Here is a 57,459-nt window from a genome sequence, read left to right on the forward strand (position 1 = left end):
TGGAACATAATGTCCACACCCTGCCCGGAACGCTGCACATACTTCAGGTGTTGAAGGGTCATGGCGATCAGCTTATTCCGGGGAATGGACTGGTGGGTGATGATGTTACTTTCGTTGATGTCCCCCGGAAAGCCGCCGGGGTTCTCAATCACGATCTTTGTGGGGTAGTGCTTGACGTAGATCGGTGCCATATCCTCATAGGAGCGGTGCGCCAGCGCATTCAGCAACGCCTCCTGAAAAACCGCTTCGGAGAAATCGTACACCTCCAGCCGGAACAGCCCCACCTGCACATTGGTCAGGCGGTTATAGGTGCGGCTGCGCTCGGTCAGTTTATCCAAAATCGAGATCAGCGGCTCCTGCATATCCATGCGGTTGTCGTATTCTGTCTGTGATTCATCGCTGTAATGCAGGTAGATCACCTCTGCCTGCGGCAGCAACCGGGCGATAGACGCGGCCTTGCCCACAAACAGCAGCCCTGCCACCGTTACACGCACTTCGTCCTTGTCCATGCGGATCAGGTTCAGGTTGTCCAGAAAGGTGGTATCTGCCAAATCCGGCAGGGCAGAGCCTGCATCCCGAATCCGCAGCTTTTATTTCAGGCGGTACACTTCCAGCAGGTCAATGTCGTTTTCGGTTGCACCCTCCACGATCTTTGCCGAAAAGTCCGGGTTATCGGCAGGGGAGTACACATCGTTTGCCGGGTAGTCGGGCTTTGTCACGTTCCCAAGCCGCCTGTAATAGATGCCGCCGGTGGTGGCGCAGCTGCGCAGCATGGAACTGATGCGCAGCTTCCCGCAGGAAAAGGTGGAGCGCTGCGTACAGGCAGCCTCGGCGCTGAGCCGTCCGGTGCTGGAAAAGCTGGGCAGCGCAGTGCCGCTGCGGGCACAGCAGGTCGTCATCCCCATGCTGGCGGTCGGCCTGTGCTTTGAATTGCAGCCGGATACCGTACAGCTGGTGGCAACCTTTGTTCTGTCCACCATCACTGTAAAAGGGCAGCTGAGCGGCATTTTAAAGACCGTGATGTGCCACTTTATAGAAAACTACATCACCGTGCTGGAATCCTACGACCCCGCCGACCATGGCATGGAGTCCTACACCCGGCAGGAAGAACTATAAGCAAAAGACCGCTGCGCAGACATCGCGCGGCGGCCTTGGTTCATTTTACGGCAAAGCTCAGAACTTGAACAGGTTCAGCCCGGTAATGGGGTCGTATTGGCGGTCTACCGTGCCGTCCAGAACATCCACCACCATCTCACAGGTGGCGCTGACCACCGCCCGGTTCAGATGCCCGCCGAACACCTCGCCCTTGTCGTTCCCGGCGCTCATGTGCAGGTGGGTATAAAATTCGCCGTTCATGGTGTTGATGGTGCCAGTCAGGGACACGATCTCAAAGCTGCCGCTGAAGGTGTTGGCGTAGTATTGCTTCTCTGCCACATTGTACACGCCCACCGTAAAGCTGTTGGTGGCACCCAGCGCCTGCACGGCGGCAAGGCGGATATTTTCTTTCAGGGCAAGCTCCCTGACCTGTTCAAGGATCTCCTCGTCCTTGTCGATGCGTACAATGATCTTATTGCCAAAACGTTTGTATTCCATAGTGATGGTTCTCCTTTATTGGAATAATGCAATTTAATCTCAATTTATTTCGTTCGTCCATAAATTTCCAAAAGTTTGTGCATCTGCACATAAATCTCCTAAAAATTTGTAGAACAATCACAACATTTTCCATTCAGCTCAATCGCTATGACTGCAAAGATGCCGGAAGCAGGAAAGCTCAGACTTTGGCTTACTGAACAGCTACCCAGCGGCTGCCGAGTGCTCCCACGAGAATCGCAGCAGCTTCCGGGATGCTAGCCGCGCTGGGGTCTACCCCGTGCTTAACAAAACCAATCGCACAGTACAAAGCCAGCGACACCAGCACGGTCAAGTTTGTCTGATGGCTGATGTGCGGGAGTGTGAGCTTGCCCTTGAACAGCTTGAAAGAATGCTCAGGCTGTGCTGCGGCAGCGTTGTCCGTGTGGACAAGAACCGGAGCAATGGCCAGAGCTGCCATCACGCGTGCCAAGTCAATGTTCAGATCAATGCAGAACAGCTGCAACACCATCAGAAACAGCCATACCGATCCGCCGCCGCACAAAGTAGCCATCAGCCAGCTGTGCAAACGACCATAATTCTGGTTATCAGCTGCATGGAAGATCTGGTTCATTTCCTGGTTGTCAGCCCCCATCAAACGTGCTGTGATGTAAATACCCATCTCCGAGCCTACACTGACCACCAGCGCCATGCAGATGCCGACAGCCAAATAGGTCCGCTGCGAATAGCTGGAACCACTGAGAAGGAGTGCCAGAAAAGAAAGGAACTTGTCCAGCGTCATGTTGTTTTTCTGCTTCAGACTGTCCATGTCTGTATAGTCCAGCTGCGCTTGCACCTGACTGCGCTGGTTTTTCAGCCGCACCACACGCTGTACATGTTCGTTCTCAAACTCAGCTTTCTGCTCGGCAATTTTTCCGTTCAGTTCATCTAGGGCATCATCTACCCGTTTGTTATAGGTCGATTCATCCCAGCGCCCAACATGCTGCACAGCTGCATCCAGTGCCTCATCATATTTCTGATAATAGGTTTCCAGAAATGCGTTCTGCTTAGGATCGAATGCTTCCAGTTCGGCCTGTTCGAGCTGGCTGTCCAGCTCTGTCAACTTGAACTGCAACGCTGCGCGGTCTGCATCCGTCTGCTGACTGGCAAACAGACTGTTTGCCGTAAAGATCAAAGTACAGATAAACGAGACCGTCACAAAAAAGATATACGCAAAACGCTGGAGTTTGACCGAAATCAAGGTACTCCCGCGGTGCCGAAGAAAGGCGAGAAAAATCTTGGAGGACTCAAAAGCCCCGACAACAATGGCCGGAACCAGAAGGGACTGTCCGGCATTTTCACCCGACAAAAGAATCCCCTTGAATACCTGGATTTCCATGTACGCCGATACGAAGATACAGGCAATATTCAGAAAGAGCACACAAAGAGCAAAAATCGGTCGAAAGAACAACGAAACGAACGAACGGATCGTAGACATACAGCAGCTCCTTAATTTGGGGGTGCAAAAACACAGCCAAACCAGAAACACCTGCGATTTTTTATCGATTTTTATCGATGTAAGAGAAAAACTCTTGACTTCTTATAAAAAATCATTTAGAATATCTATTAATATTCAAAGCATCTGTTTTGGATATGCGTGCACCTGTTTTTGTAGAGAGAACACGTGCGATACTGCAGCCAGAAGTCCTGCCAGACTTTTGGCTGCTTTTTTCTTGGATTCAATCTCCTTTCGTGTTGTTTTTCCAAAGAGGATTTCTGCCCGGCACTGCCATGCCGGAGCAAAAGAAAAGGGCTGCAGCTTTTGCTGTCAGCCCTTCGTTTCCTTGAAAAAACACTCCTGCCTCCAAGAATGGCGGAGTATCCCTATCTGGATGGAACGGAGAGCATCAATTTAATGTAAAAGGTCATAATCTTGATAACCATTGTACTGCCCTCCTCTCATTTCGATTTCCGTCGATTGGACGGAAACTTTGGCAAAGAAGCCTATAACCCCCTGCCTTGGGTCAAAGGATACAACGATTTTGTACACATGTCAACAATGATACACCACTTTCTCCGGTTAACACTCCAATTTCTCCGTTTGTAACAATTACAGCATGGGTACTTTTGTTGAATATTTACATTGCTTTTTCTACATCCAGAATATTTTAAGAATCTTCGCAAAAAGTCGAGTTCACACGCGGAACTGCCGTTTCAGATGTGGGTAAAATCAGAAAAAACAAATTTCAGAGATTCAGATGCTGTTTAGACGGGGATTCCGACTCTAAACTCCGTCTCTAGAGAATACTCTTTTTTCTTCATTTCATGGCCAATTCGTGCAACTGCCATAGACAATTGATGCACGTTTGGAATTTTATCCGCTGCACGTAACTCAAAAAGCTACCGGTCACAATTATCATACTGATATGCAGCCAGTCTTTATGTTGTGCCAAAATGAAAAAAGGGGCTGTTGCACAGACGCCTGTCCTGCGTCTCTGCGATAAGGTAATCTGTAACACTTGTTCCAAGGCTTAATGCTGAGGCGTAGGCACTAATGGCATCAGATACCATACGAGAATTTAGAAATGCTGTCAAATATGCCGCTTCATCTTCAGATTACATCGGAACAAAGCAGACTTTATGATCTGGAATGCACACCCGGAGTTCCCCCGCATCGTCTTTCACGGTCTGCGGCATTCCAGTGCCACCTACCAGTTGATGATCTCTGGTGGCGACATCAAGGCGGTGCAGGGGACTACCGGTCACGCCAGTGCGGATATGCTGGTGAACACCTACGCTCATATCCAGCAGTCCTCCCGTGTAGAGCTCGGCAAGAAGTTTGAAAGCGGCTTCTATGCCAAGCCCGCCCCCCCCAGCCCGCAGGCTGTCCCCGCCGCAGGCGAACCCACCATCTCCATGACGGCTCTTTTGGAATTGCTCAAGGATGCCGCCCCGGAAATGAAGGCAAAACTCCGCTTAGCCCTGCTCACCTGATGCAAAAAAGGGCACTGATTGCAATGCAATACAGCGCCCTGCATCATCGGACATGGAAAACACCGACCGTGCAAAAACCGTGCAGAAACCGTGCAGCCATGGCTTACAAAACAAAAAGCCATGAAATCTTTCGATTTCACGGCATTTTCTGGTGCGATGGAAGGGACTCGAACCCCCGGCCTACTGATTCGTAGAGGGCCTTTGTACGGTTTTCTATGTTTCTGGTTGTCGCTATTTATATAGATTCATCGTTGTTTTTATTTCTCTACGCGCACATTCGTTTCTCTTTGTTTCTGTAAAACAAGGCAAAAACAAGGCACATTCCAGAGGGCACATTATCCCATAAAATGGACACCATGAAAGAAGCAAACAGCAGACGGCTCACGAGGGCGGCAGAAACGCCCCTGTGAGCCGTCTTTTGTTATGCGTGGGACTTTTCCTTGATACGGCTGAAAACGTCCGTCAGTGCGTCCGCTGCCGCCGCATCGCTGGAGCGGATGAACCCGGCGTAAATATCCGTGGTGGTGCTGGTCTTTGCGTGGCCCAAACGGCCCGAAACCGTTGTGACAGGCACGTGGGCCGCTATCAGCAAGCTGGCGTTGGTGTGGCGCAGGCTGTGGAAGTGAACCGCCGGGAGATCATGGGCGGCCAGAAAGCCCGGAAACCAGCTTGTAACCGCATTGGGGTCGAGCGGCTGACCGTTCCAGCGAGTGAACAGCAGGTCGTTGTCCACTGTCTTGCCGTTCTCGATCTCCACCCGGCGCATCCACTCAGAGCCGACCTTGAACCGTTCGGCCTTCTGGTGCTGGCGGTACTCCCGCAGCAGCTGTACACACTCCGGGCCTATCTTGATGCACCGCCGGGAGCGTTTTGTCTTGGGTGCTGTGAACACCGTGCCGCGCCCGGCGATGTTCTGCACTGTCCTGTTGATGGAGATCACACCCGCGTCAAGGTCAATGTCCGACCAGCGCAAGGCGCATATCTCGCCCCGGCGGGCACCTGTGAGCAAGGCCAGCTGTGTGATAACGCTGTACTGCGCTGGCGCGTCCTGCAGGGCTTCCAGCAGCTTTGCAACGTCCTCTTCCTGCAACGCTTCCACTTCGATTTCTGCCGCTTTGGGAGCTTCTGTGCGCCGACAGGGGTTTTCATCAATCAGCTGCCACTTGACCGCCTTTTCAAACACACTGGACAAGAAGCGGTGATAGTGCAGCTGCGTGTTGCCGCCCAGCTTACCGCCCGCCCTGACCTTCTCGGTAAAGGCTTTGGACAGGGGCAGCCCGGCGGCATCGGCCACCTTCTCGGCGGTCTTATGGCTGACCGGCTTGCCGCTGCACAGCCCCCGCATGGTTTCCTCACCCACCCCTGCGTCCTCCCGGATCCTTGCCCGCTGGCCTTTCGGCAGAAGCTTCAGCAGCGCAGCCGTTGCCGTATAGGTGGAATCTTGACGCACTCCGCCCTCTGACAAGTTCGCATAGAACGCCATGAGGTGCGCCGGGCGTATCTGGTTGACCTTCATGTGACCCAAAGCCGCCGACACACGCGGCACCAGCTTCCTGTACTCGGTGGCCGTCTTTGGCTTCAGCTGGCGGTCTGCGTACTCGGTGAACCATCGCTCTATCAGGTCATCCAGCTTCATGGACGCATCCAGCGAAATGCCGCTGTGCACTTCCTGTTCAAAGGCATCTGCCTGACGCTGCAGTTCCTTTTCCAGCTTCTTCCCGGTCAAGCCCGGCGGTGGAGTGAAGGTGCGGTTTACCAGCACCTGACGGCCCTGCCGATCATAGCCGTTGGAGACCCGGATGCAGTAGGAGCAGGTGCCATCTTTCTTTGTGCGCTTTATGATTTTCGCCATACTGTTTTCCTCGCATCAGCATTTCTGCTTTACAGATTTTCTATATCCACCTCAACAGACAGTTCTTTCAGTTTTTCATGCTTCAGATGCTTCATATAGTCTTCGACCGCTCTTGATGCTCTGAACAGGCAAAGTTCCATATCTGATGAATCAGCACCTCTTAAATCCAATTCCGCCTCCCCTTTCAACAGTTCCTCTGCTTCATGCACCTGTTCTTCAGTTGCTTTCAAGTAAAGATAAATGCTATTTACAATTTGGTGCAAACAGCTTTCATCTGAAAGCATATCAGACAATATTTTCTTTTGACTTCTATCGTAACACTCAAACATTTCCGAATCTTTGAGCGCCAAAATCGCATTTTCCGTCAGTCCCGTATAATCAGCAACCGCCCTTAAATCTGTGTCTACCGTTTGGGCTTCCGTCAAACCCAGCAGGTAATCCGCTGATACACCAAAATACTTGGCAAGCTTCGCAATAGAATCCCCTCGTGGGGTCTTATTTCCGTTTTGCCAATCTGACAGGACACCAAGCGACACATCCAAATCCTTTGCCACAGCCCGAAGATTCTGTCCTGTTTCTTTCTTTCTCTTTTCAATGATTTCTCTTAGTCTGTTTCCAAAATCTTCGTTTATATTTCGCTTTTCCTCTACTGCCACAGCTATTCGCCTCCGTTTGTTCCGTTTTAGAGAACTTTATTGACTTTTGTTCTCCAAAAGCTTATAATCGCATCAACGAGAACAGCAACAAGGCTTGTTCACCCAAAATTATATCTTGTTGACGTTCTATTGTCAACGTCAACGAGAAGAAAGGTTGATATTATGTTAAAACAGGCGCAGTCAAACAAAGACATCCGGGAGGCCGCTGCATCGGCTGGCGTTTTTCTCTGGCAGGTTGCCGAGGCTATCGGTGTGACCGATGGAACTTTTTCCAGAAAACTCCGCCGGGAGCTTCCCGATGATGATAAGGCAGCAATCCTCCAAATCATTCAGCAGCTTAGTTCTTCGGCCAAGTCATAATCACTTTCATTCATTGTATTGATGAATCAATTTCATTAATATTTTTTGATGTGCAAAATCAGCAGCATTTATCCATAAATCAGGTGGGCATCCCTCTGTGAATCTATTGCAAAACAAGGTAATCCGTTGCAAAGCATGACACGGGATATCACCAGATGACACCAGATGGATTTTGACGCAAAGGACTTCATTTCAACAATGGTTCATGGCATCAAATTTCAATCGAATTTTGGCGGTATTGCATTATTTTTCGATTTGTGCTTTACTGCTGACACGGCATCAAGAATCAACTTTCAAGCAACACCAAGGAGGTGTATCGAGTGGGAGATTTAATCCGATACCCGGTCATGAAAACCGTGAAGGACGCCGCCGCAATCTACGGTCTACCGCCGACCTATATTCGGACCCTCTGCCGGACAGGCAAGATCAGGTACGTTGTGGCCGGTCACCGTTGGCTCGTGAATATGAACAGCTTGGCCCAGTATTTTGAGCGAGGCGACCCCATCCCGGCGGAACAGGGTGAAGCTGTGGGTGGTATCCGCCGGGTGGCCAGGAGGTAAGGACATGGCACAAAGCATCTTTTTCAGCCATGCAGCCGAACAGGAAGGGGTGATACGCTATCTCTGCCTATCTGACCAAAGACACCGAACGCCCGCCATTTCTTCTTTACCCCTCTTTTCTGCTTGACATGAGCGGGGATCTGAATCTGACAGATGCGCTCGTCTATTCAGCACTCTACAGCCGAACTACTCTTTCAGAGAAAAACGGTTGGATAGATGAAGATGGCCGCATCTACATCTTCTACTCCATCGAAAATCTGTCTGAGGATCTCCGCAAGGGGCAGACCGTCATAAAAGCAGCTTTGCGGAAATTGACAGCAGCAGGGTTGATTGAGACCAAGCGGAACTTTGGTGCTCCAAATACCATCTATGTGAAGCTGCCGAATGGTCGGAATCCCGACCCACAGTCAGTCGGAAAACCGACCCATGAACAGTCGGAAAAGCGACCGACAGACAGTCGGAATACCGACCAACCATCAGTCGGAATTCCGACCACTAACTATAAGAGTAGAACTATAAGAGTTAACAATAAAGAGAGAACAAAGCCCGCTCGTCAAAAATATGGCTCTTACGGCAATGTTTTCTTGACCGCCGAGGAGTACCAAAAACTCCGCAAGGACATCCCGAATATTGACAGCCTCATTGAGCAGTTGTCCACCTACATGGAGTCGAAGGGGAAACGCTACAAGAACCATGCAGCCACCCTGCGCAACTGGGCTGCACGAGATAAAAGCCGCCAGAAACCGCCTCGCAGTGGCGGCCTACCTGATTACAGCTACAAGGACGGTGAAAGTTTATGAGAACCGAAACAGCAATCAACGCGCTGATCCAGCGCAGCGGTGGAACACCACAGCCGGAAGACTACTTCGGCGCAGATGGTCTGCTGTACTGCGGAAAGTGCAATACCCCAAAGCAAGCCTTTTTTGAGGGGCACAAGCGGGTGCCGATTTTTGGAGACCGCCACCCGGTAGAATGTCAATGCCGCCGGGTGGAACGAGAGAAGCAGGAAGCAATCATCAACGAGCAGAAGCACCTCGGTCTGGTTCACCGCCTGAAATCGGATGGATTCTCCGATACTGAAATGTGCAACTGGACATTTGCGAACGATAACGGCCGCAACCCGCAGATGAAGCACGCCCACCGATACGTTGACAAGTGGGCAGAAGTACGTACCAAAAACATTGGCTTGCTTCTCTGGGGCGGTGTCGGCACGGGCAAGAGCTTCTTTGCTGGGTGCATTGCGAACGCTCTGATGGAGCAAGAGGTTTCCGTCCGAATGACCAACTTTGCCAGCATCTTGAACGACCTGAGCAACAGCTTTTCTGGTCGGAACGATATGGTGGACAGGCTGTGCAGCTATCCGCTGCTCATCATTGACGACTTCGGCATCGAGCGCGGCACTGAGTATGCGCTGGAGCAGGTCTATAACATCATTGACGCTCGCTACCGCAGCAAAAAGCCGCTGATCGTCACCACGAACCTGACCTTAACGGACTTAAAGAATCCACAGGACGTGGCTCACGCCCGCATTTATGACCGATTGCGGTCCATGTGCAGCCCCATCTGTTTTGCGGGTGAGAACCTACGGCAGCAAGCAGCAGCACAAAAAACGGCCAATATGCGCGCTCTGATGAAGTCGACTACCTGACAGAAAACGAAAATCGCCACGAAAAAACAGGAGGCACAGATGAATACCAACATTCATGTCAATGTGAACGAGATCCCGCCAGAAGTCGCAGAGCGAATCGGCTGCGTGTTTCTCGGATTCCACAAGCGGTTCCAGCAAAGCCCTGAACTCATGGCCAAATTAGAGGCATACCGAGCCGCAAGCCATCCGAGCCATAAAGGCAGCGAGAGTGAGGCCACCCCATGAACAATCCAAATTCCGGCACACCGCAGCAGCCCGGCAGCGTCCCGCCGCAGGGTATCACACAAGAGTATGTTGCACAGTTGGTCGTTGCCTTTATGCAGCTGTACGCTTGTATCCTCGCTCTGCCCGGCGGGTATGAGGCTCTGCAAGCCGCCCAAGAGATCATCACCTCGGACGCAAAACGGCCGGCAAACAGCATCGTCTTTCCGTTCCGGCAAACAAAGGGCAGACTATAGGGCAAAACAAAAGGCCGCCATGCAAGCAGCGAACTCGCAAGGCAGCCAAGCGGGAGCGATTGACAGACCACATCCCGCAGCCATTCTATCACACCCGGCAGCCCATCTCAAGCCCGGCAGCCCATCTCAAGCCCGGCACCCCCTCAAGGTACTGTGAACGGGTACCCTAGTTCATAGCGGGCTCGTCGACCCCGGCTTGCAGCTACACAGCAAAAAATTTTTTCGGTCATTTCGTTACCGCTTTTTTCTCAAAAATCATCATATCAGCAAGCAAAACGAAAAGAGGATGCAGCAATGAGCAACAATGTTCACATCCACCTCGATGAGATTTCACCAGAGGACACTGCCAGACTTGCGCGAGGCTGCAAACGGTTATATCTCAAGATCATGGCTATGCCGGATGGCGAGGCCAAGCTGGACGCAGCATGGGCCGCCTACCAGCAGAGAAAGGAAGGTGGTGAGCCCCAAAAGGATTCCGACCGCACTCCCTGATAGAATTATGCCCCTCGCCGTTCTTGCCGCGGTGAGGGGCATAATTGCACCCGCCGGGTGCAGCACAATCGAATATGGCAAGAGAAAGGGATTTTATGGCTCGAAAAGAATGGGAGTTGCTGTTCAACCTGTCCGCCAAACAGAACAGCAACTTCTCCAGCACCTTCAAGGCTGCTCAGTCTGCTCTTGTGGAAACACAAAACAGAATTCAGCAGCTGAACAAGGTACAGTCCGACATAACCGCGTACCAGAAGCAGCAGCAGGCCGTTGACTCAACCAAGCAGCGGCTGGCCGTCTTGCAGCAGCAGTACGATAACATCCAGAAAGAGATTCAGGAGACCGAGGGCTATTCCTCTGCGCTGGAAAACAAGCTGATTTCCAAGCAGGCGCAGATCGACAAGACCACGACCTCCCTGCACACCTATGAGCGGCGTCTGGCTACCACCGGGAACACTCTGCGGGAAGCTGGCGTGGACACCACGCAGCTGACAGCAGAAACCACTCGGCTGGAAACCGAGGTCGATAAGCTGAAAGACCAGCAGGTTGACCTCAAAAAGACCATGGACGAGGCCGGAGAGGGCGCAAAGGGCTTCGGTGAGAAATCTGTCGAAGCCCTCGATGCCGTTGAATCTGTGCTTGCCACGGCTGGCATCGCAAAAGCCCTCGGCGAAATCAAAGACGCATACATGGACTGCATCAACACCGCAGGTGATTTTGAAGCATCCATGAGCAACGTCGAAGCCCTGTCCGGCGCATCCGGCGATGAGCTGGAATCTCTGTCCGACAAGGCCAAGGAGATGGGCGCAACCACCAAGTTCACCGCCGGTGAATCTGCGGACGCTCTGTCTTACATGGCTCTGGCAGGCTGGAACACCCAGTCCATGCTGGAGGGCATCAGCCCGGTGCTGAATCTGGCTGCTGCCGCCAACATGGACTTGGCGCAGGCATCCGACATTGTTACCGACTACCTGACCGCTTTCGGCCTGAAAGCCTCGGACACCACACACTTTGTTGATGTGATGGCCTACGCCATGGCTCACTCCAACACGGATGTGATCCAGTTGGGCGAGGCATACAAGGCGTGTGCATCCACCGCCACCTCCCTCGGCTACTCTGTCGAGGAAACCACCGCAGTTCTGGCTACCATGGCCAATGCAGGTGTTAAGGGCGGCGAGGCTGGCACAGCCCTGAACGCCATCTTTACCCGCCTTGCCACCAACACAAAAAAGTGCGGTGACGAGCTGGCGAACTATGGCGTGAACATCTACGATGCACAGGGCAATATGCAGTCCCTGTCCAGCATCCTTACCGGGATTGCCAGTGTCTGGGGCGACCTGACCGACCAAGAGCAGGCCAACCTTGCCAAGACCATCGCTGGCACGAACCAGTATTCCAAGCTGCAAACCATCATGGCCGGATGCAGCGAGGCCGCCGCCGAGGGCGGGCAGTCGTTCTCCGACTACACAGAAGCCCTGAACAACTGCGCCGGGTCTGCCGACAAGATGGCGGGCACCATGCTCGACAATATGAACGGCAGGCTGGTTCTGATGCAGTCTGCCGCTGACGGACTGAAAATCGCCATCGGCGAGGATTTGACTCCCACCATGTCCGGCCTGTACGATGTTGGCGCGCAGATTCTGGGCTGGATGCAGGGCTTTGTCGAGGAAAACCCCGGCGTGGTCAAGGGCATCGCCGCCGGGACGGTCACGCTGGGAGGTCTGGCCGGATCCATCACCGCCGTAAATGCTGCACTTAAGCTCAGCAAGGCACTTGCACCTACTCTGACTACCGTTGTGCCTGTGTTGGGCACCGCTGCTCTGGCTGCCGGCGGTGTGGCAGCAGTCGTAGCTTTGCTTTCCTCTGCTGCTAACGATACAGTTCCCTCTGTGCAGGAACTGACCACCGCGGCTCATAACATGGGCAATGCCATGAAAGAGGCCGGCACAGACTATGACACCACCTTGTCCGGCATGGAGGCAACTGCCAGCGTTGCCGACCAGTACATCAGCAAGCTGGAGGCCATCGAGGCGGCTACTGGCGGCAACACCGCCGGGAACACCGAGTATCACGATACCCTTGCCCGCCTGTCTGCGCTGGTGCCCGGTCTGGCTGATGACATTGACCTTGAAACGGATTCCATCAAGGGCGGCACCGAAGCCCTGCGCCAGCACACAGATGCTTATGTAGCCGATGCAAAGGCGCAAGCCCGGCAGGACTATCTGAACACTCGGTATGAGAAATACCGGGATGTGCTAAGCGAAAGCGCAGAGAACGAGGTCAAGCTGAACGCTGCAAAAGCCAAGGTTGAGAAATCCAATGCCGGCATGGCTACCAGCTATGATAAGCTGCTTGCCATCCTCGGCATGACGGACGAGCAGTTTAAGCTGACCTATGGTACTGTTCAGGATTTTCCGTGGCGCACCATGAGCGAGGATGTGCAGCAGCTGCGCAGCGAATACCTCAGCTATTCGGCAGACCTTGTGACTGCCCGGCGAGAGGTAGAGAACTACACCGAGGCGATGGCGCAAGATCAGGAAGCGGTAGACGCTGCCCAGACCGAGTATCAGGAAGCAGCGGCCGCAATCAACGGCATGGCAGATGCACAGGATTCTGCAGCAGACAGTGCCGAGGATGTTGCCGCCGCCCTGTCTGCTGCCCAAAATAATATTCAGGGCATCATCTCAGCCTATAACGAGGCCTATGATGCAGCCTTGAAGAGCGTCAGCGGGCAGTATGACCTGTGGGATACCGCCGAAAAAATCGTTGCCACCTCTGCGTCCAGCATCAACTCCGCACTGGAGAGCCAGATCACCTACTGGGACAACTACAACCAGAACCTCGAAAGCCTAACCGAACGCGCTGCCGATATTGACGGTTTGAGCGACGTTATTGCCAGCTTCGCCGATGGCAGCAAGGATTCTGTAAACGCCATCGCAGGCATGGCAGCTGCGTCGGATTCCGACCTCGCAAAGATGGTCGAGAACTATCGTTCCTTGCAGGAGGCGCAGAAAACCACCAGCGAGAGCATGGCCGACCTCGAAACCGGCATGAGCAATGCCATGGACGAGATTGTGCAGAATGTGGCGAACAGCGTGGCCGATATGGACTTGAACGACGAGGCCATGAAGAGCGCACAGTCCACCGTTCAGGGCTTTATCGATGGCGCAGAGGGCATGATGCCTCGTGTCAAGGAGGCATACGAAAAGGTGGCGAACGCTGCCTCTGATGCGCTGGCCGGGGCGAATAAGCGTTACAACATTGACCAGAAGAACGGAAACATTCCCGGCTATGCAGTCGGCACGGAATCCGCTGCGCCGGGCTTTGCCATCGTTGGCGAGAACGGCCCGGAGCTGGTCTACTTCAACGGCGGCGAAACTGTGCTGACTGCGCCGGAGACCCGCGCAGCGTTCGATGAAGCGCAGCAGTTCACGCAGATCGTCAGCAAAAACGCCCTTGACTTTGCAGCCATTCAGCAAGCCGCCGGGTTGTCCGAGAATTCCATGCAGACGTTCTACCATGACTGGACAGTGTACAACGAGTATGAAGCACTCACCGCGAACACCGCCGCCTCGGCGGAAGTTGTGCCGGCATCCAGCTTCACACCTTCCGAGGGCAGTCCGATCTCCATCAACTTCGCCCCGGTCTACAACTTCTCTGGCGTGTCTGACACACAACTGTCTGACACACAACAGTTTGAAAGCCTCTTGACTTCCCACGATAACGATATGCGGGAGTACATCCTCGACGTTGTCGAAGAAGCGGAGCACGATAAATTCCGCAGAGTATACGCATGATGTGCCTTGCATTCGCAAGCAGTGCGCCGTGGTACCACCATAGGCGCTGCAAGCAGTGTCTTTGTATGTACAAAGCCCCTTGCCTTGCAAGGACTTGTTGGGCAGCATCCCAAACCCTTTGACCGTGCAGCACCCGCCGGGAGCTGCACTTCAGCTACACGATTCTGTTGACCTCAACAAAATCGCTGCATGACAAAGCCCCCAGACCACGACAGCGCGTGTCTGAGGGCTTTGCTTCTTTCTGTGGGTGTTTTCCTTGCCGTGGCTCTACCCGCGCTTTGACAGCCCCGGCGGGCGGTTCCTGCATGGTGCAAAAACAAAAGGCCGCTGCATCTCTGCAACGACCTATTGCCAGGCGGGGTGACGCTTCCCGCATCTCCAAACAAAGGGTGACGGCTGCCTGTTCCGTCCTCTGGCGGATTAAGTATCTGCTTCTTCCGGTTCACTTGGAAGATTCAACAACGCCTTCCAGTTTACTGGGAAGCCCATTCGGGACGGCTCCGCCGCCGGGTACTTCTTGAACAGCTTTTCCATTGCGCGGATGAGGTTAAATTTTTCGGCATCCGGCAGCAGCTCAAAGATTGCATAGAAGTACGCAAACGGAGAGCTGTTATCCACATGTGCACGGCGCATAACCAACGGCAGCTTGACCGCCGGGCTGAGTCTGGTGCGGTTATAGAAACGACCACCATGAGCGGCGATATTCCGAGCCACAACAGCACACTGCAGATAGTTTTCAATATAAATCGACTTGCGGCCGTAATACTCCTGTGCAATGCCCTCGCGGTCTGCTTCCAGCATGTTCTTATAAAACAGCGAGAGTGTGCCGAATGTCATTTCCTCAACAGCTACCCAAAGCGGATACACGCCCCGCTTATCTCTTTTGTGATGGACAATGAACGGCTCATCTGAGCGAGAAATTTCACGGTTCAGAGTGCTCAGAAATACGGCGTGATACTGTTCGCTTTCAAAGTTCTGGTTATTCAGGTAGCCAATGGGGCCATGCTGCCGAGCATGATAGTAGGCGATGTACGCTCTGGCCACAGTTTCAACGACTGCACCATACTTGAAAATGATGCTCCTGAACTCTTGGTCAAAGTCGTAAAGAGCCACCATATCCTGAAGCGTGACCTCTGGAAAGAATCGGTCATTCTCTCGCAGCGTCAGCGAGTACGCACTGAACCGATAATAGTTCATCCGCTTCAAGACATCGCGGGCATAGACATCATCTGTGATGATAAGCCCTCTTTCACGAAGCAGCGCGATTTGTTCATCATAGCTCTTGAACGGTTTTGTTTGGTCTGTTGTTGGCATGGTTTCACTTCCAATGTCTTATAAACAAAAAAATACCCGACCTAATGCGCATCGTTGAGAGGCCGGTCGGGTTTCATTGATGGCATTATACCCGATGGGCGGGCCTTTGTCAAGCCCCAAAATAAAGTGCAGAACGATTCAACGACAAAAAATCGTCATTTCCCGGTAGCTTCATCAGGTTCGCTGAGAATCTTTTTGAAAAGTTCTTCTGTTGAGCCTGTGAAATGCTCACCGCCGCCGTTGTCCAGTTCCTTGATGGCTGCTATTGTTTCAGCGTTCGGAATCTCATCGGCCACATACTCCAGCAGATCACCCGGCTGGCAGTCGAGCAAGCGGCAAACCGTGTTCAGCGCAGCCCATGAAATCAATTCACCCTTTCGCAGTTGCTGAACATAGGACTGCCCCAGCAGCTTTTCTGCTCTGATTCTGGTTGATGGATACCCAGCCGCTTTCAGCAATGCCAAAACATCAGCCTTATACTGTATCGCCATGTGCTTTCACTCCTTTCTATCCCTTTCTATTATATCCAGAAGCTGCACTAGAATCAAGTTCAAATATACACAGTAACAGCACTTGATATTCGTGCATTTCGTCAATAGAATGCACGAGATATTAGTGCTATAATATAGACACAGCAAGGGAAGCACGACCGGAAGGCAAGGGGCGAAGGATGTACCGGGAGCGCAAGAGCAGAACGCCAGCTAAGACAGTAACCCACTTCCTGATAAGCTGTATAAAAGAAAATGGCCCGGCGACCGCTACCAACGAACCACCGAGCCAAACCCACAACAGGGTCAAGCCCATTATACAGGAGCTGACCCGCAAAGTAAAGCGAGGACAGTATGAAGAAGTACAATCTCTCCGAGATTATGCACAAGGCGTGGAAGCTGTACCGCAAGGGTGTGAGCAGCTTTGCCGAAGCACTGCACCGGGCATGGAACAGCGCAAAGGCTGCTCCGGTCAACGCCCAGCGCATCGAGGAAGCCCAGCAGGCCGCCGGGATCACCGAGCCCGTGAACACCTGGGCAGGCTGGAAAGCCGCCGGGTACATGGTGGAGCATGGTGCAAAGGCTCTGTTTCAGGCGGTGCTGATCCACAGCAGCAGGGGAGACGGCCAGACCTACCGGGCATCGTTCTTCGGTGCATCGCAGGTGCAGCCGCTGGAAGCCCTGTAACACGAGCAGAGACCCCCGGCGGGAAGATGGAAGCCCGCCGGGAATGATGGGAGGATATGACCATGAAGTTGGAGAAGAAAATCAGCTTGCACGCCTTTGAGGTGGAGTACATCGACCAGCGGGAAGCAAAGCCCCGCACCCTGCACAGGGAAAGCATCGTGCTGGATGGTGGCCGGATGAACACGCTCGACCACCTGAACCAGACCCCGCAGAGCTGGATCCGGCAGCAGTACGCCCAGCAGGGCTACACCGTGGCAGCGATCCACAATGGCGAGAGCCTGACCGCCAAGGTTGACACCGGCTTTCTGTGGAAGCTGGCCGCACTGGATGCAGCCGCAGCAAAGGCCGGCAAGAGCGTGGCCAAGCTGCTGGAAGGGGGTGCAGCGGTATGACCGCAGCCAAGTGGCAAGAAGTCCTCTGCCGTGTCCGCAGCCTGTCAGCTGCCGACAAAGACCGCCTGTTGACCTATCTCCATGCGCTGCACGATGCAGCGCAGCAGCCCCAGAGAGTGGAAGCCATGCCGAACACGCCCAAGGTACTGTAAAGCCCCCGCCGGGCTGGCAGCGGGCTTTACAAGCCCTATCTTTACCCATTCAGCCGAGAAAATTTCCGGCACTTTAATTGAATTATGAAAGCGAGGTACACTATGCAGCACTCTGATTGCACCCCCAGAATTCCCACCGTTACCGCAGAAGAAGCCGTGAAAATGTCGTGGCTGTGGAGTTCGTCCCAGACCCTCAAGGAAGTGAGTCAGCTTTTCAACGCCATTACAGAAGTCCCCAATGAATTTGGCCTAACAGGCGCATATCGCTTCATGGGGCTTATCACCGCCCTTTGGAACGCTGGCAGGGTGCAGGGCATCCGGGAAGAACGCGCCCGGCGGAAGCGCAAGGCACAGACCATCGAACAGTGACAGAAACACCCTCTGACAACCCACAAACGGCCGCAGAGGGTGTTTTTCATCGTTCTATGATAGATTCTTGGTTTCTTCTGTGGTAAAATAGGCGCAGTCGAATTGATGAAAGGGGAAACAATGACACTCACAGAGATCTCTCGCTACTTCCACCTGAATGAGACCATCCAAAAGAACCGTGAGGCTTTGAAGTTCCTGCGCGAACAAGCCGAACCCGCTGCACCCTCACTGAACGGTATGCCCCACGCATCCGGCGTGAAAGACAGCACCGGGAGGCTGGCCGTTGAGATCGCCGACATGGATGCACGAATCACCTACCTTGAGGAACAGGCTGAACAGGAGCGAGATAAGGCCGTTGCCTTTTGCTCCACGATTCAGGACGCACGCCTGTATCTGATTTTCCGTCTGCGCTTTGTCCGCTGCCTGACATGGGCAGAGGTTGCGGACCTCTTGGGGGACTACTACACCGAGGAGGGTGTCTGCCGCATGGCCTACAACTACCTTGCCAAGACTGAAAAAGAGAAGCCCACCGCCCAGAGTGCATGACCCACGATAGAGCCACAGCACCCACAGACAGCACGAAAGCCCGCCCGGCTACACACCGGACAGGCTTTTTCTTCGCCCCAAACAGGCGATGAACAGGCGAAAACACCCGCCCCGCCGGGCATCCAGCGCAAGGCACGCTGTAAGGCACTCCGGCAAGGCATTTTTTGAGCAATAAGGCACAAACAAGGCACATTCCAGCCATTTTGACAGCTATATAAAGCAAGAAATCCCACGATTTACACCGTATTTTCAACGGTCAATCGTGGGATTTTACTTGGTGCGATGGAAGGGACTCGAACCCCCGGCCTACTGATTCGTAGTCAGTCACTCTATCCAGCTGAGCTACCAACGCATACGTTCCGTTCGGAACATGATGTATTTTATCACTCAGACTGGGTTTTGTCAACCGTTTTTTGCAAATATTTTTGTCTTTTTCAAAAAGCAGCATTTTTTATGATTTTTCTTGTATCGTTTTTGTCTATCGTTTTTGTCGTTCTTGTGCTATAATAGCTTTACTATATGTTTTTAATCTGTGTCCGTGCAGGGGTACAGGAGCTTTACGGGCAGCACCGCGTGGAGGCTGCGCCGCCTGGTTTTCTCTGCAGCGAGGCACCACGGAGGGTAGATCCTATGAAACTGGTAAGCGTGGAAACTCCCGAAAAGAGTGTCTGCAAAATGACCTTCAGCGCCAGCCCCGAAGAGCTGGAAGCTGCATCCAACGCCGTTTACGAACGCACCCGCGCCTCCTATACGATCCGCGGCTTCAAGAAGGGCGAAGCGGACCGCGCACAGATCGAGGCTGACCGCGGCGAGCACACCTTCTGGTACGATGCCATCAACGATCTGATGGACAAGGACGTGCCCGCGCTGTATGATGCCGCCATGGCAGAGCACGGCTTTGTGGCTGTTGACAATCCTGTGTACGATCTTGTGAGCGTGAAAAAGGACGAGGGATTTGTGGCCACTGCCACTGTTGCCCTGCAGCCTGAGCTGAATCTGACCAAGACCACCGGCTTTACCGCCGAGTGCGTCACCCCGGAAGTGACCGACAAGGAGATTGACAATGTGCTGGAGCGCCGCCGCGCTGCTGCCGCTGAGCTGGTGCCGCACAAGGGTCCGGCCGTAAAGGGCAACATCGTACATATCGATTACGAAGGTCTGCTGGAGGGCAAGCCCTTCCAGGGCGGCACCGCAAAGAACCAGGCCGTCCAGCTGGGCAGCGGCCGCATGATCCCCGGCTTTGAAGAGGGCATTCTGGGCCACAAGGCAGGCGAGGAATTCGAGATCTTCGTCACCTTCCCGAACCGCTACCACGCAAAGGATCTGGCCGGCAAACCCGTCGTGTTCAAGATCAAGCTGATCGACGTATGTGTGCGCCAGATCCCTGCTCTGAACAGCGACTTTGCCAAGAAGGTTGCCAATCTGGACACCATGGACGAGCTGCGTGCACAGGTCAAGCAGCAGCTGCACGACGGCAAGCACGCCGGTGCACTGAACCATGCCAAGGATCAGATTCTGACCCAGCTGGCCGATGCTTCTGAGGGCGAACTGCCCAGTGTGCTGGTGGAGACCACCTACCAGCAGCAGATGGAGCAGATCCAGCAGCAGCTGCAGATGCAGCGCCTGAGCCTGGATCGCTACCTGAGCCAGATCCACGAGACCCGCGAGAGCTTTACCGCCAAGGTGCGCTCTTCTGCCGAGAAGACCGCCCGTGTGCACATGGCTCTGCTGCAGATCGCGCAGCAGGAAAATCTGGTGCCCACCGAGGAAGATATCGATAAGGCTCTGGCCGCTCGTGCAGAGCGCGCCAAAAAAACGCTGGAAGAGATCAAGGAAAAATCCGATATTCCCGCCATGCGCCGCAACGAGGGCATCCGCAAGGCTGCCGACTGGGTGATCGAGCACTCCACCATCGAGGACAAGGCAGAGAACCAGTAAGCGCTGACGATCTGGAATGCGCGCCGCTTCGCTCTGCGCATATTCAGTGGAAAAATCATTTATAATAGAGCAATGCCGGGCGGTCTGCGGACCACCCGGCATTGCTTTTTCACGGGAAAGGTCGTGGAGGAAAACAGCATTTCTGGTCAGGACGAACTCCTTCCGTCAAACCCTGCGGGTTTGCCACCTCCCTCAATGAGGGAGGCTCTGGCGAAACCGAAAGTTTTGCACCTGAGCCGGAAGCTTTTCCGACGCGAAAGGCTCCCTCTTTGAGGGGGCTGTCGCCGTAGGCGACTGGAGGAGTTTTTCAGCTCAGAAGGTTGAAGCCCATAATGACCACGCCCAGCACCACCAGCACAACACCGGTGGCACGGTTCAGGGTCTTGGGGTCTGCCTTATTGGCAAACACGGCGGCAATGCGCGCCCACAGCAGGGTGAACACCACGCACAGCGCCCAGACGAACCAATTGGGCGCACCGCCGATCATGAAGTGGGAGACAGCACCGGTCAGGGCGGTGAAGGTCATAATGAACACGCTGGTGCCCACGGCGGTCTTCAGCTCGTAGCCCAGCACGCTGGTGAGGATGAGCAGCATCATCATGCCGCCGCCCGCGCCGATGAAGCCGCAGATGAAACCGATGAGCACACCGCACACGATGGACTGGATGGCACGCTTTTTGGCGCTGACACCCTGCATAGCTTCCTTGGTCGTCATGACCGGGCGCACAATGAACTTGACGCCCAGCAGGAAGGTCATGAACACCGAGAAGCCGCCCATGGTGGCCGAGGGTACTCTGCTGGCCACCCAGCTGCCCACCACCGTGAACACCAGCACGCTGACCATCATGATCAGGCCGTTTTTGATATCCAGGTTCTTGTTTTTGTGGTAGGTATAGGCCGAAACGGCGCTGGCCAGCACATCCGAAGAAAGGGCGATGCCCACCGCCATATAGGGGTCCATGTGCAGGAAGGTGATGAGCATGGGGCTGATAACTGCAGCCGCACTCATACCGGCAAAGCCGGTGCCAAGGCCGGCCCCCATGCCGGCAAAAAAGGTGACAAGAACCGTAAACAACACGTTCATTTTATGCGTTCTCCTTTATAATTTCGTCCAGATTTTTCCCGATCAGCTCCATGGTCCGGAAAAAGACCTCCTGATCGGCCGGCTCCACATGGTCCAGCAGGCGCTTGAAAAAGGCATTCTGCACCACACGCCCCTTGCGGATGATCGGGTCTGCCTTGCCGGTGCAGAGAAGCTTCGTTTTGCGGCGGTCGCCGGCCACAGCGTACCGTTCCAGATACCCTTCCTGCACAAGCTTATCCACATACATGGAGACGAGATTCGCCTTGATATGACGCACCTCCACGATATCGCGGGCGGTTTTGTAATCCGGGTTGTTGGCAAGAAACATCAAAATGTCAAATGCCGTCTGCGGCAGCTTCAGTTCCTGACACAGCGGCTTGCAGACGGCATTGTACGCCTGCGAGGTCTTGATCGCAAATTCTACGTTCGGGTTCACGCCGAGCCTTCCTCTCTCTGTTTTCATTTTTGAATGATTCATTTTTGAAGTATTATAGTGCAGATGAGGGGAGTTGTCAAGAGAAAAAGAGGTCCTGAAAAGCCCGCAGGCTTTTCAGGACCTCAAAACCAAACGAATCTTTCAGAACAGCGCCACTGCCGCCAGACGCACCAGCAAAGCGCACAGCCATGCCACGGCGCACTGGTTCACCACCATGACGACCGCCCACTTGTTGCCCAGCTCCCGCTTGACCGAGGCCACTGCCGCGATGCAGGGGGTGTACAGCAGGCAGAACACCAGCAGGGGAGCCGCCTGCGCCGGGGTAAGGGCCGCCGACAGCGCAGCTTCGGAGCCAAAGAGGATGAGCAGCGAGGACACCACGCTCTCCTTTGCCATGAAGCCGGTGATGAGGGCGGTGGAGATGCGCCAGTCCGCAAAGCCCAAAGGCCCGAACAGCGGGGCGATGTCGCCCGCGATGCGGGCAAGGATGCTGGCCTGCGGGTCGGCGGTCAGCCGCAGCTGCAGGTCAAAGTTCTGCAAAAACCAGATGACGATGGTGGCCGCAAAGATGACCGTGAAGGCCTTCTGCAAGAAGTCCCGGGCCTTTTCCCACAGCAGCTGTGCCACGTTTTTCAGGCCGGGCAGGCGGTAGTTGGGCAGCTCCATGACAAAGGGCACTGCCTCGCCCTTGAACACCGTGCTCTTGAGCAGCAGTGCCGCCAGCACGCCCACCACGATGCCGGTAAAGTACAGCAGCACCATCACAAGGCCCGCATACTGCGGGAAGAACGCCGCCGCAAACAGGCTGTAGATGGGCAGCTTTGCCGAGCAGCTCATGAACGGGGTGAGCAGGATGGTCATTTTGCGGTCGCGCTCCGAGGGCAGGGTGCGGCTTGCCATGACACCGGGCACGGTGCAGCCAAAGCCGATGAGCATGGGCACGATGCTGCGGCCCGAAAGGCCGATGCGGCGCAGCAGCTTATCCATCACAAAGGCCACGCGGGCCATGTAACCGGTATCCTCCAGCATGGAGAGGAAGAAGAACAGCACCACGATGATGGGCAGAAAGCTCAGCACGCTGCCCACACCGGTAAAAATGCCGTCGATGAGCAGGGAGTGCACCGCCGCGTTAACGTTCCAGTTTGTAAGCGCCGTGTCCACGATGCCGGTCAGGGCATCGATGCCCATTTCCATCAGGTTCTGAAAGAACAGGCCGATGACGTTGAAGGTGAGGAAGAACACCAGACCCATGATGGCGATAAAGGCCGGGATGGCGGTGTACTTGCCGGTGAGGAATCTGTCGATGCGGTTGGAGCGCAGCTGCTCTTTGCTTTCGTGGGGCTTGACCACTGTCTTTGCCACAAGCTCCTGAATGAAGGAGAACCGCATATCCGCAATGGCGGCGGCGCGGTCCAGCCCGCGCTCCCGCTCCATCTGCACGATGATATGTTCGATCATCTCTTTTTCGTTCTGATCCAGCTTCAGGGCTTCCTCGATGCGCCGGTCGCCCTCCACCAGCTTGGTGGCGGCAAACCGCACCGGAATGCCCGCCGCCCTGGCGTGATCCTCGATCAGATGGATGATGCCGTGGATGCAGCGGTGTACGGCACCGCCGTGGTCGTCCTCACTGCAGAAATCCATGCGGCCGGGCCGCTCCTGATACTTTGCCACATGAAGTGCGTGGTCTACCAGCTCATCCACGCCCTCATTCTTGGCGGCAGAGATGGGAATGACCGGGATGCCAAGCATGGCTTCCATCTTGTTGATGCGCACCGTGCCGCCGTTGCCGCGCACCTCGTCCATCATATTCAGTGCCAGCACCATGGGGATGTCCAGCTCCATGAGCTGCATGGTCAGGTAGAGGTTGCGCTCGATGTTGGTGGCATCCACGATGTTGATGATGCCGGTGGGCTTTTCGCCGATGATGAACTGCCGGGTGACGATCTCCTCGCTGGAATAGGGGGACATGGAGTAGATGCCCGGCAGGTCGGTGACTTCGGTCTCCGGGTGGCCCTTGATGGCACCGCTCTTGCGGTCCACCGTCACGCCCGGGAAATTGCCCACATGCTGGTTGGAACCGGTGAGCTGGTTGAACAGGGTGGTCTTACCGCAGTTCTGGTTGCCAGCCAGCGCAAAGGTGAGGGTCCTATCCTCGGGCAGGGGATTCTCCCCCTTTTTGATGTGGTATTTTCCGCCCTCGCCAAGGCCGGGGTGATCCACCATTTTATCATCTGCCGGAGCCGCCGACATTGCCGGGGCCTTTTCGGTGGGGGTGATGCCGATCTGCGCGGCATCGTCCAGCCGGAGGGTCAGCTCATAGCCATGGATGCGCAGCTCCATGGGGTCGCCCATGGGTGCCAGCTTGACCAGCGTGACCTCCGCCCCCGGGATCAGACCCATATCCAGAAAATGCTGGCGCAGTGCGCCGGCCCCGCCGACGGTATCCACAACAGCGCTTTTTCCGATCTGCAATTCTTTTAATGTCATAAGATCGACCTTCTCATTTTATCCACTGTCAAAGTGTGTTAGTTTGTGTTAACAATAGTAATATAGGCTAACTTTGCGCGGTTGTCAATAGATAAAATGGTGAAGGTTTAACTCCCCCAGTCTGCTGCGCAGACAGCCCCCTCTGGGATGGGGCCTTTGGCATAGCGGGAAAGTTTGCAGCTAAAACGCAAAGCTTGCAGGCACGCCAGAGGCTCCCTCTCCGAGGACGACTTCCCCCGGCCGGGGGAAGATGTCACCGCAGATGACAAAAAGGGGAATCTGGCAAAACCGTCAGGTTTTGACGGAGGGAGTTTGCACACTAAAAAGCCGTGCCCCCTCTTTTCAGAGAATGCACGGCTTTGGAGGTTTATGCGTTTACTTCACAGTGTGGTAGCCATCGGGGTTGTTCTTCTGCCAGTTCCAGCTGTCGGCACACATTTCCTCGATGCCGTATTCCGCCACCCAGCCAAGCTCGTTCTTTGCCTTGGTGGGGTCTGCATAGCACTCGGCAATGTCGCCGGGGCGGCGCGGGTCGATCACATAGGGAATCTCCTTACCGCAGGCCTTGGAGAAAGCGTGGATCACATCCAGCACGCTGTAGCCCTTGCCAGTGCCCAGGTTGCAGATGAACAGGCCGCAGTTCGTTTCCAGCTTCTTGATGGCGCACACATGGCCGCGGGCCAGATCCACCACGTGGATGTAGTCGCGCACGCCGGTGCCGTCCGGGGTGGGATAGTCGTTGCCAAAGACATGCACCTTTTCCAGCTTGCCAACGGCCACCTTGGCGATATAGGGCATGAGGTTATTGGGGATGCCGTTGGGGTCCTCGCCGATGAGGCCGGACTTGTGCGCACCAATGGGGTTGAAGTAGCGCAGCAGGGCCACGTTCAGGCTGGGGTCTGCCTTGCACACATCCTGCAGGATGCGCTCGGTGAACACCTTAGTCGTGCCGTAGGGGTTGGTGGTGGCACCGGTGGGGAAGTCCTCGGTGATGGGCACGCTGGCGGGGTCGCCATAGACGGTTGCGGAAGAGCTGAACACGAAGTTGTGGCAGTTGTGATGGCGCATCACGTCCAGAATGACCAGCGTGCAGTTGAGGTTGTTGTAATAGTATTCAATGGGCTTGGAAACACTCTCGCCCACTGCCTTGTAGGCTGCGAACTGGATCACAGCAGTAATGTCCGGGCACTCAGAGAAGATGTGCTCCACATCCTCGTGCTTGGTCATATCCGCCTTGTAAAAGCGGAAGTCCTTGCCGGTGATCTGCTTGATGCGGTCCAGCACCACCGGAGATGCATTATAATAGTTATCTGCCACAACAACGTCGTAGCCAGCGTTCAGCAGTTCGATGCAGGTGTGGCTGCCGATATAACCGGCGCCGCCGGAAACCAAAATTGCCATAGCCTAGTACCTCTCTCGCTCATTTACATTACAGTTGATGCCGGCATTCCCCGGCCTTGCCTAAAGAATACCGCTTTTATGGCTCAGAATCAAGGGATGCGTCTTCTATTTAGATGAATTTTTGTTGCATCTTTGTTTTTGAGGTTTTGATTTAAAAGCGTTTTTTGTCATTTTGTCATGGATAAAAGGCACGGTTTGTGCAAAACATAGAAATGACGCGAAAACTCCCTCCGTCAAAGCCTGACGGCTTTGCCAGCTCCCTCGGAGAGGGTTGTCGCCGTAGGCGACTGGGGGAGTTTTCCTCCTGCCACGCAAAAAACGCCTGCCGGAGCAGACGTTTTTGTGTGGTACATCATTTTTTACAATTTTCCGCACTGCTTGCCGGTGAAGAAGCGCAGGGTGGTGGTGGCGCGGAACACCTTGCCTGCCCGCAGCACCGTGGTGGGGAACTCCGGGTGGGAAGGGCTGCAGGGGTAATGCTGGGTCTCCAGCGCAAAGCCGCCGTACTTCTGCATGGGCACGCCGCCCTTGCCGGGGGTGGGGCAGTCCTGCAAAAAGTTTCCGGTGTACAACTGGATGCCCGGCTGGGTGGTGTACAGCTTCATGCTGATGCCGGTCTTTTCACTGGTGACCCATGCGCAGATGCTCTGGCTGGAGCCGCGGGCGCGGTCGATCACAAAGCAGTGGTCGTAGCCACCGCCCACCATGGTGGTCTGGGCAAAGCCGGTATCGATATCCCGGCCAATGAGCTTTCCCTCGGTAAAATCCATGGGGGTGTTTGCCACCGGCAGAATGGCACCGGTGGGGCAGGTCTGATTGTTGCCTTCCAGATAGTTGGAGGCATAGATGCGCAGCTTCTGGCCCAGAATATCGCCCTCACCGTTCAGGTTGAAGTAGCTGTGGTTCGTGAGGTTCACGATGGTATCCGCATCCGAAGAGACGCGGTAATCCATGCGGAAGGCATTGTCCTCGGTGAGGGTATAGCGCACCGCCAGCTTCAGGCTGCCGGGGAAGCCGTCCTCGCCGTCCGGGCTTTCAGCCTCCATGAGCAGGGTATCGCCAAAGGATTTTACCCGGTACAGCTTGCGCGAAAAGCAGCCGTGCAGATGGTTGGGGCCGTTGTTGGCTTCCAGCTGGTAGGTCTTGCCGCCCACGCTGAAGGTGGCATTCTCGATGCGGTTGGCATAGCGGCCTACGAACGCGCCGCAGCAGGTGCTGCTGGAGGACGTGAAGTCATCCTCATAATCTGCCATGGTGTCGTGGCCCAGCACGACATCCACCGGGCCGTTCTTGGCCGGAACGATGATGTTTTTAATGATGCATCCGTAGTCCAGAACGCTCACCGTCAGGCCGCCGGGATTGGAAAGGATGTACTCTGTAACATTTGCGCCCTGTTTGGTCACACCGAAGGGCTTGGAGCGGATCTGTGCCATTGGGCATTCGCCTCCTCAGATTTTACTCGGACATACAGTCAGGCAGACTTCCACTGTATTCTATCTTATTTATGATTATATCACAGTTTTATATCTTTGTGGGGAACCGATTTTAGAATTTGCATCCAATTTTTCCAGCTATTTTTTGTTGAAATTATTCAGGTGGCGAGGCATGTAACACAAAAAAATCCAAGCCGCTCCGCTAAATGATTTTTTGTGTTACGCCGATTTTGAGTCGCTGCGCGACGAAACGTAAGGGCAACAGCATGTTTTCATGCTGACGCGAATGCTCCCGCAGGGAGCCAGCGTCAGCACATGCCGTTTGCCGTTACGGCCTTTCCCGTGAAAACGCAATGCCGGGCGGTCCGCAGACCGCCCGGCATTGCTCTATTATAAATAATTCTTCCGCTGATGATACGCAAAGCAAAGCGGCGCGCATTCTAAATCGTCATGCTGTCGTCAGTCTTCCGGCTGTGCCGTGCCCGCAGACTTCTGCGCCGCAATGAACTCGGCTGCATCGTCCGGGATGTCGTCCAGATCATCGTCGCTGCCAACATCCACGTTGAGCGGCGGCTTCTTGAACAGGATATCGTACAGCACCGGAACGATATACAGGGTCATCAGGGTGGCGTAGCTCAGGCCGCAGATGATGACGATGGCCATGCCGCTCATCAGCTGGCTTGCCATATCGCCGCTGAACACCAGCTGCAGCATGGCCAGCACGGTGGTCAGGGTGGTCATGAGGATGGGGCGCATACGGGTCTTGCCGGTAGCCACCAGCGCAGCGCGGCGCTCCATGCCGCCAATGCGCAGCTGGTTTGCATAGTCCACGAACACGATGCCGTTGTTGACAACCGTGCCCATCAGCACGATGAAGCCCATCAAGGAGATCATGGTGAGCTGCTGGCCGGTGATCAGCAGGCCCAGCAGGCCGCCGGTAAAGGCCAGCGGCACCGTGAACAGCACGATGAAGGGGGACAGCAGGCTCTGGAACTGTGCCACCATGACCAGATATACAAAGGGCAGGGCCAGAGCCATCCACTGCACCATTTCGTTCACCATGTAGTCGGTGCTCTCGGTCTCGCCGCCCAGCGTGATGCTGCAGCTCTCCGGCATCTCGCCGCTGGCTGCGTACTCGTCCAGCTTCTTCTGCAGCACGCGGGACTGCACCATGGTGTTGTAGCCATCCAGCGTATCCGCCGTCACAGTGACATACTCGGTCTGGTTCTCGCTGGTAATGGCATCCGGTGCGGTGCCGGTGGTCCAGCTGGCGATATCGTTCAGGGTGCAGGTACCATTGGTCACTGTGCCGTCTGCCGACATTTCGGTGGTCTCAAAGGTAAGCTCCATCATGTTTTCCTTGGTGACGGGGTCCAGATTATTGGTGATCTGGACATCCATGGTGGTGCCGTTCACCGTGACGGGGGTCTGGGCCGTGGCGGTGGTGGTGAGCTTTGCCGCGATCTGCTGGTATACCTGCGCAACGGTCAGGCCGTAGGCGCGCACCTTGTCGCGGTCCACCTTCAGAATGATGGTGGCATCGCCGCTGCCAAGGCCGTTGTCCGCATTGGCAAAGCCCTCGGTATCGTTGACGATCTCCATTACCTTCTCGGAAACGGTGGTCAGCGTTTCCGGATCCTTGCCGTAGACCTTGACCGACAGGCCGGTGGCCAGCTGGCTGGTCAGATCATCGGTCATGCCGTACAGCTTGACCTCAGCGGTGCAGTTCTCGATCTGGGACACTGCATCCTCCATGGCCTGCCGGGTCTTTTCCACCTCACGGGAGGAAAGGCTCTCGCTCATCATGACGTTGATCTTGTATCTGCCGTAGGCATTGGCGGAGTTCAGGATATCAGTGATGGCAGTGGGCAGGCCCAGCTGGCTGATATCCAGACCGGCCATGCTGGTGTCGAGGGTGATGCCCACCTCTTCCACATTTTCCACATTCAGGGCCGCCTGTGCCACCTGACCCGCAATGGCATAGGATTCCTCCTTGGTCAGGCCGTCAGCGGTGGACAGGGTGATCTGCGCCTCGTTGCTGGTGATGCTGGGCAGCAGCTCCACGCCCATGTTCAGCACCTGCCAGCCGCTGAACACCAGCAGCACCACCGCCGCGATCAGGGGCAGGGCACGGTGCTGCAGGCACCATTCCAGACTATGGGCATACTTTTCCTGCACCTTTTCAAACCAGGCAAGGCGCTTGGGTTCAGCTTTTTTCAGCACGGTAGAGGATGCCGCCGGGACCACCGTGAGCGCCACGATGAGGGAGGCCATCAGGCAGTAACCGATGCACAGAGACATGGGCATCATCAGGCTGCGCACAATGCTGGCCGAGAACACCACCGGCAGGAACACGCACACCGAGGTGAGGGTGGAGGCCACCACCGACATGCCCACCTGTTTTGTGCCCTGCACGGCAGCGCGGGCCGCAGGCACGCCGCGGCTGCGCAGACGGTAGACGTTCTCAATGACGACCACCGAGTTATCCACCAGCATACCAATGCCGAGGGAAAGGCCGGCCAGGGTCATCACGTTCAGGTCCAGCCCGGTAAAGTACATGAGCACCACCGCGAACAGAACGGACAGCGGGATGCTGATGCCGACCACGAGGGTGGGCTTGATATCCTTCAGGAAGATGGCCAGCACGATGATGGCCAGTGCAGCGCCCACCACCATGCTGGTGAGGATGCTGTTGATGACGATGGTGATGTAGTTGCCCTGATTGGACAGCACCACCATGTGCAGGCCGTCGTATTGTTTTTCCAGCTCTTTAAATGCGGTCAGGCAGTTGTCGGAGACCTCGCCTGCGCTGGAAGTCGCATTCTTATAGATTTTGAGGATGGATGCCTTTTCGCCGTTCAGGCGGGTGTAGCTGTCGGCGGAGTTATCAATGACCTCCACATCCGCCACATCAGAAAGGCGCACGTCGCCGTAGCCCTCCACATGCAGCAGCAGGGCACCGCTGATATCCTTCACACTGTCGTACTCTTCGCCGACTTTCAGCAGCCAGGACTCGCCGTCCTTATCCTGCACGTAACCGGCCGGCATGGAGAAGTTCTGGGCATAGATGAGCTGCGCCAGCGTTTCAATGTCCAGCTGCTTTGTCACATCGGCCTGTGCCAGAGCGTTGGTCTTGGCCGTCTCGTACTCTGCCTTGGCGGCCTCCAGCTGCTTTTCGTACTCGTTCAGCATTTCACGCGCTTCGGTGAACTGCATATAGGCGTTGAGCTGCTGCTGGGAGAAGCTGCCCAGTGCGCCGGAGAACTCGGTCATCAGCTGGGGCACATTGTCCATGGCCTTGATAGTGCTTTCCAGCGTGTTATAGACCACATTCAGGCTTTCCTGCAGCTGCATCTCATTGGCAAGATCCTCTGCGGTGCTACCTTCGGAGCCGGTCTCGGTGTTCACGCGCTCCTGCAGCTTCTGCAGGGCGGTAGTGAGCTTATCGGTAATGGTGCGCAGCTCAGCCACAATATCGATCAGAGAGTCGATATCTCGCATACCGGTCTCGTTGAACTTGTCCATGACCTTCTGCAGACCGTCGCGCACCTCGATCAGGGCCTGCTGGATCTCAGGCTCCTTGACCACAGCGATCAGGCTGTTCACGCTCTCCAGAAGAGCCTGCGCCTGCGCGCGCACCGTTTCCACTGCGGCACCCACCTCGGTGCTCATCTGGCTCATGACCGAGTTGGACACCGTATTGCCAAAGTTTTTCAGCTGCTTTTCGTATTCCTTGCGTCCGGCGGTGATCTGCGCCTCGGCGCTTTCCAGCTGGGAGCGGGCTGCAGCCAGCTGGGTATCGATCAGTTCCAGCAGCTTTGCGTTGATTCCGTCGATCTTATCCTGATTGAGCTGCACCTGCACCAGCTTTTCCACCAGACCGCTGGACGAAACGCTGGACACACCGCCCTTGCGCTGCACTTCCGGCACAAGGGTGTTCTGGATAAACTCAGAAAGCTCGTACTGGTCGGCACCTTCGCGGCTGACAGCCACCGTCATGAAAGCGTTCATGTTCAGGCTGTACTCAATGATGGAGGGGGTCAGGCAGGTGCTGGGCAGGTCGCTTTTGGCCTGATCCAGCTTGTTGGACACCTTGACCAGCGCGCTGTTCATATCCGTATCCTCGGCAAACTCCATCAGCAGCAGGCTGTAGTTTTCTGCCGATGTTGCGGTGATCTTGGACACGCCCGGCACTGTGAGCGAGTTCTGCAGCACATCCGAGACCTCGCTCTCCACACGCTCCGGGCTTGCGCCGGGATACACGGTGACCACCATCAGATACGGTGTGTTCACGTTGGGCAGCAAGTTCGTATCCATCTTTGTGACCGCCACAAAGCCCAGAATCAGGATCATGACCACTGCAACCAGCACCGTAAACGGCTTTTTGACACTGAATTTTTCCATTTTCTCCTACCGTTTCTCTGCCTTGCCGCAAAGCAGGACAGCTGCTTTCCCTGCGGGAAAGGCTACACTTCAACATTTTTATTATACACGCAAGCCCCCGCCTTGCAAGAGCGGGGTGGGATTCTTTTGCGATTCTTTAGATACTTTCGCAAGATTTTAACATTTGCCGTTCCATTTTTCCATTTTTCGGCTGCGGGTGCGACCAAATTCGGTCAGTCTTCCTTTATGGATACGCGGCAGCCGGGCAGATTGTTGCACCTTTTTAAAATTTTTCTGCTGAAGCGCCAGAGCCGCTTTTTGTTTTTTGCGTGGAAATGTGCATTTGAATATGTTATACTAGAGTACAGAATGGATCAGCAGGCTCTTTTTCGGGCCTTATCCTATAGATTCGACCGATAAAAACGAGGAACACTATGAAAAAAGTCATTTCCGTCCGTTTCAAAGAGAACGGCAAAAGCTATTATTTTGATCCCGCCGGGGCCGACATCAAAACCGGCGAATACGTGATCGTGGAGACCGCCCGCGGCATTGAGTGCGGCGAGGTGGTGCAGGGCGTGAGGGAGATCGCCGATGCGGCAGTGCCCAAGGCCCTCAAGCCCATTACCCGCATGGCCGACAGCGTGGATATCCGCCGGATGCGCCAGAACCGTGAGGACGAAAAGCGCGCCTACCGCACCTGTCAGGAGTGCATTGCCCGCCACGGCCTGGAAATGAAGCTTGTGGAGGCCGAGTATACCCTAGACCGCTCCAAGATCATGTTCTACTTTACCGCCGATGGCCGCGTGGACTTCCGCGAGCTGGTCAAGGATCTGGCCGGTATCTTCCACACCCGCATCGAGCTGCGCCAGATCGGCGTGCGGGACGAGAGCAAGATGATCGGCGGCCTTGGCATCTGCGGCCAGCCCTTCTGCTGCAGCCGCTTTTTAAAGGACTTCCAGCCTGTCTCCATCAAGATGGCCAAGGAGCAGGGCCTTTCGCTGAACCCCACCAAGATCAGCGGTGCCTGCGGCCGCCTGATGTGCTGCCTTGCCTATGAGGAGAGCGCCTACGAGTACCTGAACAGCATCATGCCCATGGTGGGCAGCACCGTGCGCACGCCGGACGGTCTTGGCACCGTGCTGGAGGTGAACCCGGTCTCCGGCTACCTGCGGGTGCGCTGCGGCACCGAGAGCCTTTCGCCCCGTTACTATAAGGTGGGCGTGTGCGAATATATCAGCGGCGGCAAGCGTGCGCCCCGCCGCCCGGACCCGGACGACGATTACTCCGGCGTGCGCAACCCGGCCCCGGTGGTGGCTTCCTCCGACGATGGCGAAAAGCGCTGCGCGGGCGGTGGCTGCGCCCGGAAGCGCGCTGCCGAAAAGGAGTGAGGGCCGCGCCGGCGGCTCTGAGGGGTTAGTCTGCCAAAACTAACTGTTCTTCGTGATTTTTGCCAAAAAACTCCTGCAAATTTGGCCATAAGTTAGCCTGTGCTTTTGTGCAACCCAACAAAAAACAGACTTTTGTGTTTTTCGGGTCACGGTTAGTCTTGCCTTTTCTCACCTGCTTTGTTAAAATGCAGGCAAGGATATGATTTCCGGAGAGACATGCACAGCCGTGCCATACATGACTCTTCATACATACTTCGGGCACGGAGATAAAAAGGAGAGTTTATTATGGCACACAAGGTTTCTGACGCATGTGTTGGCTGCGGCGCTTGCGAGGGCGCTTGCCCGGTTGGCGCTATCACCGTTGATGGTGTTGCTTCTGTGAACGCAGACGCTTGCATCGACTGCGGCGCTTGCGAGGGTGCTTGCCCCACCGGTGCTATCACTGCTGAATAATTTTAGCAGCTGCACAAAAAACGCATCAAAAGCAGCAGGCCTGTCCAAAGCAGGTCTGCTGCTTTTTTGTTTTGCAGTAATTCGCACAAATTCCCCGAGCAATTCCACGCATTTTTTTGAGAGGGTACGGCACACTTATCTATGGAACATTCTACCGAAGTCTTGTATAATAGAACTATGGTTTATTGCTCGCCGGAGCATCGTTTCGGCTCCGACGCGCTGCTGCTGGCCCGTTTCTGTGAGCCAAAGCGTGCCCAGAAGGCCGCAGACCTGTGCTCCGGCTGCGGCATCGTGGCGCTGGAATGGCACGACCGCGGCCACCGCGGCCCCTGCATAGGGCTGGAGCTGCAGCCCGAGGGCAGCGCCCTGCTTTCCGCTGCGGTGCAGGAGCAGGACATCGGGCACATTGAGCCTGTCTGTGCCGACCTGCGCGCTTTCCGGCAGGGCGAGGGCAGTTTTGACGTGTGTGCGTGCAATCCGCCCTATTTCACGGATGGGCCTCAGAGCCGGAATGCAGCCCACGCCCTTGCCCGGCACGAGAACACCTGCACGCTGGACGATGTGTGCCAGTGTGCGTTCCGCCTTTTGAAGGACGGCGGGCGCTTTGCGCTGTGCCACCGGCCGGAACGGCTGGCGGAGGTGCTGGCGGTGCTGCGGGCCAACCGGCTGGAGCCGAAGCGGCTGGCCTTTGTAAAGAACAAGGCGGACGGCGCGCCATGGCTCTTCCTTGTGGAAGCGCAAAAGAACCGCAAGACCGGCCTGCGGGTGGAGCCGGATGTGTTGATCAGCGCCGGTGCGGCGTTATATGGGAGGTAAACTATGGCAGGAACTCTTTATATCGTGGCAACGCCCATCGGCAATCTGGACGATATGCCGCCGCGCGTAGCGGCCACCTTTGGCGCGGCAGACTTTATTGCCGCCGAGGACACCCGTGTGACCATGAAGCTGCTGAACTTTCTGGGCCTGAAAAAGCCCATGGTCAGCTACTATGAGCACGCCCTGCAGAAGGGTGAGGGCATCCTGCGCCGCATTGAGGCAGGCGAGAGCTGCGCCCTGTGCAGTGATGCCGGCATGCCCTGCGTCTCCGACCCGGGCGAGGTGATCGTGCGGGACGCACTGGCCCGGGGCATCAAAGTGGTGCCGGTGCCGGCGGCCTCTGCCTGCGTCACCGCGCTGGCCGTGTCCGGGCAGGACACCTCCCGCTGGGTGTTTGAGGGCTTTCTGCCCGTGAACCGCAAGCAGAAAAAAGAGCGGCTGGCTGAGCTTTTGCAGGAAAAGCGCACCACCATCTTTTACGAAGCGCCCCACAAGCTGCGCACCACGCTGGACGATCTGGCCAATGCCTTTGGCGCAGACCGCAGCATCACCCTGTGCCGGGAGCTGACAAAGCTGCACGAGGATATCTGGAAGACTACCCTCGGCGAGGCGGTGGAGCACTACAAGACCAACGAGCCGCGCGGCGAGTATGTGCTGGTGATGGCCGGTGCGCCGGAGACCGCCGACCCGGAGCAGAAGCTGACACTGGAGCAGGCAGCGCATCGGGCGCTGGAGCTGACCGGGCAGGGCTTTGGCCCCACCGCCGCAGCCAAGGCGGCGGCACAGGGTACACCTTATTCTAAAAGCGAAGTGTACAAGCAGCTGCTGGTATTGCAACAGGGCCAGCAGGCTGGTGAATGACAGCATCTCAGGTAAATGGTAATAGAGGAGGACCCCTTTTGTGACAAAACTTCTGGTTTTGAGCGACAGCCACGGCGGACGTGCCGCCATTGAGCGCGTGCTGATGAAAGAGAGCAAAAGCATCGATGCCCTGATTTTTCTGGGCGACGGCCTGCGGGATCTGGAACTGGCTCTGACGCAGTACCCCAAGCTGCGGGCCTACTCGGTGGCGGGCAACTGCGATTACGGCGCACTGGAACCCACCGACGGCCTTGCCGCCTTTGACGGCGTGGTGATCTTTTACACCCACGGTCATATGTACGGTGTAAAATACGATCTGGATACGCTGGCAGATGCCGCATCTGCCCGGGGTGCCGAGGTGGCCCTGTTCGGCCACACCCACATCCCCCATGCAGAGGCCCGCAGCGGGGTGTTCCTGTTCAACCCCGGCTCCTGCGGCCGGTGTTACACCGGGCCGGACACCTACGGCATCCTGACGCTGGACGAAGGCAAAGTGATCACATACGAACACAAAGAGGTACCCAAACAATGAGCATCAATGAGGTGCGCTATCTGCCGGAATGCGGCAGCACCAACGCTTACGCCAAAGAACATTTTGAGGAGTTCGGCCCGGTGGGCGCGGTGTATACCGAGAACCAGACCGCCGGCCGCGGACGGCTGGGCCGCAGCTGGGTGAACGCCGAGGGCAAGGCCCTGTATTATACAGCAGCCATCCGGGAACCGCTGGCCCAGCCTGCCACCCTGCCGCTGCTGGCAAGCCTTGCCGTGCGCACCCAGCTCAAGCTGCGCTACGGCGTGGACTGCCAGATCAAGTGGCCCAACGACCTTCTGCTCAATGGCAAAAAGGCCGTGGGCATCCTGTGCGAGAGCGTGAGCTACGGCTACCAGCAGCAGGGCAGGGGCATTTTGTGCGGCATCGGCATCAATCTGGCCCAGCCGCAGAGCTACTTTGATGCCGCCGGTCTGCCCAACGGCACCTCGCTGGCGCTGCAGGGCGCAAAGGTGGATCTTTCCACCGACCCCGCATGGCTGGCCGAGGGCCTGACCGACTTTGGCTTTGACCGCAACATGTATGTGTTTGCCCGCGATGGCTTTGCACCCTTCCGGGAGGAATACAAAGCCGCCTGCGTCAATCTGGGCCGCCGGGTCACTTTTGACCTGCCGGACGGCGGGCAGGGTGCCGGTGAAGCTGTCGATGTGGACGAAGAGGGCCGTCTGGTGGTGCGCACCGACAGCGGCGAAGTGCACGTTTTTACCGGCGAAGTATCGGTGCACGGCATCTACGGGGCCGTCTGAGTTTTATAGAACTGTACGCTCCACGCAGACAGTTTTAAGTCTGCATGGAGTTTCTTTGCACATTTTTGCTCGATTTTTCCGCAAAACGCTTGAATTCACGAACTTTTTGTGAATTTGTTGTGTACATTTCCAGTTGCCAATTCAGCCATACTTTAGTATAATAGAGTACGTGCCAGCGTATCCTTTGTTGGATAGGATGCGCGTGTTTTAGGAAATAGGAAAACGGACAGCACAAGCGCCATGCCCCAAAAAGCAAGGCACTTGTGCTGTCGCAAGGAGAGCAAGCATGAAAGATCAAGAATCCTTCAAGCCGTATATTCCTGCGGAAAAGATCACCGCGGAAATGACGGCGACCTCTGTGATCATGGGCATCATCCTGTCTGTGGTCTTTGGCGCTGCAAATGCCTATCTGGGCCTGCGCGTCGGCATGACTGTTTCTGCCTCCATTCCGGCAGCAGTCATCTCTATGGGCGTGATCCGCGTCCTGCTCAAAAAGAACTCCATTCTGGAGAGCAACATGGTGCAGACCATCGGTTCCGCAGGCGAGAGCCTGGCCGCCGGTGCCATCTTCACCATGCCCGCACTGTTCCTGTGGGCAAAAGAGGGCCTGTGCGACAAGCCCAGCATCCTGGAGATCACCCTGATCGCCCTGTGCGGCGGCATTCTGGGCGTTCTGTTCATGGTGCCCCTGCGCAACGCCCTGATCGTCAAGGAACACGCCACCCTGCTGTACCCGGAAGGCACCGCCTGTGCAGACGTTCTGCTGGCCGGTGAAGAGGGCGGTGCAAACGCCTCCACCGTGTTCTCCGGCATGGGTCTGGCAGCCATCTTCAAGTTCATCGTGGACGGCCTGAAGATGATCCCCGCCGACATTGCCGTGGCCTTCAGTTCCTTCAAGGGTGCTCTGGGCATGGAAGTGTACCCCGCTCTGCTGGGCGTGGGCTACATCGTCGGCCCCAAGACCGCTTCCTACATGTTCACCGGTTCTCTGGTGGGCTGGATGGTCATTATCCCGCTGATCTGCCTGTTCGGCGCAAACATCTCCCTGTACCCGGCAGCAGCCGGCACCACCATTGCTGATCTGTATGCAGCAGGCGGTGCAGACGCTATCTGGTCCAACTACGTCAAGTATATCGGCGCAGGCGCCATTGCTACCGGCGGTATCATCTCGCTGATCAAGAGCCTGCCTCTGATCGCATCCACCTTCCGTGATGCCATGAAGAGCATGAAGGGCGGCAGTGCTTCCGGCACCTCCCGTACCGAGAAGGACATGCCCATGCCCTTTATTCTGGGCGGCATCCTGCTCATCATCCTCATCATCTGGCTGGCTCCGGCAATCCCCGTCAGCCCGCTGGGTGCTCTGCTGATCGTCATCTTCGGCTTCTTCTTCTCCACCGTCTCTGCACGTATGGTCGGCATGATCGGCAGCTCCAACAACCCGGTCTCCGGCATGACCATTGCCACCCTGCTGATCGCTACCATGATCCTGAAGGCCACCGGCAACGTTGGCATCGAGGGCATGATCGGCTCCATGGCAATCGCATCTGTCATCTGCATCTGCGCTGCCATTGCTGCAGATACCTCTCAGGACCTGAAGACCGGCTACCTGCTGGGCGCGACCCCGGTCAAGCAGCAGATCGGCGAGCTGATCGGCGTTGTTGCTGCCGGTCTGGCCATCGGCGGTGTGCTGTACCTGCTGGACAGCGCATGGGGCTACGGTGGTGCTGAGGTCCCCGCACCGCAGGCTACCCTGATGAAGATGATCGTTGAGGGCATCATGGGCGGCAACCTGCCCTGGAACCTGGTGTTCACCGGTGTGTTCCTTGCCATTGCCCTGGAGATCCTGCGCATCCCTGTGATGCCGTTCGCCATCGGCCTGTATCTGCCCATCTACCTGAACACCTCCATCATGATCGGTGGTGCTGTGCGCTGGTTCATGGACAGCCGCAAGAACGTTGACGCTGCCACCAAGGAAGAGCAGACCACCAACGGCACCCTGTTCTGCGCCGGTATGATCGCAGGCGAGGGCCTTGTGGGCATCCTGCTGGCTGTGTTTGCCGTGTTTGGCATCAGCACTGCCCTGAGCATTGATCTGGGCAACATTGGCGGCGTGGTCCTGATGATCGTGATGATCGCATGCCTGCTGGCCTTCTCCATGAAGAAAAAGAAGAACTGATGAGTAAGAAAAAGCAGTCCATCAACTATCTGGACCTTATTCCGCAGCGGGCGGAAACCCTGCGCTGGCACACAGACGAAGCCACCGGCCTTATCACCCTTGAGGTGGAGAACACCGGTGTGTTCAATACGATCGCGCAAAAAGTGTTTCATAAACCGCGCACCACACAGGTGCATCTGGACGAGACCGGCAGCTATCTCTGGCCGCTGATCGACGGCCAGAAGACCGTTGCACAGCTTGCTGACTGCATGAAGCAGCAGTTTGGTGAAAAAGCTGAACCGCTGTACCCGCGCATCATCAAGTATTTCCAGATCGTGGAATCTTACCACTTTATCAAGTTCCTCAACCAATAAGCGCAAAAGAAGCGGCGCTCAGAGCCTGTTGCAAGGCACTGAGCGCCGCTTTTCTTATTCTTTTTTACTGCTCCAATCTACCGCATCTGCGGCCACGGCATTTTATCTGCGGCGCTTTCTCCTTTTAAGGTTCAGCGAGCCACCGCCCGCGGCAAGAGTGACCGCCGTTAATGCAGCGAGGATGAACAGCAGTGCACACAACAGAAGCGCTGTGGCTTTGGTGTCGGTGCGGAAATCGGAGACATACTCCTTGTGGGTCACAAGGTCTACCGTGCCCACTTCATCGCCGTCCAGATACACGGTGGCTGTACCCACCACACTGCCGCTCTTGACGGTGGCCGCAATGCTCTCCGGCAGGTCGAAGGAGTAGGTAACGATATCGTCTGCGTGGCCGTAGCCGCTGACCGGCGCAGCGGCATACAGCGCCACCGCCGGTTCGGTGCGGCACTTGGTCAGCGCCACGGTGGTGAGCTCGGTCTGGGTGTCCACCAGCGGACGGTCCGCAAAGCTGGCAAAGGCCCAGTCGAACAGATCATCGCACTCGGCAAAGAGGTGGTCCGGCGTATCGCAGCCAAGGATCACCAGCCCGTAGGTGTGGCCGTCCTTTTCCGCAAAGGCCACGATGCAGCGGCCTGCCAGCGTGGTAAAGCCGCCCTTGACCCACCGGACATACTCCCGGTAGTTGGCGCTCTCGCTGTTCATCAGGCTGTTGGAGCTGCTGATGGTGCGCTCAGCCTTGCGGAGGTTAGTGGCCGGCAGGACATAGCTGGCGGTGCCCGCCACCTGTGCAAAGGTCTGGTTTGCCGCACAGGCGGCGGCGATCTTTGCCAGATCCTGCGCGGTGGACACGTTGCCGTAGTCAAACAGGCCGTGGGCACAGGTAAAGTTCGTGCCGGTGCAGCCCAGCTCCTGGGCACGGGCGTTCATCTGCTTGACGAAATCCAGCACGCTGCCGCCCACATCGTAGGCAATGACGCTGGCGGCGTCGTTGGCGCTGACGATGAGCATGGCGTTCAGCAGGTCGATGCGGCGCACCGTCTCGCCGATGCGCAGGCCCATAGTGGTGCCGTTGGCGTTCTGGATATCCCGGAACTCCTGGGTCAGGGCGGTGGGCACGGTCACTTCACCGTTCAGATCCTTGCCGCTTTCCAGCAGCAGCAGGGCCGTCATGAGCTTGGTCAGGCTGGCAACATACTGCTGCTGGTCAGCATTCTGGTTCAGGATGGTCTTGCCGGTGTCGGCGTTGAACAGGTACACCGCCTCGGTCTCGCTGGCGGTCTGGATGGGCATGGGGTATACCGCAAGGCCCGGCAGTGCAGCAGCAGCGGCCAGTGCCAGCGTGAGCACCAGCGCCGTCATGCGGCGGAAGATGGTGTTTTTGAACATGAGCGTGCCCCCTTGTATCTGCTTGCCGACGCACGGCAAAAATTTTTGTTTTGAAACAGCTCCTACTTGCCGGAAAGGCTCTGGCTTGCTATACTACTTTAAAGAATACCATAAACCAGCCAAAAGAGAAAGAGAGAAAGGCGGTTTTTAACAATGTTTCTGTCCTTTTGTGGAAAAGTTCCCCGCAATGAGGGAGCTGCGTTCGTTGCGCCCAACGCCACCGTGCAGGGCGATGTGATCCTGAAAGCCGGTTCCACGGTGTGGTACGGGGCCGTGCTGCGCGGCGACGACGGCACTTTGACCATTGGCGAAAACTCCAACGTGCAGGATAATGCCGTGCTGCACTGTGATGTGGGCGGTGCTGTAATGCTGGGCAAAAACGTCACCGTGGGCCACAGTGCCCTTGTGCACGGGTGCACGGTAGGGGACGGCAGCCTCATCGGGATGCACGCCACCCTGCTCAACCACTGCGTCGTGGGCAAAAACTGCATCATCGGCGCGGGTGCGCTGGTGCCGGAGGGCATGGTGATCCCGGACGGCTCGGTGGCCGTGGGCGTGCCCGCAAAGGTCATCAAGCAGGTGAGCCCCGCACAGATCGAGGCCAACCTGCACAACGCCGCCCACTATGTGGAGCACGGCAGAGTGCACGCAGCACAGTGCAAAATGGATTGACCCCCGTTTTTAGCCATGGTATACTGTACAAAAAGCCCTTGTTTTGGGGGCAGGAGGTAAAAAACATGAAAAATCTTTCAAGACGCGCATTCCTTAAGCTTTCCGGCGCAGCACTGCTTGCGGCAGGGCTCACCGGCACCCTGACCGCCTGCGGCGGCACAGGCAGCATTGACATCCCCGGCACTGTGAACGGCATCGGATACGTAAGCGGAAGCGCAAACCGCACGATCCTTGGCACGCAGGAATACGGCACCATCCATGTGGTCAAGGTGGTTGTCACCCTGAAAAACGTCAGCAGCCGTGCCGTCACCCTGACCGCCGACAACTTCCCGGCTGAGATCGACCATTCTGCTGCATCGCCCATCTACTTTGGCTTTGCGGACAACGCCAGCGGCGACAGCTGGTGGACCCAGAAGGACTACGAATTGCAGCCGAACGAAGAAAAGACCTTTGTGCTGATCTACCGCATCAGCGAGAGTGCCTACAACAGCTGGTTCAAGCAGGTTCATACTGTCAGCCTCACCTTTACCAGCGGCCACCAGAAGGTGACCGGCAGCTACTCCTCCGAGACCGGTGAGCTGGTGGTGGGCGAAGTAGAAAAGGCATAAGGGAAAAACTGCGATTCAGATTGACACTTTGCACCTTATCTACTATAGTGAAAGTGACAGTCTGCCGCATTCTGGAATACCAGAATTTTTGTACACCGCGCTGTTTGGTTTTTATCATTGGGAGAATTTTGTAAAAAGTTCATTGCGGGATGTTTTTTCACAGAAATGTAATGACTTTTCACTTAAAATCGGGTATACTATATCCTGCGGGGAGGCGGGGCCGCAACCGTCTTTCCGCACATGATTCCTCCTCACACCAAAGCAATACCCCAAACAGAAACTCCCTCCGGTGTACCGCAAGCGCCGGAGGGAGTTTCTGTTTGCATCAGCTTTTGTATTTTATGATTTCCTGCAATCAAAGGAGAGATTTTTATGTCTGAACTGATCACTCGCCGTACTTTTTTAAAGGCCACTGGTGCCGCCGCACTGGTCGCTGCCGCCGGCAGTATGCTGGTTGGCTGCGGCGATGGAGCGTATGCTTCCACTCCCGAAAATCTGGTTGCCCCTCCCATCGATAATAGCGATTTCGCTAATTTTGGCTCTTTTACCGCAGATATCGGCCCCTTGAGCGGGCAGTGGACTTCCAGCTCCATCTATGAATCTGATACCCGCCACAACTATTTCTACACCGGCTTCAAACTGGATAATGGCAGCGGCACCAGTGCTGTCACTGTCAACATCAGCAACTTTGCTTTCAACCATGCCGCTGGCGGCACTGGTAAGGTATGTGGTCTTGGATACAAAGGTCTGAACAGCAGCAAAACCGCCTATGTATTCAACCAGTCTCTTACTGTTCCTGCAGGCCAGTCCAGAACCGTTATTCTTTTCATCGACATCGGCCCCGTCACTACCTCTTCTATCGATAAATTCTATACAGGAGCCATAACTATCACGCTGGGTAAATTTAATCAGAAAACGGCCACCTTTACTTTTAACGGCCTGATCGGCGACCCTTCCTCTACCGTTTCCTGACAGCAAAACTCCCCTGAAATGCCGTAAAAAGCCTTTCAGGGGAGTTTTTATTTACAACGCTCTGAACTTTGCCGCAAACACGCTGAGCACAATTTTAGGGTTCACCTGCGCGCCAAGGCGCTGGATGGCGGCTTCGGCCAGCCGCAGGGCACGCTGGGCGGCAATGCCCTGCACCGGTGCGTGGGGGCTTTGCCGCAGGCCCGCAGCGGCCACCGTACGGAAGTCCGTCAGCAGGGCGGCGGCTCCGGCCTTGTCCTTTTCGTAGGCGGCCAGCAGGCAGGCTGCGGCATAGCTGTCACGGTCGGCAGCGGCCTTTGCCAGCTGCAGGGCCTTTTCCACCTGCGCGGTGCGGGCTTCGTCCTGTGCGGCGGCAAGCACCGTACCAATGTGCCCGTCGAACAGTTCGCTGTACAGCGCGGCCGTCTTTTTGTCCACCCCCTGTGCGGCGCAGTAGCGGGCGCACTGCTCCGGCGAGACAGGAGCCACTGCAAAGCTGACGCAGCGGCTGCGGATGGTGGGCAGCACACCTGCCAGCGAATCCGCCGTAAGCAGGAACAGCACCCCCTCCGGCGGCTCTTCCATCACCTTCAGCAGGGCATTGGCGGATTCCTCGTTCATCTTTTCCACATGGTAGAGCAGCACGGCACGGCCCTCGGCCGAAAGGCTGGTGTTGAAGATCTCGCTGCGCATAGCCTTGACCTGACTGACCAGATATTTTCCGCCTGCGCCCATACCGGCAACGCTGATTGCTTCACGCACGATGCCGGTCTCCACATGGCCGCTGTCGCGGTCGCCGGGCTTACCCACAGCACGGCAGCATTCGCCCCGCAGAAGGGCCTCAGCGGGCGCTCCGCCTGCAGGGTAAAGATAATCTGCCGCAATGCAGCGGGCCGCAAAACCGGCTCCAAGGCCCTCTTCACCCACCAGCAGCACGCTGTGGGTCAGGCGGCGGGCTGCCAGCATCAGCTGCACGCTGCTTTTCAGTTCTGCATTGCCCTCCATGCGGTCCAGCATCATGGTGTTTCTCCTTACCTTCTGTTTCTCCGCTTCCACTGCTCACGGCGTACCCATGCGCGGACGGAACGATAGGCCATCGGGCCAAAGAACAGCCAGACGTTCGCCATGCTGAGCAGCAGGCTCAGCTTTTGCGGCAGCGGCGCGCCCAGAAAGCTGAGCACCCACAGTGCTGCCGCAAAAAAGCCAAAGTATTTTACCCGGATGGGGATGACAAAGAACAGCAGCACCTGTACTTCCGGGTACAGCATGGCAAAGGCCAGCAGCAGCGAAAGGGACAGGCAGTAGGTGCTGCCGGTCACGCCGGTGAGCAGGCAGGCCAGCACAGTGCCTAGCATCCCGGAGAGCAGATACACCGTATAGCGGAAATCGCCCCACTCCTGTTCCAGCGCTGTGCCGATGAACCATGTGAAATAGATGCCCAGCACCGCGCTGAGGATGCTGCCGCCGTAAGAGGGGATGAACGCAAAGGTGATGATGCGCCAGATCTGGCCGCGCAGCAGAAAATAGCGGCTGAGTGCCAGCCAGACACTGACGGTCTGGTTGACAAACAGCTCGATGGCCAGCACAAGGATCTGCCCGCCCACCAGAATGTTGGTCAGGTTCGGGATGCCGAAGCGGCCGTATTTGCGCTCCAGCTGGTTGAGCCAATTGTTCATATAGGGTGCCTCCAACGCATTGTATTCCGATATCGGTGAGTTTTGCCGCATTTTTCTGCTGTTATTGTACCATGATTGGCCGGGGCATTCAAGGTAATGCCACAGTGTGGAAAACCGCCGCATCTTCCGCCCAAAAATACAGCTGTCAAGCGGATCTTGCGGCACAAAAGCACAACCGGAAAGTGTATGGATTTTCCTGTCTGGAATGAACTTTTCACTTTTTCCACCGGGTTTTCCACCGTTTTTGTGAAGAAAAGGGCAAGTTTTCCATGAGGTTTTCCACTTTTTCCACCGGGTTTTCCACAACAAAAGGGCATCAGCCCTATACACACCGTAATTCAGGCCGCAGCTTTCTGGTAAGTTTTGGGCAAAAATGCGGGCATTCTGCCTTTTATAAAAAAGAAAGTCGAAGGATTTTCTTTGCATTCTACAAACCGTTCCTGAGCGGCGATTTATTTTTCTCCAATCTGGAATGAACCGGTCACAAGTTTTCAACACCGGGCCGCTGCCGTTTTTCTGTGTGGAAAAGGCGGGGAAACATGCAGTTTTCCACACCGGAAAAAGCAATGCCGGGCAGTCACTTCAAGACCGTCCGGCATTGCTCTATTGTTTACATCATATTGTGGAACACCAGCTGTGCGATCTGGAAATACAGGATCAGGCTGCAAGCGTCCACGATGGTAGTGATGAAGGGGGTAGCCATGATGGCCGGGTCTGCACCCAGCTTCTTGGCTGCCAGCGGCAGCATACCGCCCACCATCTTTGCCAGAATGACGCTGAAGAACAGCGATACGCTGACCACGATGGCATAGCCCATCACGTTGGCGTACTGGCCGGGGAACAGGAAGGTGTACATCAGGTAGATGCGCAAGCCGTTCACGATGCCCAGCACCGCGCCCACAATGGCAGACACCCGCAGCTCCTTGCCCAGCACCTGCAGGAAGTCGCTGGGCTCCACCTCGCCCAGAGCCAGACCACGCACCATCAGGGTGCTGATCTGGTTGCCGCAGTTGCCGGCGGTATCCATCAGCATGGGCATGAAGGAGACCAGCAGCGGCAGGCTGACAAAGGCCTCTTCATAGTGGGTGGTGACCATGCCGGTAAAGGTGGCGGACAGCATCAGGATCAGCAGCCATGGAATGCGCTGCTTTGCGTGGGTCCAGACGCTGGTGCCGAAGTAGGTGGTGGCATCGTCGTCCGGCAGAATAGCAGCCATCTTCTGCATATCCTCGGTGCTCTCGTCGGTCAGAACGTCGATTGCATCGTCGATGGTGATGATACCCACGAACATGCCCTCGTTGTCCAGAACAGGCATGGCGGTAAAGTCGTAGCGCTGCATCTCACGGGCCACGTACTCCTGATCGTCGGTCACTTTCACAGTGACCACGTTATCATCCATGATCTCGGTGATGGAAGTATGCGGCTCTGACAGCAGCAGACTTCGGGCAGAAACAACGCCCTTCAGGCGGTTGCGCTCCACCACGTAGCAGGTGTACACGGTCTCTGCGTTTTCGCCCTGCTTGCGGATGGCTTCAAAAGCCTGCGCCACGGTCATATCCTCGCGCAGACGGACATATTCGGGGGTCATCAGGCTGCCGGCAGAGCTTTCGGGGTAGTTCAGCAGCTTGTTCAGGCTCTCACGGGTCTGCTTGGAGGATTTTTCCAGCACCCGCTTCACCACGCCTGCCGGCATATCCTCCAGCAGGTCGGCGGCATCGTCCAGACTCATCTCTTCAATAGCGCCCACAAGCTCCACATCTGAGAAGGCGTTCACCAGATCGTCGCGGGCTTCGTCGGACATATAGGCAAAGGCCTCGGTGGCCACTTCCTTTTTGAGCAGGCGGAACACCACAAGGCGGTTGTTTTCGTCCAGCTCTTCCAGCAGCTCGGCCAAGTCGGCAGGCTGCTCTTCCTCGGTCACTTCGCGCAGCTTGACATACTGCTTCTTGATCAGCAGCTTGAGCAGGCGGCTCTTGGTGAGCATCTCAGGGTTGGCCTTGACCTCTTCGTCGTTGGCCTCCTCTTTTTCGGCCTCGCGCATGTCCTGCTTGAGGTCTTCAGTAGCTTCCTCGTTCAGATCTTCAGCCAGCTTCTGGCGGACCTCGGCGGGGATATCAGCAGGCAGCTCCTGCACCGGCAGCGCCTGCTCCGCAGCATCAGCCGTCAGCTTTTTTTCTTCCATATCCATTGGGCGTACCTCCTCAGTTTTTACGGAACAGGAGCAGCTCCTGTATCCGGAGGACGCAGCAGATCGGGAAACAAAAAACGCGCCGCCTTGCCTGCCGGAATGCCGCAAACGCCGCATTCTGCGCACACAAAGCCGCGCCTTCCTCTGCTCTGTTTTGCGAAAAGCGACACCGTTGAAGCGGTGCTTTTCCGCAGGACTCAGCGAAGGAGGCGAACGGTTGGGGAAAACGCAGTTGTTTTTGTTTTCTGATCCACCGCGCCGGTGGTTCTACTTCGACTATGATCCGGGTCCATTTTCCTGCGTTCACCTCCAAGTTTCCATATTCATTTTTATTATAGCGCCGCAAAAAAACGGGGTCAACCCTAAACCACCGATTTACCAGAATTTTGCAAAACAAAACACCCTCTTCCGTGTTGCGGCACACGAAAAAGGGTGTTTTGCTTGGATATTGCCTTGGTGTGAGGAGGAATCATGTTACTTGGGTAAGCGGTTGCGGCCCCGCTTCCCATGGCAAAAGTATAACAGCTTTCACAATTGAATTCGTTAAGAAGCTATGAAGAAACTGTAAAAAGGGAATGGCAATTTATGGAAGTTTTGTGATAGGCTTTTTCGGTTGACGTTCGATTTCCGTGCACAAAAATACGCCCCGGTCACCTTGCGGTGAACGGGGCGCTAAAAACGATATTCGTTTTTTACTGCGGCAAAATCCCTGCAAAGCAGGTCTTATGCAGCAGGCGGAGCAAGGTATCTGCAACGCAGACCTTATACTCCTGACACACGCGGGGTGTACTTTCAAGGACCCTCGCGGGCGCTTTGGTATCTCATATCCCGCAGCAGTGCTCCGCACGGAACAAAGCACCGCCCGGGAAGTGAAATCAGATAGAACTCGTTCGGTAGATGCTGTACTTCAGCACATCACCTGCATGGATGGATGCGTTTCTCCGCTTCGTACCGCTGCATTGCGCAGTAACCGCCGGTACGGGGCAGCCGCCCTCTTGCATTGTGGGGCTAAGGTGCCGCAAATATCTGCATCCAAAGCGCAGAAGAATGCTTACTTGTACAGGTCGACCAGACGGGTCAGGTGCTCGTAGCGGTCGTTTGCAACTTCCTGGTTGCGTGCGAACAGCTCCTTAGCACGGTCGGGGAATGCACGAGTCAGGCGGCTGTAACGGGTCTCGTTAGCCAGCAGTGCCTGATACTTCTCGTTATCCACAGCCTTGGAGGTCAGGGTGAACGGATTCTTGCCCTGAGCCTTGTTTGCCGGGTTGAAGGTGAACAGGTTCCAGTAACCGGCCTCAACTGCCTTCTTCATCTCGTTCTGGCAGTTGGTCATGCCGCCCTTGACACCGTGCAGCTCGCAGGGAGCGTAGCCGATGATCAGAGACGGGCCGGGGTAAGCCTCAGCCTCAGCGATGGCCTTGACAGCCTGAGCCGGGTTAGCACCCAGTGCGATCTGAGCAACATAGATGTAACCGTAGGTCATAGCGATCTCGGACAGGCTCTTCTTGCTGATTTCCTTACCAGCAGCAGCGAACTGGCAGACTTCACCAATGTTGGAAGCCTTGGATGCCTGTCCACCGGTGTTGGAGTACATCTCAGTATCGAAGACCATCACGTTGACATCCTCGCCGGAAGCCAGAACGTGGTCCAGACCACCGAAGCCGATGTCGTATGCCCAGCCGTCACCACCGAAGATCCAGACGGACTTCTTGGCGATGTACTGCTTGCTCTTCAGGATCTCTGCAGACTTCTCGCAGCCGGCAGCAGCAGCCTTCTCCAGCTCAGCGATCAGGGCCTTTGCGGGCTCGTCGTTGGCCTTGGTGTTGTTCTTGGTTGCGATGAACTGCTCGTAAGCAGCCTTCAGCTCAGCAGAAGCCTTGTCGGAACCAGCAACCTCTGCGATCTCCTTGATCAGGTTCTCGCGGATGGTCTTCTGGCCGATGTACAGGCCCAGACCATGCTCTGCGTTATCCTCGAACAGGGAGTTGCACCATGCAGGACCATGGCCGCTGTCCTTGTTGACGGTGTACGGAGAGATGGAAGCGGTGCCGCCCCAGATGGAGGAGCAGCCGGTAGCGTTGGAGATGTACATCTTCTCGCCGAACAGCTGAGTGATCAGGCGAGCGTAAGAAGTCTCAGCACAGCCTGCGCAGGAGCCAGAGAACTCCAGCAGCGGCTGGTTGAACTGAGAACCGATGACGGTATCGTCAGCAAACTTGGAAGGCTTCTTGGAGATGTTGGCCACGCAGTAGTCGAACACTGCCTGCTGATCGGCCTGGCTGTCCTGCGGCACCATGGTGATAGCCTTGGTGGGGCAGACGGTGACGCACTCGCCGCAGCCCATGCAGTCCAGAGGAGACACAGCCATGACAAACTTGTACTCGTTTGCGGGCTTGTTGTCGCGGCTCTTGGTCTGTGCAGGAGCAGCTGCCAGCTCGTCGGCGGTCAGCTGGAAGGGACGGATGGTAGCATGAGAGCAGACGAATGCACACTGGTTACAGCCAACGCACTTTGCAGCATCCCACTCGGGGACGTTGACAGCGGTGCCGCGCTTCTCGTATGCAGAAGCGCCCTGCTCCCACTCGCCGTTTGCATTTGCCACGAAGGAAGAGACAGGCAGGCTGTCGCCGTCCATACGGGCAATGGGCTCCATGACCTCGCGGATCTGCTTGACCAGTTCCGGACGGCCGGTGAGAGCCTTGGGTGCGGGATCAGCCTCGGGGTTGGACCAGGATGCGGGCACGTCCACCTTGTGGATGGCGTCAACGCCTGCATCGATAGCCTTCCAGTTCATCTCAACGACGTCCTGGCCCTTCTTGCCGTAGCTCTTCTGAGCTGCCTGCTTCATGAAGTTGACGGCATCCTCGATGGGCATGACGTCAGCCAGCTTGAAGAATGCAGACTGCAGGATGGTGTTGGTGCGCTTGCCCATGCCGATCTCGATAGCCTTATCGATTGCATTGATGGTATACAGCTGGATGTTGTTGTCAGCAATATACTTCTTTGCCTCGGCGTTCAGGTGCTGGCCCAGCTCCTCATCGGACCACTGGCAGTTGATCATGAACACGCCGCCGGGCTTGACATCCTGGACCATCTTCATGCCCATGTGGATGTAAGCGGGGTTGTGGCAGGCCACGAAGTCAGCCTGGTTGATGTAGTAGGGGCTGCGGATGGGCTTGTCGCCGAAACGCAGATGGCTGATGGTCACGCCGCCGGTCTTCTTGGAGTCATACTGGAAGTATGCCTGAACATACTTGTCGGTATGGTCGCCGATGATCTTGACGGAGTTCTTGTTAGCACCGACAGTACCGTCGCCGCCCAGACCCCAGAACTTGCACTCCTTGGTGCCAGCAGCTGCGGTGATGGGAGCGGGCTTGACTTCCGGCAGAGACAGGAAGGTGACATCATCGGTGATACCCAGAGTGAAGCGCTCCTTGGGCTGATCCTTCTCCAGCTCCTTGAACAGAGCAAAGATGGAGGACGGCGGGGTATCCTTGCTGCCCAGACCGTAACGGCCGCCGGTCAGAACGACATCGTTCAGGCCAGCCTCACGCAGGGTAGCGGCAACATCCAGGTACAGGGGCTCGCCCAGAGAGCCGGGCTCCTTGGTGCGGTCCAGCACAGCCACCTTCTTGGCGGTCTTGGGCAGGACCTTCAGCAGGGAAGCAGAGACCCAGGGACGGTACAGGCGGACCTTGACAATACCGACCTTCTCGCCCTTGGCGTTCAGGTAGTCGATGACCTCATCAGCAACGTCGCAGATGGAGCCCATAGCCACGATCACACGGTCAGCATCGGGTGCGCCGTAGTAGTTGAACAGATCGTAGTTGGTGCCCAGCTTTGCGTTGATCTTGGCCATGTACTTCTCAACAACAGCAGGCAGAGCGTTGTAAACGCTGTTGCATGCTTCACGATGCTGGAAGAACACGTCGCCGTTCTCGTGGGAGCCGCGCATCTTGGGGTTCTCGGGGTTCAGAGCCTTCTTACGGAACTCCTCCACAGCCTCCATATTGCACATTTCCTTCAGATCGGCGTAATCCCACTTCTCGATCTTCTGGTACTCATGAGAAGTACGGAAGCCATCGAAGAAGTTCAGGAAGGGAACCTTGCCCTCGATGGCGCACAGATGTGCGACAGGGGACAGATCCATGACTTCCTGCACGCTGCTCTCGACCAGCATTGCAAAGCCGGTCTGACGGCATGCCATAACGTCGCTGTGATCACCAAAGATGTTCAGGGACTGGGTAGCAACGGTACGTGCAGAAACATCGAACACGCAGGGCAGCTGCTCAGCAGCGATCTTGTACATGTTGGGGATCATCAGCAGCAGGCCCTGAGAAGCGGTGAAGGTGGTGGTAACAGCACCTGCACCCAGAGAGCCGTGCACAGCGCCAGCAGCGCCGGCCTCAGATTCCATCTCGACGACCTTGACCTGATTGCCGAAGATGTTCTTCTGGCCAGCTGCGGACCACTGGTCCACAGAGTCAGCCATCGGAGAAGACGGGGTAATGGGGTAGATGGCAGCCACGTCCGTGTAGGCATACGCTACATGGGCGGCAGCGGTATTGCCATCCATAGTTTGCTTTGCTCTAGGCATTTTTCTTCCTCCATTATTCAGAATTTGGTACCTTTTGCGCGGGGCAATATGCCCCACATGGGACCGGAGAACCCCATAAAGGCACTATTGCTTGTATACTATAATAGCAAATTCCGCCCATAAAGTAAACGCAAACCGCTCAACAAACGCACCAAAAATAAAGAAATTTTTTTAGCGCTTTTGTACGTCTTTAGTTCGTTAAAGTGAGCAATGGCGCGGATTTTCCGGTTTTGGCCTGCCTGCTTTGCCAGATCCTGTGATTTTTTTCGCAAAAAGAGGAATTTCCCCTCCCGTGAAAATGCGTTTGGAGCACAAGGGCAGCGTCCTCGCCCTCTCCGTCTGCTCACTGCGTTCGCATCCACCTCGTTCCCCTTTCTGTCGCTTGCGCGACATCTTCCCCCGACCGGGGGAAATCTGTCAAAGGGAGAGGCCTTGGCAAAGAGATGAAGTTTGCATGGACTGCCAAGGGCTCCCACTTTGGGGGAGCTGGCAAAGCCGACAGGCTTTGACTGAGAGGGCGAGCCCGCTAAAGGTTTCTCCTCTCTCTCTTATATTTATCATCTCTTTATTGACAACAAACCTCATTTTGCCGTAAACTGAAGCCATAGAAAACCGGTGCTGTGCCGGGCAAAGAGGGTAATAAAATGGAGAAGACCGTGCATTACGAAAAAACACTCACCAGTGAGGTGCTCTTCGAGGGCCGGGTGATCACCCTGACAAAAGACACTGCTCTGCTGGAAAACGGCAAGACCGCCGAACGCGAAGTGGTGCATCACCACGGCGGTGCGTGCATTCTGCCCTATTTTGAGGACGGCACCATCTGCATGGTGCGCCAGTTCCGCTACGCCATGCAGCAGGAGCTGTGGGAGCTGCCTGCCGGCAAGCTGGAAAAGGGTGAGGACCCCTTTGAAGCCGCCAAGCGGGAGCTGGGCGAGGAATGCGGCCTGACCGCGGACAATTATATCTCTCTGGGCCAGTTTTTCCCCACCGTGGGCTATGACACCGAAGTGATCTATACATGGGTCGCCACCGGCCTGCACAAGACCCAGATGCATCTGGATGCCGATGAATTCCTGACCCCTGACCGTGTGCCGCTGGATAAAGCTTATGAGATGGTCATGAGCGGCGAGATCCGGGACGGCAAGACCATTGCCGGTATCCTGAAGCTCAAGGCCCTGATCGCCGAGGGCAGGCTGTGAACATCCTGTACGAAGATGCCGCCCTTGTGGTGCTGGACAAGCCCGCCGGACTTTCCAGCGAAGAGGGCGTGCCCGCAGCCCTGCGGCAGCTGTGGGGCCAGCCGGATGCCTTTGTGGGGGTGGTGCACCGGTTGGACACGGGTGTGTCCGGCCTGATGGTGTTTGCCAGAACACCCGGGGCTGCGGCCGCACTCAGCCGTCAGATCACCCAGAGTCAGAACGCCTACGCTGTGCAGGATGGCAGGGCCGAAGGGAAGCCGGAAGTGCCGCAGTTCATCAAGCGGTATCGGGCCGTCATTGCAGGCGGGCCGGACGAAGCACTGCCCGCCGAAGGCACCCTGCGGGACTGGCTGTTCAAGGACAGCCGCCGGGGCCGGGTGTTCCCGGTCAGCCGCCCCCGCAAGGGCGTACGGGAAGCCGTGCTGGAATACCGCATCGTGAAAACGGCAGGAGAGATGAGCCTTGCTGAGATCACGCTGCACACCGGCCGCACCCATCAGATCCGGGTGCAGTTTGCATCCCGGAAGCATCCGCTGGCCGGAGACGGCAAATACGGAAGCCGCGTAAAAGGCAGCATTGCCCTGCAGAGCTGCGGCCTGCAGTTTTTGCACCCGGAGACCGGAAAGCCCATGGCATTTACGCTGCCGCTGCCGGAGGGTGCGTTCTGGAAACCGTTTGAAGGATAATGCATTTCCATTAGGTGAGAGGTATGGAACAATACAAAACTGATGCTGAGATCTATGCTGTGCTGGAGAGGGAGATCATTGACCTGACCATCCGCCCCGGCTCTTCGCTGAGCGAAAATCCGCTCTGTGCCCGCTTTGGCGCACCGCGCACCCTGATCCGGGTGGTGCTGCAGAAGCTGCAGGAAAACGGGCTGGTAAAGATCGTGCCTTACAAGGGCACCACCGTTACCCGGCTGAACCGCCGCATCGTGGACGAGCTGATCTACGAGCGCACCGCCGTGGAAGCCCGCGTATTGCGGGATTTTTCGCCCCGGTGCACCCCGGAGCAGCGGGCGTTGATCCGCAGGCGGGTGGAAGCCTACGAGGCCCTTGCGGCCATGGAGAGCCCGGATTACAACAAGCTGTACGAAGCCGACCGTGCCCTGCACGGGACATGGTTTGCGGCCATGGATAAAATGTACCTGTGGAGCACCCTGCAGAACGCCCACGCCGACTACAGCCGCTTCCGGATGCTGGACACCATGACCACCGGCGGTCTTGCCGAGGTGATCGCAGACCACCGCAACCTGATGAACGCCATCGAGCGGTGCGACCTTGCCGCCTTTGAACCGTTGGTGGAACGGCACCTGTACGGCGGCATCCGGCGGCTTGGCTCCAAGATGACCGAGGAATATGCCGATTATTTTGAGCCGGAAAAGTAATTGTTCTATGTGGAACATTTTATAAAACAAAAGGGCACAGCGCATTGCAGCGCCGTGCCCTTTTGTTTTATGCTGTCTGAATTTCAGAACACCCCGGAAATAAAAATTTCCAGACCAATGCCAATGAGGATGATGCCGCCCAGAATGGATGCCTTGCCGGAGAGCTTGGTGCCAAACTTTTTGCCGATGCGCAGGCCCGCCATGCAGATAAAGAAGGTGACCACCGCAATGATGAGTGATGCCGCAAGTGCCATCAGCCAGCCGTATTCCGAAATGGTGAAGCCCACCGAAAGCGCATCGATGCTGGTGGCGATGCCCTGCATGAGCAGTGCACCCGCACTCAGCTCTGCTGCTTCTTCGGCCTCTTCGCCCTTGATGCCATCCACAAGCATTTTGCCGCCAATATAGCCCAGCAGAGCCAGCGCGATCCACGGGATGAATTTTTCAAACGAAGAGAACAGCTCCACAATGGTGTGCACGCACACCCAGCCTGTCATGGGCATCACGGCCTGAAAAAGGGCAAAGGTGCCCGCGATCCTGCACATGGTTCCCCTGCTCATGCGGGGGTCGTGCAGGCCGTTTGCCATGGACACCGAGAACGCATCCATTGCAAGGCCCACGCCCAGCAGGGCACTGTTGAGGAAAAATACAAAGCTCCATTCCATATTGTCTGCCTCCTGAATCTGACCAGAATATCGGGCAATACAAAACCCGGTCTCGGGCGCACATGTACGTCCGGGACCGGGTGATTTTTTGAAACCAACTCCATGTGCACGGGCGCTGTTCTATGCGCCAAAAACACATGAGTCTCGCAAATGAAAGCAAGCCAGACCGGAACCAACGGTCATCATGTTGACTTGCTGCGCCCTGCAAAAGCGCCTGCTACTCCCCCACGGGTATTTGTGATTGTTTTGCCATTGTAGCATATCTTTGCAGGGAAGTCCAGACAAACCTGCGCGGTTACACGGTATTTTTCCATCGGCGGGCAAAATACCAGTCCTGTGAAATAATAAAACACAGGGTGTTGCCCAGTGCCCTCAGGGTAATAGCATGTTCCTGACGCAAGGCCCGGCGGGCGCAGCGCTCGTACTCCCGCGCCTGCTGCATCCGGGCACTCCGGCGCTCTTCGGCGGTCAGGTGCATTCCCACATCGATCAGGGAGTGCAGCAGTGCCCAGTACAGCTCACACAGCGAGCCCGTGATGCCATGGCGGCGTACGCACTCAAACACGGTATAGTTTGCTTCCACACGGTCGAGATTGCGCAGGGTGACTTTGCTGTTGACGATGCTGCCCGCCACCTTGCGGTAAAGGTACAGCGCATCCGGGATATTCGCGATTCTGTCCGCTTTTTCGTAGGCGTAGGCAATCAGCAGGGTGTCCTCGTTCAGCTTGCCCTCTGCAAAGCGCAGCTGCGCAAAAATGCTGCGGTGGTACAGCTTGTTCCACACCACCATGTAGGGCAGAAGGGTGCTGTGCTCCAACGCCTGCTCCGGGGTCAGCACCTCCCGCCGCACATGCAGATACTGCTCCCGGATGGGGGTCAGGGCTTCGTCCACCTGCCGGTAATTGCACACGGCCATCTGTGCACCGGCCTCCTGCGCCGCATGGTAAAGCTTTGCGCAGAAGTCCGGCGTGATGGTGTCGTCTGAATCCACAAAGGCGATCCATTCGCCCTCTGCCGCGTCCAGCCCGGCATTGCGTGCCCCGCTCAGGCCACGATTCTTCTGGTGGATGACCCGGATGCGGCTGTCCTTTGCTGCTGCGGCATCGCACAAAGCAGGGCAGCTGTCCGGAGAGCCATCGTCCACCAGGATCAGCTCAAAATCCGTGAAGGTCTGGGCAAGGATGGAAGAGATGCAGGCGCTCAGGAAACGCTCTGTCTTATATACCGGCACGATGATGCTGATCTCCGGCTGTTTTTTATGTTGTTCCTGCACAATAAACTCCTCATTGCTTCAGGTCGTTTTCTGCCGTCTTTCCGCCCTTTTGCGGCATAGATCCAGATAACTGCAGGCCGATGCAGCGCAGACCACTGCCGCCCACAAATTTTTTAGTGTTACGCCGCGGGCTTGCATCAGCCGATGGCGGGCTGTGCGCTCATACGCAAAGGCTTCCTTCATCCGGGGGCTTTTGCGCTCTTCCGGTGTCAGGTGCAGCCAGATGTCCCACACGGCAGTCAAAATCGGGCGATAGGCTGCACACAAAGCATCTCGGATGCCGTTTTGGTACAGCACATCAAACAGGCGGTACCATGCTTCCACCCAGTCCAGTGTTTTCAAGGTAGTCTTGCGGTGCATGGCACTGCCGGTAACGATGCGGTAATTGTATAAAAAATCCCATACACCGCAGGCAGAAGCCGCTCTTGCGTAAATGACCGGCATGAGACAGGTATCTTCAAACGCCTTGTTTTCTGGATAGCGCAGATTTTCCAGCAGTTTTCGGCGATAAAGCTTATTCCACGGAACCTGAAAATCCGACACCACCATCCGGCGCAGAACTTCCTCCTGCGGCAAAAACTCGTTCAAAAGTCGGTGTTCCCCGCCTGCAAGCGTTTTGCCCGTTTCATCAATACACTGACTGCTGCAGATTGCAAAATCTGCACCCGTTTCCAGCACTGCCTTATGCATTTTTTCCAGATACTCCGGTTCCACCGTATCATCCGAATCCACAAATGCGATCCAATTTCCCTGTGCTGCATCCAGACCCGCATTGCGGGCTGTGCTTACACCGCCGTTTTGCTTATGGATCACCCGCACGCGGCTGTCCCTTTTTGCTGCTGCATCGCACAGGGCAGGGCAGTTGTCCGGTGAGCCATCGTCCACAAGGATCAGTTCAAAATCTGTAAAGGTCTGAGCGAGGATGGAATCAATACACTCACTCAGATATTTTTCCACCTGATACACTGGCACGATGATGCTGATCTCCGGATATTTCTGCGGATTCTTTGCATTCCGCCCACTCACAGCGCGTTCTCCTTTCGGACCGGTTTGCGGTGGTACTTATAGTCATAGTAGCGCTGTGGCGCTACAAAATTGAGCGCCGTTTCCAGCACGTTGCGCAGGGTATAGGCCCCGCCCTGCCGGATCTCCGCTTTTGCTTGTGCAATGCAGGCTTCGGTCTGCTTTACCTTGGCATCCTGCCGCAGCTCCGGCGGGAGCCGCTTTTTAATGCCCCGGAAATATTTTTTCATCAGCGCATATTGTAAAAAAGCGGCGTCCTTTTTGCCGTGCTTCAGGGTGCATTGCAGAAGTTTATAGTTTGCCTCGACCTCCTCCAGACTTTTCAGAGTTTTTTTTCCGCGCATGATGCCCTGCGGGTTCAGCCGGTAGTGGTAGAGCGTTTCGCCCACGCAGGCCACCTTGGTGACCTGCTCGTAGACGGTGGGTGTGGTAAAGGCATCCTCGTAGTTTTTGCCCATCGGGAAGCGCAGCGTCTCGAACAGTTCCCGGCGGTGCAGCCGCGTTGCCGCCTGAATGAGCGGCGCGAGACGAATGCGGTGGAACGCTTCGTCCTGCGAGATTACTTCGTCCCGCAGCGGGTGCTCCTGATAGCCGCTCAGGGAGCCGTCCACTTCCAGAAACAGCATGTTGCAGGCCGCAAGCTCTGCGCCGGACTCCGTCGCCGCACGGTAGAGCTTCTCGCAGAAGGTCTTTTCCACGGTGTCGTCCGAATCAATGAAGGAGAGCCAATTTCCCCGTGCAACATCGATTCCGGCATTTCTCGCCCCGCTCAGCCCCTTATTCTGCTGGTGGATCACCCGCACGCGGCTGTCTTTTTCTGCCGCAGCATCACACAGGGCAGGGCAGTTGTCCGGGGAGCCATCGTCCACCAGGATCAGCTCAAAATCCGTAAAGGTCTGTGCCAGAATGGAATCAATGCATTCGTTCAGGTATTTTTCCACCTTATACACCGGCACGATGATGCTGATCTCCGGGGATTT

General features: G+C 56.1%; 53 protein-coding genes, 1 tRNA gene and 1 pseudogene (1 of these 55 only partly in view). 31 read left to right on the top strand and 24 right to left on the bottom strand.

Annotated features, from left to right (window positions below; genetic code table 11):
• The coding region (locus DWV57_RS14825) for an ATP-binding protein (RefSeq protein WP_279221646.1) at nt 1-551 on the bottom strand (551 nt) is incomplete at its 3' end.
• A gap of 39 nt (nt 552-590) precedes the next feature.
• Nucleotides 591-773, bottom strand: a complete 183-nt coding sequence (locus DWV57_RS14830; protein WP_243112347.1) for a hypothetical protein — start codon at nt 771-773, stop codon at nt 591-593.
• Here DWV57_RS14830 and DWV57_RS14835 point away from each other — a divergent pair.
• Nucleotides 772-1,116: a hypothetical protein gene (locus DWV57_RS14835; RefSeq protein WP_243112348.1), complete on the top strand. Its 345-nt coding sequence runs from the start codon at nt 772-774 to the stop codon at nt 1,114-1,116. The two genes, DWV57_RS14830 and DWV57_RS14835, sit on opposite strands and share 2 nt — an antisense overlap.
• Before the next feature lie 57 nt (nt 1,117-1,173).
• Here the strand turns inward: DWV57_RS14835 and DWV57_RS10640 are convergent, their stop codons facing one another.
• Together DWV57_RS10640 and DWV57_RS10645 are read right to left on the bottom strand one after the other, a co-directional pair.
• Complete coding sequence (locus DWV57_RS10640; protein WP_120020769.1) at nt 1,174-1,593, bottom strand: PPC domain-containing DNA-binding protein; 420 nt, start codon at nt 1,591-1,593, stop codon at nt 1,174-1,176.
• 190 nt (nt 1,594-1,783) lie between these two features.
• Nucleotides 1,784-3,067 (bottom strand): hypothetical protein, encoded by a 1,284-nt coding sequence (locus DWV57_RS10645; RefSeq protein WP_133303646.1) that lies wholly within the window; start codon nt 3,065-3,067, stop codon nt 1,784-1,786.
• 1,151 nt (nt 3,068-4,218) lie between these two features.
• Here DWV57_RS10645 and DWV57_RS10650 point away from each other — a divergent pair.
• A pseudogene (locus tag DWV57_RS10650) lies at nt 4,219-4,563 on the top strand (tyrosine-type recombinase/integrase); the annotation flags it as partial.
• Nucleotides 4,564-4,984: 421 nt separating this feature from the next.
• Here the strand turns inward: DWV57_RS10650 and DWV57_RS10655 are convergent.
• The gene (locus DWV57_RS10655) at nt 4,985-6,415 is read right to left on the bottom strand and encodes a site-specific integrase (protein WP_120020771.1); all 1,431 of its coding nucleotides are present in this window, start codon (nt 6,413-6,415) and stop codon (nt 4,985-4,987) included.
• Nucleotides 6,416-6,444: 29 nt separating this feature from the next.
• Nucleotides 6,445-7,071 (bottom strand): helix-turn-helix transcriptional regulator, encoded by a 627-nt coding sequence (locus tag DWV57_RS10660; protein WP_165853692.1) that lies wholly within the window; start codon nt 7,069-7,071, stop codon nt 6,445-6,447.
• 162 nt (nt 7,072-7,233) lie between these two features.
• Here DWV57_RS10660 and DWV57_RS10665 point away from each other — a divergent pair, with 162 nt between their 5' ends.
• The 9 genes from DWV57_RS10665 (at nt 7,234) to DWV57_RS10700 (ending at nt 14,383) form a co-directional block, all read left to right on the top strand.
• Nucleotides 7,234-7,431: a hypothetical protein gene (locus DWV57_RS10665; protein ID WP_120020773.1), complete on the top strand. Its 198-nt coding sequence runs from the start codon at nt 7,234-7,236 to the stop codon at nt 7,429-7,431.
• A gap of 320 nt (nt 7,432-7,751) precedes the next feature.
• Nucleotides 7,752-7,991 carry a helix-turn-helix domain-containing protein gene (locus tag DWV57_RS10670; RefSeq protein WP_120020774.1) on the top strand — a complete coding sequence of 80 codons (240 nt, stop codon included), beginning with the start codon at nt 7,752-7,754 and terminating at the stop codon, nt 7,989-7,991.
• A 4-nt stretch (nt 7,992-7,995) separates the two neighbouring features.
• Nucleotides 7,996-8,118 carry a hypothetical protein gene (locus DWV57_RS14960; protein WP_279221647.1) on the top strand — a complete coding sequence of 41 codons (123 nt, stop codon included), beginning with the start codon at nt 7,996-7,998 and terminating at the stop codon, nt 8,116-8,118.
• Between the two features lies 1 nt (nt 8,119).
• Nucleotides 8,120-8,791, top strand: coding sequence for a replication initiator protein A (locus tag DWV57_RS10675; protein ID WP_120020775.1), 672 nt, complete (start codon nt 8,120-8,122; stop codon nt 8,789-8,791).
• A complete protein-coding gene (locus DWV57_RS10680; protein ID WP_120020776.1) occupies nt 8,788-9,639 on the top strand; it encodes an ATP-binding protein in 852 nt (283 codons plus the stop codon). The genes DWV57_RS10675 and DWV57_RS10680 overlap by 4 nt, the downstream gene beginning before the upstream one ends.
• A gap of 39 nt (nt 9,640-9,678) precedes the next feature.
• Nucleotides 9,679-9,864 carry a hypothetical protein gene (locus DWV57_RS10685; RefSeq protein ID WP_120020777.1) on the top strand — a complete coding sequence of 62 codons (186 nt, stop codon included), beginning with the start codon at nt 9,679-9,681 and terminating at the stop codon, nt 9,862-9,864.
• Nucleotides 9,861-10,097: a hypothetical protein gene (locus tag DWV57_RS10690; protein ID WP_120020778.1), complete on the top strand. Its 237-nt coding sequence runs from the start codon at nt 9,861-9,863 to the stop codon at nt 10,095-10,097. The genes DWV57_RS10685 and DWV57_RS10690 overlap by 4 nt, the downstream gene beginning before the upstream one ends.
• 294 nt (nt 10,098-10,391) lie before the next feature.
• On the top strand, nt 10,392-10,589 hold the full coding sequence (locus tag DWV57_RS10695; protein WP_120020779.1) for a hypothetical protein: 198 nt from the start codon (nt 10,392-10,394) through the stop codon (nt 10,587-10,589).
• Between the two features lie 95 nt (nt 10,590-10,684).
• On the top strand, nt 10,685-14,383 hold the full coding sequence (locus tag DWV57_RS10700) for a phage tail tape measure protein (protein WP_165853693.1): 3,699 nt from the start codon (nt 10,685-10,687) through the stop codon (nt 14,381-14,383).
• Between the two features lie 420 nt (nt 14,384-14,803).
• Here DWV57_RS10700 and DWV57_RS10705 read toward each other — a convergent pair whose 3' ends face one another.
• Complete coding sequence (locus tag DWV57_RS10705; RefSeq protein WP_097785180.1) at nt 14,804-15,697, bottom strand: Abi family protein; 894 nt, start codon at nt 15,695-15,697, stop codon at nt 14,804-14,806.
• A 155-nt stretch (nt 15,698-15,852) separates the two neighbouring features.
• Entirely contained in the window at nt 15,853-16,188 is a 336-nt protein-coding gene (locus DWV57_RS10710; RefSeq protein ID WP_097785179.1) for a helix-turn-helix domain-containing protein, read from the bottom strand.
• Nucleotides 16,189-16,539: 351 nt separating this feature from the next.
• Here DWV57_RS10710 and DWV57_RS10715 point away from each other — a divergent pair, with 351 nt between their 5' ends.
• From DWV57_RS10715 to DWV57_RS10730, 5 genes are all read left to right on the top strand, one after another.
• A complete protein-coding gene (locus DWV57_RS10715) occupies nt 16,540-16,872 on the top strand; it encodes a hypothetical protein (protein WP_112116151.1) in 333 nt (110 codons plus the stop codon).
• 62 nt (nt 16,873-16,934) lie between these two features.
• Entirely contained in the window at nt 16,935-17,264 is a 330-nt protein-coding gene (locus DWV57_RS10720; RefSeq protein ID WP_120020781.1) for a hypothetical protein, read from the top strand.
• Nucleotides 17,261-17,416, top strand: coding sequence for a hypothetical protein (locus DWV57_RS14570; protein ID WP_165853694.1), 156 nt, complete (start codon nt 17,261-17,263; stop codon nt 17,414-17,416). Before DWV57_RS10720 ends, DWV57_RS14570 begins: the two co-directional genes overlap by 4 nt.
• Before the next feature lie 102 nt (nt 17,417-17,518).
• Nucleotides 17,519-17,785 carry a hypothetical protein gene (locus DWV57_RS10725; protein ID WP_133303647.1) on the top strand — a complete coding sequence of 89 codons (267 nt, stop codon included), beginning with the start codon at nt 17,519-17,521 and terminating at the stop codon, nt 17,783-17,785.
• 120 nt (nt 17,786-17,905) lie between these two features.
• Entirely contained in the window at nt 17,906-18,331 is a 426-nt protein-coding gene (locus DWV57_RS10730) for a hypothetical protein (protein ID WP_120020782.1), read from the top strand.
• 275 nt (nt 18,332-18,606) lie between these two features.
• Here the strand turns inward: DWV57_RS10730 and DWV57_RS10735 are convergent.
• Nucleotides 18,607-18,683, bottom strand: a tRNA-Arg gene (locus DWV57_RS10735).
• Between the two features lie 278 nt (nt 18,684-18,961).
• On the opposite strand from DWV57_RS10735, the gene tig reads away from it, so the two are divergent.
• Nucleotides 18,962-20,269 carry a trigger factor gene (gene tig, locus DWV57_RS10740; RefSeq protein ID WP_120020783.1) on the top strand — a complete coding sequence of 436 codons (1,308 nt, stop codon included), beginning with the start codon at nt 18,962-18,964 and terminating at the stop codon, nt 20,267-20,269.
• A gap of 307 nt (nt 20,270-20,576) precedes the next feature.
• On the opposite strand, the gene DWV57_RS10745 is transcribed toward tig, so the two are convergent.
• The 6 genes from DWV57_RS10745 to DWV57_RS10770 all read right to left on the bottom strand — a co-directional run bounded on the left by DWV57_RS10745 (nt 20,577) and on the right by DWV57_RS10770 (nt 31,514).
• The gene (locus tag DWV57_RS10745) at nt 20,577-21,353 is read right to left on the bottom strand and encodes a sulfite exporter TauE/SafE family protein (RefSeq protein WP_120020784.1); all 777 of its coding nucleotides are present in this window, start codon (nt 21,351-21,353) and stop codon (nt 20,577-20,579) included.
• A gap of 1 nt (nt 21,354) precedes the next feature.
• Nucleotides 21,355-21,789 carry a MarR family transcriptional regulator gene (locus DWV57_RS10750; protein ID WP_120020785.1) on the bottom strand — a complete coding sequence of 145 codons (435 nt, stop codon included), beginning with the start codon at nt 21,787-21,789 and terminating at the stop codon, nt 21,355-21,357.
• Nucleotides 21,790-21,930: 141 nt separating this feature from the next.
• The gene (gene feoB / locus DWV57_RS10755) at nt 21,931-24,276 is read right to left on the bottom strand and encodes a ferrous iron transport protein B (RefSeq protein WP_120020786.1); all 2,346 of its coding nucleotides are present in this window, start codon (nt 24,274-24,276) and stop codon (nt 21,931-21,933) included.
• Between the two features lie 375 nt (nt 24,277-24,651).
• Entirely contained in the window at nt 24,652-25,677 is a 1,026-nt protein-coding gene (gene galE, locus DWV57_RS10760) for a UDP-glucose 4-epimerase GalE (RefSeq protein ID WP_005937424.1), read from the bottom strand.
• A gap of 359 nt (nt 25,678-26,036) precedes the next feature.
• The gene (locus DWV57_RS10765; RefSeq protein WP_120020787.1) at nt 26,037-27,110 is read right to left on the bottom strand and encodes an aldose epimerase family protein; all 1,074 of its coding nucleotides are present in this window, start codon (nt 27,108-27,110) and stop codon (nt 26,037-26,039) included.
• Between the two features lie 459 nt (nt 27,111-27,569).
• On the bottom strand, nt 27,570-31,514 hold the full coding sequence (locus tag DWV57_RS10770) for an efflux RND transporter permease subunit (protein ID WP_120020788.1): 3,945 nt from the start codon (nt 31,512-31,514) through the stop codon (nt 27,570-27,572).
• Nucleotides 31,515-31,927: 413 nt separating this feature from the next.
• On the opposite strand from DWV57_RS10770, the gene DWV57_RS10780 reads away from it, so the two are divergent.
• From DWV57_RS10780 to DWV57_RS10815, 8 genes are all read left to right on the top strand, one after another.
• Complete coding sequence (locus DWV57_RS10780; protein ID WP_120020790.1) at nt 31,928-32,881, top strand: stage 0 sporulation family protein; 954 nt, start codon at nt 31,928-31,930, stop codon at nt 32,879-32,881.
• A 285-nt stretch (nt 32,882-33,166) separates the two neighbouring features.
• A complete protein-coding gene (locus DWV57_RS10785; protein ID WP_005937576.1) occupies nt 33,167-33,334 on the top strand; it encodes a 4Fe-4S binding protein in 168 nt (55 codons plus the stop codon).
• A gap of 141 nt (nt 33,335-33,475) precedes the next feature.
• On the top strand, nt 33,476-34,150 hold the full coding sequence (locus tag DWV57_RS10790) for a methyltransferase domain-containing protein (protein ID WP_243112350.1): 675 nt from the start codon (nt 33,476-33,478) through the stop codon (nt 34,148-34,150).
• Between the two features lie 3 nt (nt 34,151-34,153).
• Complete coding sequence (gene rsmI, locus DWV57_RS10795) at nt 34,154-35,011, top strand: 16S rRNA (cytidine(1402)-2'-O)-methyltransferase (RefSeq protein WP_120020792.1); 858 nt, start codon at nt 34,154-34,156, stop codon at nt 35,009-35,011.
• Nucleotides 35,012-35,051: 40 nt separating this feature from the next.
• Entirely contained in the window at nt 35,052-35,543 is a 492-nt protein-coding gene (locus tag DWV57_RS10800; RefSeq protein ID WP_120020793.1) for a metallophosphoesterase, read from the top strand.
• A complete protein-coding gene (locus DWV57_RS10805; protein WP_120020794.1) occupies nt 35,540-36,307 on the top strand; it encodes a biotin--[acetyl-CoA-carboxylase] ligase in 768 nt (255 codons plus the stop codon). Before DWV57_RS10800 ends, DWV57_RS10805 begins: the two co-directional genes overlap by 4 nt.
• A gap of 286 nt (nt 36,308-36,593) precedes the next feature.
• Nucleotides 36,594-38,483 carry an oligopeptide transporter, OPT family gene (locus DWV57_RS10810; protein ID WP_120020795.1) on the top strand — a complete coding sequence of 630 codons (1,890 nt, stop codon included), beginning with the start codon at nt 36,594-36,596 and terminating at the stop codon, nt 38,481-38,483.
• Nucleotides 38,483-38,836 carry a PqqD family protein gene (locus DWV57_RS10815; protein WP_097774114.1) on the top strand — a complete coding sequence of 118 codons (354 nt, stop codon included), beginning with the start codon at nt 38,483-38,485 and terminating at the stop codon, nt 38,834-38,836. The genes DWV57_RS10810 and DWV57_RS10815 overlap by 1 nt, the downstream gene beginning before the upstream one ends.
• Before the next feature lie 102 nt (nt 38,837-38,938).
• Here DWV57_RS10815 and DWV57_RS10820 read toward each other — a convergent pair whose 3' ends face one another.
• The gene (locus DWV57_RS10820) at nt 38,939-40,222 is read right to left on the bottom strand and encodes a serine hydrolase (RefSeq protein ID WP_120020796.1); all 1,284 of its coding nucleotides are present in this window, start codon (nt 40,220-40,222) and stop codon (nt 38,939-38,941) included.
• A 153-nt stretch (nt 40,223-40,375) separates the two neighbouring features.
• On the opposite strand from DWV57_RS10820, the gene DWV57_RS10825 reads away from it, so the two are divergent.
• From DWV57_RS10825 to DWV57_RS10835, 3 genes are all read left to right on the top strand, one after another.
• On the top strand, nt 40,376-40,894 hold the full coding sequence (locus DWV57_RS10825; protein WP_120020797.1) for a gamma carbonic anhydrase family protein: 519 nt from the start codon (nt 40,376-40,378) through the stop codon (nt 40,892-40,894).
• Between the two features lie 65 nt (nt 40,895-40,959).
• Nucleotides 40,960-41,502, top strand: coding sequence for a twin-arginine translocation signal domain-containing protein (locus tag DWV57_RS14675; protein ID WP_097776800.1), 543 nt, complete (start codon nt 40,960-40,962; stop codon nt 41,500-41,502).
• Between the two features lie 372 nt (nt 41,503-41,874).
• Nucleotides 41,875-42,474: a twin-arginine translocation signal domain-containing protein gene (locus DWV57_RS10835; RefSeq protein ID WP_120020798.1), complete on the top strand. Its 600-nt coding sequence runs from the start codon at nt 41,875-41,877 to the stop codon at nt 42,472-42,474.
• A gap of 51 nt (nt 42,475-42,525) precedes the next feature.
• Here DWV57_RS10835 and DWV57_RS10840 read toward each other — a convergent pair whose 3' ends face one another.
• The 4 genes from DWV57_RS10840 to nifJ all read right to left on the bottom strand — a co-directional run bounded on the left by DWV57_RS10840 (nt 42,526) and on the right by nifJ (nt 50,932).
• On the bottom strand, nt 42,526-43,491 hold the full coding sequence (locus DWV57_RS10840; protein WP_120020799.1) for a hypothetical protein: 966 nt from the start codon (nt 43,489-43,491) through the stop codon (nt 42,526-42,528).
• Between the two features lie 11 nt (nt 43,492-43,502).
• On the bottom strand, nt 43,503-44,147 hold the full coding sequence (locus DWV57_RS10845; protein ID WP_044953336.1) for a rhomboid family intramembrane serine protease: 645 nt from the start codon (nt 44,145-44,147) through the stop codon (nt 43,503-43,505).
• A gap of 610 nt (nt 44,148-44,757) precedes the next feature.
• On the bottom strand, nt 44,758-46,335 hold the full coding sequence (gene mgtE / locus DWV57_RS10850) for a magnesium transporter (protein WP_120020800.1): 1,578 nt from the start codon (nt 46,333-46,335) through the stop codon (nt 44,758-44,760).
• A gap of 1,051 nt (nt 46,336-47,386) precedes the next feature.
• On the bottom strand, nt 47,387-50,932 hold the full coding sequence (gene nifJ / locus DWV57_RS10860) for a pyruvate:ferredoxin (flavodoxin) oxidoreductase (RefSeq protein ID WP_118529184.1): 3,546 nt from the start codon (nt 50,930-50,932) through the stop codon (nt 47,387-47,389).
• 644 nt (nt 50,933-51,576) lie between these two features.
• On the opposite strand from nifJ, the gene DWV57_RS10865 reads away from it, so the two are divergent.
• The 3 genes from DWV57_RS10865 to DWV57_RS10875 are packed head-to-tail and all read left to right on the top strand — an operon-like array spanning nt 51,577 to nt 53,518.
• On the top strand, nt 51,577-52,131 hold the full coding sequence (locus DWV57_RS10865; protein ID WP_005940449.1) for an NUDIX hydrolase: 555 nt from the start codon (nt 51,577-51,579) through the stop codon (nt 52,129-52,131).
• Nucleotides 52,128-52,817, top strand: coding sequence for an RluA family pseudouridine synthase (locus DWV57_RS10870; RefSeq protein ID WP_120020802.1), 690 nt, complete (start codon nt 52,128-52,130; stop codon nt 52,815-52,817). The genes DWV57_RS10865 and DWV57_RS10870 overlap by 4 nt, the downstream gene beginning before the upstream one ends.
• A gap of 23 nt (nt 52,818-52,840) precedes the next feature.
• Entirely contained in the window at nt 52,841-53,518 is a 678-nt protein-coding gene (locus DWV57_RS10875) for a GntR family transcriptional regulator (RefSeq protein ID WP_120020803.1), read from the top strand.
• An 83-nt stretch (nt 53,519-53,601) separates the two neighbouring features.
• Here the strand turns inward: DWV57_RS10875 and DWV57_RS10880 are convergent, their stop codons facing one another.
• The 4 genes from DWV57_RS10880 to DWV57_RS10895 form a co-directional block, all read right to left on the bottom strand.
• The gene (locus DWV57_RS10880; protein ID WP_097774106.1) at nt 53,602-54,183 is read right to left on the bottom strand and encodes a manganese efflux pump; all 582 of its coding nucleotides are present in this window, start codon (nt 54,181-54,183) and stop codon (nt 53,602-53,604) included.
• Between the two features lie 295 nt (nt 54,184-54,478).
• Nucleotides 54,479-55,456 carry a glycosyltransferase family 2 protein gene (locus tag DWV57_RS10885; RefSeq protein ID WP_165853695.1) on the bottom strand — a complete coding sequence of 326 codons (978 nt, stop codon included), beginning with the start codon at nt 55,454-55,456 and terminating at the stop codon, nt 54,479-54,481.
• Between the two features lie 18 nt (nt 55,457-55,474).
• Complete coding sequence (locus DWV57_RS10890) at nt 55,475-56,482, bottom strand: glycosyltransferase family 2 protein (RefSeq protein ID WP_120020805.1); 1,008 nt, start codon at nt 56,480-56,482, stop codon at nt 55,475-55,477.
• On the bottom strand, nt 56,479-57,459 hold the 3' portion of the coding sequence (locus DWV57_RS10895) for a glycosyltransferase family 2 protein (protein WP_120020806.1). 15 nt of this gene lie beyond the right edge of the window; only the last 981 of its 996 coding nucleotides appear in the window; its start codon lies off the right edge, out of view; the stop codon is at nt 56,479-56,481. The genes DWV57_RS10890 and DWV57_RS10895 overlap by 4 nt, the downstream gene beginning before the upstream one ends.

The sequence above is a fragment of the Faecalibacterium sp. AF10-46 genome (assembly GCF_003604105.1).
GTDB classification, from domain to species: Bacteria; Bacillota; Clostridia; order Oscillospirales; family Ruminococcaceae; genus Faecalibacterium; species Faecalibacterium taiwanense.

Excerpts from the sequence above, each read along its gene's own strand:
- DWV57_RS10665 (WP_120020773.1), top strand. The coding sequence starts at position 7,234 with ATGTTAAAACAGGCGCAGTCAAACAAAGACATCCGGGAGGCCGCTGCA.
- DWV57_RS10815 (WP_097774114.1), top strand. The coding sequence starts at position 38,483 with ATGAGTAAGAAAAAGCAGTCCATCAACTATCTGGACCTTATTCCGCAG.
- DWV57_RS10840 (WP_120020799.1), bottom strand. The coding sequence starts at position 43,491 with ATGATGCTGGACCGCATGGAGGGCAATGCAGAACTGAAAAGCAGCGTG.
- DWV57_RS14830 (WP_243112347.1), bottom strand. The coding sequence starts at position 773 with ATGCTGCGCAGCTGCGCCACCACCGGCGGCATCTATTACAGGCGGCTT.
- DWV57_RS10655 (WP_120020771.1), bottom strand. The coding sequence starts at position 6,415 with ATGGCGAAAATCATAAAGCGCACAAAGAAAGATGGCACCTGCTCCTAC.
- galE (WP_005937424.1), bottom strand. The coding sequence starts at position 25,677 with ATGGCAATTTTGGTTTCCGGCGGCGCCGGTTATATCGGCAGCCACACC.
- DWV57_RS10705 (WP_097785180.1), bottom strand. The coding sequence starts at position 15,697 with ATGCCAACAACAGACCAAACAAAACCGTTCAAGAGCTATGATGAACAA.
- DWV57_RS10715 (WP_112116151.1), top strand. The coding sequence starts at position 16,540 with ATGAAGAAGTACAATCTCTCCGAGATTATGCACAAGGCGTGGAAGCTG.
- feoB (WP_120020786.1), bottom strand. The coding sequence starts at position 24,276 with ATGACATTAAAAGAATTGCAGATCGGAAAAAGCGCTGTTGTGGATACC.
- DWV57_RS10805 (WP_120020794.1), top strand. The coding sequence starts at position 35,540 with ATGAGCATCAATGAGGTGCGCTATCTGCCGGAATGCGGCAGCACCAAC.
- DWV57_RS14835 (WP_243112348.1), top strand. The coding sequence starts at position 772 with ATGGAACTGATGCGCAGCTTCCCGCAGGAAAAGGTGGAGCGCTGCGTA.
- DWV57_RS10785 (WP_005937576.1), top strand. The coding sequence starts at position 33,167 with ATGGCACACAAGGTTTCTGACGCATGTGTTGGCTGCGGCGCTTGCGAG.
- DWV57_RS10820 (WP_120020796.1), bottom strand. The coding sequence starts at position 40,222 with ATGTTCAAAAACACCATCTTCCGCCGCATGACGGCGCTGGTGCTCACG.
- DWV57_RS10730 (WP_120020782.1), top strand. The coding sequence starts at position 17,906 with ATGACACTCACAGAGATCTCTCGCTACTTCCACCTGAATGAGACCATC.
- DWV57_RS14960 (WP_279221647.1), top strand. The coding sequence starts at position 7,996 with ATGGCACAAAGCATCTTTTTCAGCCATGCAGCCGAACAGGAAGGGGTG.
- DWV57_RS10745 (WP_120020784.1), bottom strand. The coding sequence starts at position 21,353 with ATGAACGTGTTGTTTACGGTTCTTGTCACCTTTTTTGCCGGCATGGGG.
- DWV57_RS14570 (WP_165853694.1), top strand. The coding sequence starts at position 17,261 with ATGACCGCAGCCAAGTGGCAAGAAGTCCTCTGCCGTGTCCGCAGCCTG.
- DWV57_RS10780 (WP_120020790.1), top strand. The coding sequence starts at position 31,928 with ATGAAAAAAGTCATTTCCGTCCGTTTCAAAGAGAACGGCAAAAGCTAT.
- DWV57_RS10770 (WP_120020788.1), bottom strand. The coding sequence starts at position 31,514 with ATGGAAAAATTCAGTGTCAAAAAGCCGTTTACGGTGCTGGTTGCAGTG.
- mgtE (WP_120020800.1), bottom strand. The coding sequence starts at position 46,335 with ATGGATATGGAAGAAAAAAAGCTGACGGCTGATGCTGCGGAGCAGGCG.
- DWV57_RS10810 (WP_120020795.1), top strand. The coding sequence starts at position 36,594 with ATGAAAGATCAAGAATCCTTCAAGCCGTATATTCCTGCGGAAAAGATC.
- DWV57_RS10725 (WP_133303647.1), top strand. The coding sequence starts at position 17,519 with ATGCAGCACTCTGATTGCACCCCCAGAATTCCCACCGTTACCGCAGAA.
- DWV57_RS10675 (WP_120020775.1), top strand. The coding sequence starts at position 8,120 with ATGAGCGGGGATCTGAATCTGACAGATGCGCTCGTCTATTCAGCACTC.
- DWV57_RS10690 (WP_120020778.1), top strand. The coding sequence starts at position 9,861 with ATGAACAATCCAAATTCCGGCACACCGCAGCAGCCCGGCAGCGTCCCG.
- DWV57_RS10835 (WP_120020798.1), top strand. The coding sequence starts at position 41,875 with ATGTCTGAACTGATCACTCGCCGTACTTTTTTAAAGGCCACTGGTGCC.
- DWV57_RS10685 (WP_120020777.1), top strand. The coding sequence starts at position 9,679 with ATGAATACCAACATTCATGTCAATGTGAACGAGATCCCGCCAGAAGTC.
- DWV57_RS10695 (WP_120020779.1), top strand. The coding sequence starts at position 10,392 with ATGAGCAACAATGTTCACATCCACCTCGATGAGATTTCACCAGAGGAC.
- DWV57_RS10765 (WP_120020787.1), bottom strand. The coding sequence starts at position 27,110 with ATGGCACAGATCCGCTCCAAGCCCTTCGGTGTGACCAAACAGGGCGCA.
- DWV57_RS10790 (WP_243112350.1), top strand. The coding sequence starts at position 33,476 with ATGGAACATTCTACCGAAGTCTTGTATAATAGAACTATGGTTTATTGC.
- DWV57_RS10680 (WP_120020776.1), top strand. The coding sequence starts at position 8,788 with ATGAGAACCGAAACAGCAATCAACGCGCTGATCCAGCGCAGCGGTGGA.
- DWV57_RS10825 (WP_120020797.1), top strand. The coding sequence starts at position 40,376 with ATGTTTCTGTCCTTTTGTGGAAAAGTTCCCCGCAATGAGGGAGCTGCG.
- DWV57_RS10845 (WP_044953336.1), bottom strand. The coding sequence starts at position 44,147 with ATGAACAATTGGCTCAACCAGCTGGAGCGCAAATACGGCCGCTTCGGC.
- DWV57_RS10880 (WP_097774106.1), bottom strand. The coding sequence starts at position 54,183 with ATGGAATGGAGCTTTGTATTTTTCCTCAACAGTGCCCTGCTGGGCGTG.
- DWV57_RS10720 (WP_120020781.1), top strand. The coding sequence starts at position 16,935 with ATGAAGTTGGAGAAGAAAATCAGCTTGCACGCCTTTGAGGTGGAGTAC.
- tig (WP_120020783.1), top strand. The coding sequence starts at position 18,962 with ATGAAACTGGTAAGCGTGGAAACTCCCGAAAAGAGTGTCTGCAAAATG.
- rsmI (WP_120020792.1), top strand. The coding sequence starts at position 34,154 with ATGGCAGGAACTCTTTATATCGTGGCAACGCCCATCGGCAATCTGGAC.
- DWV57_RS10645 (WP_133303646.1), bottom strand. The coding sequence starts at position 3,067 with ATGTCTACGATCCGTTCGTTCGTTTCGTTGTTCTTTCGACCGATTTTT.
- DWV57_RS10640 (WP_120020769.1), bottom strand. The coding sequence starts at position 1,593 with ATGGAATACAAACGTTTTGGCAATAAGATCATTGTACGCATCGACAAG.
- DWV57_RS10700 (WP_165853693.1), top strand. The coding sequence starts at position 10,685 with ATGGCTCGAAAAGAATGGGAGTTGCTGTTCAACCTGTCCGCCAAACAG.
- DWV57_RS10710 (WP_097785179.1), bottom strand. The coding sequence starts at position 16,188 with ATGGCGATACAGTATAAGGCTGATGTTTTGGCATTGCTGAAAGCGGCT.
- DWV57_RS10875 (WP_120020803.1), top strand. The coding sequence starts at position 52,841 with ATGGAACAATACAAAACTGATGCTGAGATCTATGCTGTGCTGGAGAGG.
- DWV57_RS14675 (WP_097776800.1), top strand. The coding sequence starts at position 40,960 with ATGAAAAATCTTTCAAGACGCGCATTCCTTAAGCTTTCCGGCGCAGCA.
- DWV57_RS10865 (WP_005940449.1), top strand. The coding sequence starts at position 51,577 with ATGGAGAAGACCGTGCATTACGAAAAAACACTCACCAGTGAGGTGCTC.
- nifJ (WP_118529184.1), bottom strand. The coding sequence starts at position 50,932 with ATGCCTAGAGCAAAGCAAACTATGGATGGCAATACCGCTGCCGCCCAT.